54 protein-coding genes (1 of these 54 running past the window's edge) are annotated in these 57,671 nt (G+C 41.4%); 26 read left to right on the top strand and 28 right to left on the bottom strand.

Annotation, left to right across the window (positions count from 1 at the left end; translation table 11 throughout):
* Nucleotides 1-694, top strand: the 3' portion of a protein-coding gene (gene hetR, locus RMZ41_RS20395; protein ID WP_322639878.1) for a heterocyst differentiation master regulator HetR. 206 nt of this gene lie to the left of the window's left edge; 694 of the gene's 900 nt are visible here — the last part of the coding sequence; its start codon lies off the left edge, out of view; it ends in the stop codon at nt 692-694.
* A 341-nt stretch (nt 695-1,035) separates the two neighbouring features.
* Here hetR and RMZ41_RS20390 read toward each other — a convergent pair whose 3' ends face one another.
* Nucleotides 1,036-1,683 (bottom strand): hypothetical protein, encoded by a 648-nt coding sequence (locus RMZ41_RS20390; RefSeq protein ID WP_322639877.1) that lies wholly within the window; start codon nt 1,681-1,683, stop codon nt 1,036-1,038.
* A 468-nt stretch (nt 1,684-2,151) separates the two neighbouring features.
* On the opposite strand from RMZ41_RS20390, the gene rpsD reads away from it, so the two are divergent.
* Complete coding sequence (gene rpsD, locus RMZ41_RS20385) at nt 2,152-2,760, top strand: 30S ribosomal protein S4 (protein WP_069071263.1); 609 nt, start codon at nt 2,152-2,154, stop codon at nt 2,758-2,760.
* 368 nt (nt 2,761-3,128) lie between these two features.
* Here rpsD and RMZ41_RS20380 read toward each other — a convergent pair whose 3' ends face one another.
* Together RMZ41_RS20380 and moaA are read right to left on the bottom strand one after the other, a co-directional pair.
* Nucleotides 3,129-3,623 (bottom strand): quercetin 2,3-dioxygenase, encoded by a 495-nt coding sequence (locus RMZ41_RS20380; RefSeq protein WP_322639876.1) that lies wholly within the window; start codon nt 3,621-3,623, stop codon nt 3,129-3,131.
* 447 nt (nt 3,624-4,070) lie between these two features.
* Entirely contained in the window at nt 4,071-5,057 is a 987-nt protein-coding gene (gene moaA, locus RMZ41_RS20375) for a GTP 3',8-cyclase MoaA (protein WP_322639875.1), read from the bottom strand.
* Between the two features lie 163 nt (nt 5,058-5,220).
* Here moaA and RMZ41_RS20370 point away from each other — a divergent pair, with 163 nt between their 5' ends.
* The gene (locus RMZ41_RS20370) at nt 5,221-6,252 is read left to right on the top strand and encodes a hypothetical protein (protein ID WP_322639874.1); all 1,032 of its coding nucleotides are present in this window, start codon (nt 5,221-5,223) and stop codon (nt 6,250-6,252) included.
* Nucleotides 6,253-6,504: 252 nt separating this feature from the next.
* Here RMZ41_RS20370 and RMZ41_RS20365 read toward each other — a convergent pair whose 3' ends face one another.
* Nucleotides 6,505-8,856, bottom strand: a complete 2,352-nt coding sequence (locus tag RMZ41_RS20365; RefSeq protein ID WP_322639873.1) for a filamentous hemagglutinin N-terminal domain-containing protein — start codon at nt 8,854-8,856, stop codon at nt 6,505-6,507.
* A gap of 307 nt (nt 8,857-9,163) precedes the next feature.
* On the opposite strand from RMZ41_RS20365, the gene RMZ41_RS20360 reads away from it, so the two are divergent.
* On the top strand, nt 9,164-9,352 hold the full coding sequence (locus tag RMZ41_RS20360; RefSeq protein ID WP_322639872.1) for a hypothetical protein: 189 nt from the start codon (nt 9,164-9,166) through the stop codon (nt 9,350-9,352).
* 97 nt (nt 9,353-9,449) lie between these two features.
* On the opposite strand, the gene RMZ41_RS20355 is transcribed toward RMZ41_RS20360, so the two are convergent.
* From RMZ41_RS20355 to ndhC, 4 genes are all read right to left on the bottom strand, one after another.
* Complete coding sequence (locus RMZ41_RS20355) at nt 9,450-9,710, bottom strand: hypothetical protein (protein WP_322639871.1); 261 nt, start codon at nt 9,708-9,710, stop codon at nt 9,450-9,452.
* Nucleotides 9,711-10,251: 541 nt separating this feature from the next.
* Nucleotides 10,252-10,782, bottom strand: a complete 531-nt coding sequence (locus tag RMZ41_RS20350; protein ID WP_322639870.1) for an NAD(P)H-quinone oxidoreductase subunit J — start codon at nt 10,780-10,782, stop codon at nt 10,252-10,254.
* On the bottom strand, nt 10,775-11,512 hold the full coding sequence (gene ndhK / locus RMZ41_RS20345; RefSeq protein WP_322639869.1) for a photosynthetic/respiratory NAD(P)H-quinone oxidoreductase subunit K: 738 nt from the start codon (nt 11,510-11,512) through the stop codon (nt 10,775-10,777). The genes RMZ41_RS20350 and ndhK overlap by 8 nt, the downstream gene beginning before the upstream one ends.
* Nucleotides 11,503-11,865, bottom strand: coding sequence for a photosynthetic/respiratory NAD(P)H-quinone oxidoreductase subunit C (gene ndhC / locus RMZ41_RS20340; protein WP_073644368.1), 363 nt, complete (start codon nt 11,863-11,865; stop codon nt 11,503-11,505). The genes ndhK and ndhC overlap by 10 nt, the downstream gene beginning before the upstream one ends.
* 325 nt (nt 11,866-12,190) lie before the next feature.
* Between ndhC and RMZ41_RS20335 the strand changes: the two genes are divergently transcribed.
* The 6 genes from RMZ41_RS20335 to RMZ41_RS20310 all read left to right on the top strand — a co-directional run bounded on the left by RMZ41_RS20335 (nt 12,191) and on the right by RMZ41_RS20310 (nt 14,692).
* A complete protein-coding gene (locus tag RMZ41_RS20335; protein ID WP_322639868.1) occupies nt 12,191-12,526 on the top strand; it encodes a rubredoxin in 336 nt (111 codons plus the stop codon).
* Nucleotides 12,527-12,755: 229 nt separating this feature from the next.
* Complete coding sequence (locus RMZ41_RS20330; RefSeq protein WP_322639867.1) at nt 12,756-13,760, top strand: photosynthesis system II assembly factor Ycf48; 1,005 nt, start codon at nt 12,756-12,758, stop codon at nt 13,758-13,760.
* 215 nt (nt 13,761-13,975) lie between these two features.
* Nucleotides 13,976-14,224: a cytochrome b559 subunit alpha gene (gene psbE, locus RMZ41_RS20325; RefSeq protein WP_012411800.1), complete on the top strand. Its 249-nt coding sequence runs from the start codon at nt 13,976-13,978 to the stop codon at nt 14,222-14,224.
* Nucleotides 14,225-14,233: 9 nt separating this feature from the next.
* Nucleotides 14,234-14,371 carry a cytochrome b559 subunit beta gene (psbF, locus tag RMZ41_RS20320; RefSeq protein WP_012411801.1) on the top strand — a complete coding sequence of 46 codons (138 nt, stop codon included), beginning with the start codon at nt 14,234-14,236 and terminating at the stop codon, nt 14,369-14,371.
* Between the two features lie 8 nt (nt 14,372-14,379).
* A complete protein-coding gene (locus tag RMZ41_RS20315) occupies nt 14,380-14,502 on the top strand; it encodes a photosystem II reaction center protein L (protein ID WP_012411802.1) in 123 nt (40 codons plus the stop codon).
* Between the two features lie 70 nt (nt 14,503-14,572).
* Nucleotides 14,573-14,692 carry a photosystem II reaction center protein J gene (locus RMZ41_RS20310; RefSeq protein WP_012411803.1) on the top strand — a complete coding sequence of 40 codons (120 nt, stop codon included), beginning with the start codon at nt 14,573-14,575 and terminating at the stop codon, nt 14,690-14,692.
* Nucleotides 14,693-14,856: 164 nt separating this feature from the next.
* On the opposite strand, the gene RMZ41_RS20305 is transcribed toward RMZ41_RS20310, so the two are convergent.
* Both RMZ41_RS20305 and RMZ41_RS20300 read right to left on the bottom strand, forming a co-directional pair.
* Nucleotides 14,857-14,967: a photosystem I reaction center subunit VIII gene (locus RMZ41_RS20305; RefSeq protein ID WP_322639866.1), complete on the bottom strand. Its 111-nt coding sequence runs from the start codon at nt 14,965-14,967 to the stop codon at nt 14,857-14,859.
* A gap of 244 nt (nt 14,968-15,211) precedes the next feature.
* Nucleotides 15,212-18,451 carry a hypothetical protein gene (locus RMZ41_RS20300; protein WP_322639865.1) on the bottom strand — a complete coding sequence of 1,080 codons (3,240 nt, stop codon included), beginning with the start codon at nt 18,449-18,451 and terminating at the stop codon, nt 15,212-15,214.
* Nucleotides 18,452-19,043: 592 nt separating this feature from the next.
* On the opposite strand from RMZ41_RS20300, the gene RMZ41_RS20295 reads away from it, so the two are divergent.
* Nucleotides 19,044-19,241 carry a hypothetical protein gene (locus RMZ41_RS20295; protein ID WP_114080391.1) on the top strand — a complete coding sequence of 66 codons (198 nt, stop codon included), beginning with the start codon at nt 19,044-19,046 and terminating at the stop codon, nt 19,239-19,241.
* Nucleotides 19,242-19,326: 85 nt separating this feature from the next.
* Nucleotides 19,327-19,803, top strand: coding sequence for a Tic20 family protein (locus RMZ41_RS20290; protein WP_322639864.1), 477 nt, complete (start codon nt 19,327-19,329; stop codon nt 19,801-19,803).
* A 4-nt stretch (nt 19,804-19,807) separates the two neighbouring features.
* Here RMZ41_RS20290 and RMZ41_RS20285 read toward each other — a convergent pair whose 3' ends face one another.
* A complete protein-coding gene (locus tag RMZ41_RS20285; RefSeq protein ID WP_322639863.1) occupies nt 19,808-20,581 on the bottom strand; it encodes a fumarylacetoacetate hydrolase family protein in 774 nt (257 codons plus the stop codon).
* A 399-nt stretch (nt 20,582-20,980) separates the two neighbouring features.
* On the opposite strand from RMZ41_RS20285, the gene rpsF reads away from it, so the two are divergent.
* Both rpsF and RMZ41_RS20275 read left to right on the top strand, forming a co-directional pair.
* Complete coding sequence (gene rpsF / locus RMZ41_RS20280; protein WP_322639862.1) at nt 20,981-21,331, top strand: 30S ribosomal protein S6; 351 nt, start codon at nt 20,981-20,983, stop codon at nt 21,329-21,331.
* Nucleotides 21,332-21,592: 261 nt separating this feature from the next.
* Nucleotides 21,593-22,159, top strand: a complete 567-nt coding sequence (locus RMZ41_RS20275; RefSeq protein ID WP_322639861.1) for an Npun_F5560 family protein — start codon at nt 21,593-21,595, stop codon at nt 22,157-22,159.
* A 760-nt stretch (nt 22,160-22,919) separates the two neighbouring features.
* Here RMZ41_RS20275 and RMZ41_RS20270 read toward each other — a convergent pair.
* On the bottom strand, nt 22,920-23,273 hold the full coding sequence (locus tag RMZ41_RS20270; RefSeq protein WP_322639860.1) for an STAS domain-containing protein: 354 nt from the start codon (nt 23,271-23,273) through the stop codon (nt 22,920-22,922).
* A gap of 490 nt (nt 23,274-23,763) precedes the next feature.
* Here RMZ41_RS20270 and RMZ41_RS20265 point away from each other — a divergent pair, with 490 nt between their 5' ends.
* Nucleotides 23,764-24,396: a DedA family protein gene (locus RMZ41_RS20265; RefSeq protein ID WP_322639859.1), complete on the top strand. Its 633-nt coding sequence runs from the start codon at nt 23,764-23,766 to the stop codon at nt 24,394-24,396.
* A 90-nt stretch (nt 24,397-24,486) separates the two neighbouring features.
* Here RMZ41_RS20265 and RMZ41_RS20260 read toward each other — a convergent pair whose 3' ends face one another.
* The 5 genes from RMZ41_RS20260 to RMZ41_RS20240 all read right to left on the bottom strand — a co-directional run bounded on the left by RMZ41_RS20260 (nt 24,487) and on the right by RMZ41_RS20240 (nt 29,960).
* Nucleotides 24,487-25,689 (bottom strand): argininosuccinate synthase, encoded by a 1,203-nt coding sequence (locus tag RMZ41_RS20260; RefSeq protein ID WP_322639858.1) that lies wholly within the window; start codon nt 25,687-25,689, stop codon nt 24,487-24,489.
* Nucleotides 25,690-26,003: 314 nt separating this feature from the next.
* Nucleotides 26,004-26,513: a PEP-CTERM sorting domain-containing protein gene (locus tag RMZ41_RS20255; RefSeq protein ID WP_322639857.1), complete on the bottom strand. Its 510-nt coding sequence runs from the start codon at nt 26,511-26,513 to the stop codon at nt 26,004-26,006.
* A 111-nt stretch (nt 26,514-26,624) separates the two neighbouring features.
* The gene (locus RMZ41_RS20250) at nt 26,625-28,583 is read right to left on the bottom strand and encodes an alkaline phosphatase (RefSeq protein WP_322639856.1); all 1,959 of its coding nucleotides are present in this window, start codon (nt 28,581-28,583) and stop codon (nt 26,625-26,627) included.
* Nucleotides 28,584-28,622: 39 nt separating this feature from the next.
* Entirely contained in the window at nt 28,623-28,835 is a 213-nt protein-coding gene (locus RMZ41_RS20245) for a hypothetical protein (RefSeq protein WP_322639855.1), read from the bottom strand.
* A 150-nt stretch (nt 28,836-28,985) separates the two neighbouring features.
* A complete protein-coding gene (locus tag RMZ41_RS20240; protein WP_322639854.1) occupies nt 28,986-29,960 on the bottom strand; it encodes a cation diffusion facilitator family transporter in 975 nt (324 codons plus the stop codon).
* A 515-nt stretch (nt 29,961-30,475) separates the two neighbouring features.
* On the opposite strand from RMZ41_RS20240, the gene RMZ41_RS20235 reads away from it, so the two are divergent.
* Nucleotides 30,476-31,414 carry a glycosyltransferase family 2 protein gene (locus RMZ41_RS20235; protein WP_322639853.1) on the top strand — a complete coding sequence of 313 codons (939 nt, stop codon included), beginning with the start codon at nt 30,476-30,478 and terminating at the stop codon, nt 31,412-31,414.
* Nucleotides 31,415-31,673: 259 nt separating this feature from the next.
* Here RMZ41_RS20235 and recG read toward each other — a convergent pair whose 3' ends face one another.
* From recG to RMZ41_RS20200, 7 genes are all read right to left on the bottom strand, one after another.
* The gene (recG, locus tag RMZ41_RS20230; RefSeq protein ID WP_322639852.1) at nt 31,674-34,196 is read right to left on the bottom strand and encodes an ATP-dependent DNA helicase RecG; all 2,523 of its coding nucleotides are present in this window, start codon (nt 34,194-34,196) and stop codon (nt 31,674-31,676) included.
* Between the two features lie 185 nt (nt 34,197-34,381).
* Nucleotides 34,382-35,221: a hypothetical protein gene (locus tag RMZ41_RS20225; protein WP_322639851.1), complete on the bottom strand. Its 840-nt coding sequence runs from the start codon at nt 35,219-35,221 to the stop codon at nt 34,382-34,384.
* 221 nt (nt 35,222-35,442) lie between these two features.
* Nucleotides 35,443-36,387, bottom strand: coding sequence for a translation elongation factor Ts (gene tsf / locus RMZ41_RS20220; RefSeq protein ID WP_322639850.1), 945 nt, complete (start codon nt 36,385-36,387; stop codon nt 35,443-35,445).
* Between the two features lie 210 nt (nt 36,388-36,597).
* Entirely contained in the window at nt 36,598-37,392 is a 795-nt protein-coding gene (rpsB, locus tag RMZ41_RS20215) for a 30S ribosomal protein S2 (protein ID WP_322639849.1), read from the bottom strand.
* Between the two features lie 237 nt (nt 37,393-37,629).
* On the bottom strand, nt 37,630-37,800 hold the full coding sequence (locus tag RMZ41_RS20210; RefSeq protein ID WP_322639848.1) for a hypothetical protein: 171 nt from the start codon (nt 37,798-37,800) through the stop codon (nt 37,630-37,632).
* Nucleotides 37,801-38,126: 326 nt separating this feature from the next.
* A complete protein-coding gene (locus RMZ41_RS20205; RefSeq protein ID WP_322639847.1) occupies nt 38,127-38,867 on the bottom strand; it encodes a Uma2 family endonuclease in 741 nt (246 codons plus the stop codon).
* A 50-nt stretch (nt 38,868-38,917) separates the two neighbouring features.
* Complete coding sequence (locus RMZ41_RS20200; RefSeq protein WP_322639846.1) at nt 38,918-39,715, bottom strand: HAD family hydrolase; 798 nt, start codon at nt 39,713-39,715, stop codon at nt 38,918-38,920.
* 105 nt (nt 39,716-39,820) lie between these two features.
* Between RMZ41_RS20200 and RMZ41_RS20195 the strand changes: the two genes are divergently transcribed.
* Together RMZ41_RS20195 and RMZ41_RS20190 are read left to right on the top strand one after the other, a co-directional pair.
* On the top strand, nt 39,821-40,642 hold the full coding sequence (locus RMZ41_RS20195; RefSeq protein ID WP_322639845.1) for a hypothetical protein: 822 nt from the start codon (nt 39,821-39,823) through the stop codon (nt 40,640-40,642).
* Nucleotides 40,643-41,888: 1,246 nt separating this feature from the next.
* Complete coding sequence (locus RMZ41_RS20190; protein ID WP_181154152.1) at nt 41,889-42,212, top strand: hypothetical protein; 324 nt, start codon at nt 41,889-41,891, stop codon at nt 42,210-42,212.
* A 179-nt stretch (nt 42,213-42,391) separates the two neighbouring features.
* Here RMZ41_RS20190 and RMZ41_RS20185 read toward each other — a convergent pair whose 3' ends face one another.
* Nucleotides 42,392-42,565, bottom strand: coding sequence for a hypothetical protein (locus tag RMZ41_RS20185; protein WP_322639844.1), 174 nt, complete (start codon nt 42,563-42,565; stop codon nt 42,392-42,394).
* Nucleotides 42,566-42,827: 262 nt separating this feature from the next.
* Here RMZ41_RS20185 and RMZ41_RS20180 point away from each other — a divergent pair, with 262 nt between their 5' ends.
* From RMZ41_RS20180 to RMZ41_RS20160, 5 genes are all read left to right on the top strand, one after another.
* Nucleotides 42,828-44,810, top strand: coding sequence for a DNA cytosine methyltransferase (locus tag RMZ41_RS20180; protein WP_322639843.1), 1,983 nt, complete (start codon nt 42,828-42,830; stop codon nt 44,808-44,810).
* 49 nt (nt 44,811-44,859) lie between these two features.
* Nucleotides 44,860-46,125, top strand: coding sequence for a hypothetical protein (locus tag RMZ41_RS20175; protein WP_322734337.1), 1,266 nt, complete (start codon nt 44,860-44,862; stop codon nt 46,123-46,125).
* 227 nt (nt 46,126-46,352) lie between these two features.
* Nucleotides 46,353-48,383 carry an FAD-dependent oxidoreductase gene (locus RMZ41_RS20170; RefSeq protein WP_322639841.1) on the top strand — a complete coding sequence of 677 codons (2,031 nt, stop codon included), beginning with the start codon at nt 46,353-46,355 and terminating at the stop codon, nt 48,381-48,383.
* A 130-nt stretch (nt 48,384-48,513) separates the two neighbouring features.
* Nucleotides 48,514-48,840, top strand: coding sequence for an ATP-dependent Clp protease adapter ClpS (gene clpS, locus RMZ41_RS20165; protein ID WP_322639840.1), 327 nt, complete (start codon nt 48,514-48,516; stop codon nt 48,838-48,840).
* A 5-nt stretch (nt 48,841-48,845) separates the two neighbouring features.
* Nucleotides 48,846-49,190, top strand: coding sequence for a DUF2103 domain-containing protein (locus RMZ41_RS20160; protein WP_322639839.1), 345 nt, complete (start codon nt 48,846-48,848; stop codon nt 49,188-49,190).
* 33 nt (nt 49,191-49,223) lie between these two features.
* Here RMZ41_RS20160 and RMZ41_RS20155 read toward each other — a convergent pair whose 3' ends face one another.
* Nucleotides 49,224-49,544 (bottom strand): hypothetical protein, encoded by a 321-nt coding sequence (locus RMZ41_RS20155; RefSeq protein WP_322639838.1) that lies wholly within the window; start codon nt 49,542-49,544, stop codon nt 49,224-49,226.
* A 323-nt stretch (nt 49,545-49,867) separates the two neighbouring features.
* Here RMZ41_RS20155 and RMZ41_RS20150 point away from each other — a divergent pair, with 323 nt between their 5' ends.
* Complete coding sequence (locus RMZ41_RS20150) at nt 49,868-50,701, top strand: hypothetical protein (protein WP_322639837.1); 834 nt, start codon at nt 49,868-49,870, stop codon at nt 50,699-50,701.
* Nucleotides 50,702-51,084: 383 nt separating this feature from the next.
* Here RMZ41_RS20150 and RMZ41_RS20145 read toward each other — a convergent pair whose 3' ends face one another.
* Both RMZ41_RS20145 and RMZ41_RS20140 read right to left on the bottom strand, forming a co-directional pair.
* Nucleotides 51,085-51,573 carry a molybdenum cofactor biosynthesis protein MoaE gene (locus RMZ41_RS20145; protein ID WP_322639836.1) on the bottom strand — a complete coding sequence of 163 codons (489 nt, stop codon included), beginning with the start codon at nt 51,571-51,573 and terminating at the stop codon, nt 51,085-51,087.
* A 206-nt stretch (nt 51,574-51,779) separates the two neighbouring features.
* A complete protein-coding gene (locus tag RMZ41_RS20140) occupies nt 51,780-54,902 on the bottom strand; it encodes an MFS transporter (RefSeq protein WP_322639835.1) in 3,123 nt (1,040 codons plus the stop codon).
* 681 nt (nt 54,903-55,583) lie between these two features.
* Between RMZ41_RS20140 and RMZ41_RS20135 the strand changes: the two genes are divergently transcribed.
* Together RMZ41_RS20135 and RMZ41_RS20130 are read left to right on the top strand one after the other, a co-directional pair.
* A complete protein-coding gene (locus RMZ41_RS20135; protein WP_322639834.1) occupies nt 55,584-56,864 on the top strand; it encodes a histidine kinase in 1,281 nt (426 codons plus the stop codon).
* A 111-nt stretch (nt 56,865-56,975) separates the two neighbouring features.
* Complete coding sequence (locus RMZ41_RS20130; RefSeq protein WP_322639833.1) at nt 56,976-57,452, top strand: BON domain-containing protein; 477 nt, start codon at nt 56,976-56,978, stop codon at nt 57,450-57,452.
* Nucleotides 57,453-57,671 lie beyond the last annotated feature (219 nt).

Genomic DNA, 57,671 nt, shown 5'->3' with positions numbered 1-57,671 from the left:
CCTAGAGCCAAAACGGGTAAAAATTATTGTAGAAGAAGTCAGACAGGCGCTAACAGAAGGCAAACTGTTAAAAATGTTGGGTTCTCAAGAACCTCGCTATTTAATTCAATTGCCTTACGTTTGGCTAGAAAAGTATCCTTGGCAACCGGGGCGATCGCGCGTTCCTGGTACGAGTCTGACAAGTGATGAAAAAAGACAAATTGAGCAGAAACTGCCAAGTAACTTACCTGATGCCCAGTTAGTTAGCTCTTTTGAGTTTCTGGATTTGATTGAGTTTTTGCACAGGCGATCGCAAGAAGACTTACCAGCCGAACACCAAATGCCTTTGAGTGAAGCTTTGGGCGAGCATATCAAGCGCCGTTTACTTTACTCAGGAACGGTAACGCGCATTGATTCTCCTTGGGGAATGCCTTTCTACGCACTTACTCGTCCTTTTTATGCTCCAGCAGACGATCAAGAACGTACCTACATCATGGTAGAAGATACTGCTCGGTACTTCCGCATGATGAAAAATTGGGCAGAACGGCGGCGAAATGCCATGCGCTTACTGGAAGAACTTGATATTCTCCCAGAAAAAATGGAGCAAGCTATGGAAGAATTGGATGAAGTTATCCGTGCTTGGGCAGATAAATATCATCAAGACGGTGGTATTGCAGTGGTTTTACAGACGGTTTTTGGTGAAAGAAAAGACTAGTAGCACTACGCAAAACTCAAAAAGCTTACTTTATAAACTTTTCACCGCTCTTGTCCCTTGCTTAATAGTAGGGGGATGATTGGTATACGTACATTGTAATACTGTATTAGTAGTATAAAAGTCACAAGCAGTTTTGTGACTTTTATATTGTTATTATGTTAAAAATTTACATCTATCTATAGATATATTTTGTGAATTAATGCCAACGGCTTATCAGATTCATAATTTTCAAGAAATTAGTCTAGAACAGCAACAATTTGCTGAGATTATAGTAGGGTGGCATTGAAACACCTACCCTACTAATTAACCTATATTCTCAGTCAATTACAAAGCACTGTAATTTAATTAGCGCCGGGTTGCGCTGGAATAGTCGGTTGTACTGGAATAGTCGGTTGCGTTGGAAATGGTATAGTCTCGTTACTTGGAATTGATCCCGCAGGAATTACGCTCGGCGATGTTAAAGATGAAGCACCGATAACACTATCATCAGCACTGATACAAGTATCTAATGCTTGAAGAGGGGAAACATCGATTTGACTACGCAAGCCAACCACACACTGCCCAAAGCGCACGGGTAGCAAACTACGTCCACAGTAATTTAAAACTGCTGGATTAGATTCTTCCTTAGTACTTAAGCTCACGCCAACTACACAGGTAGCTAACTCTTCAGGACGGCGGGCCCTCCCACAAGAAGAAAGCGCATCTGTCGCCGTAATTTGGGTTTGCTTTCCAATTTTAACCACACAAGCAGCCAAATCCCTTGGACGCAGTGCTGCTGCACAACCTTGTGATGCGGCTTCTGCCGTTACGCCCGCTTGTAGGAGACGACCTGCACAGACACTATAATCGTTGTTGTATGTAGCAGCGATCGCTGTATTGGGTAAGATCGCACTCAACAATCCAGCTATAGCCAAAACTGGGACTATGAAACTCCTGGAGGTGGAACTGGCTTGTTTGTTCTGACCTCTATTAACCGCTTTATTGCTCATTGATATTGCCATTCTCCAAACACCCAAGGTTATGCTAACTCAAATATTTTAAAAATCCTCTGTAATTCAATAAATTCAACGTGAGCAAGGTATAGACATAATTAATTATGCCGGAAATTGTGTTAATATAACTGTTTGAAAGATAAGTAGGCAGACGTAAAAAGTATTTCAGAGTAAGAATACTGCGTAAACCAATCTGATGATTGAGTAGCCTACGAAACTAAATAAACACAAAAAACTTATGGGCAGGAGTACGGCGTGACAGGTCGGAATTCAGGCTTGGAGGCTAGTTTGTCGGTTTACCGATTAAAAGCAACTGGCGCAAAAATCGATGCGTCTACCTTGGTGAGATACGTCTTACCTCGGTAAGCAGCTTCAAAAAACCAAGAATCCCCTGATTAAAAATTAGGGGAGTGTCAAAATGGAATGTTTCGGTAAAGTTTAAACAGGATTAGATTAAGGAAACTCATGTCCCGATATAGAGGGCCCCGCCTCAGAATTGTCCGTCGCTTAGGCGACCTACCAGGATTAACTCGTAAAAGCGCTAGACGCGCTTACCCACCTGGTCAGCATGGTCAGAACCGTAAGAAACGCTCTGAATATGCCATCCGTTTAGAAGAAAAGCAAAAGCTCCGCTTCAACTACGGTTTGACTGAAAAACAATTACTCCGCTATGTGCGGAAAGCCAGACGTGTTACTGGTTCTACCGGACAAGTGCTACTGCAATTGCTAGAAATGCGCTTGGATAATACCGTTTTCCGCTTAGGTATAGCCCCGACTATCCCAGCGGCTCGTCAACTGGTAAATCACGGTCACGTAACTGTTAACGGTCGTGTGGTAAATATTGCCAGCTATCAATGCCGTCCTGGTGAAACAATTGCAGTCAGAGATCGGGCACAATCACGGAAGTTGGTGGAAGCTAACTTGCAATATCCCGGTTTGGCAAACCTCCCCAGTCATTTGGAGTTTGACAAAAATAAGTTGGTTGGTAAAGTCAACAGCGTTATTGAGCGCGAATGGGTGGCACTACAAGTTAACGAACTACTTGTGGTGGAATACTACTCACGACAAGCTTAATAGTCATTGTCATTTGTTCTTAGTTATTTGCAAAGGGCAAGTCCCAAAGTGTGAGCAGAAGAAACGAAACCTCTGCTCACACTTTTTTTAATTAAGAATAATTAATATTAAATTTATTTCAACAATACTTCTGGAAATATTGCCAGAAGTATTAATTTAATTGAAGAATTTTTCCTTCTTGTCCTGCTAAATACAATAAACTTGGATTAAGGCTAAAACTCTGTTACCAAAGTCAATTTTTTAACGTAGACGCTGCATTGGCTTGCCGCAGGCTACCGCCAAGGCGCAGAGAGAAAAAGAGATGCTTAACCCAAGCATATTGCTACCACATATCCAGTTACTTTCGGTATTGAATCAAAGCCACAATTTCATGGAGAATTATCAGCTTTAGGAAGAACAATTGTAATTCCATATTCAGGAGCAGTTGCTAATATCCGGTCAATGACTTGTTGAGTTATGGGTAATGGTGGAACTGACGAATTTTCTACTTTAGTTCCGACTTGTGCAAAAAACTTTTCTATTCCACCTGGAGTAGCCCAAATCAGCATTTTGGCTGGTACAGAACCAATATTTTTAAAACTGTGGAGTTGGCCTTTGGGAGAATGCAAGAATGTTCCTGGAGTTGCTACAACTGTTTGTTCATCAAGATAAAACTCAATCGAACCCTCTTGAATATAGAATGCTTCATCTTCTCTACTATGAATATGTGGTGGCGGGCCTAATTGGGGTGCAAGTACTACTTCAAACAGCGCATATTTGCCATCTGTTTGTTCGCTCGTAGCTTTAAAGGTGGATACATCTCCTGCTACTGAATAACTATCACCTTCACCTGGTTGGGATAATATTCCATAATTAATTGTCATTTTCAATCATCTCCTGAGTTTTATGACAAACAGATTGGGCTGCTTGCCCAAATCAACAAAACACAGCCTAGTTATGATTAAAAAGTCCAGTGATTAAGCTCAATGGGCTTCCTACGATTGTTGGTAAGAAAAGGAAGTAGGACACTTACCTTTAATGCTAAAAATGGTTGAATTTAAAGCGTTCGTCGCAGACGTTGGCGTAGCCATCGCTCAAATTATTATTTTTAATCTTTGCTGACTCAATGGCACTACAATATATTGGGATAATGGCAGGGTAACACTATCAGTAGGCAGAGATTAAATAAAAGCTATTACCTCTTTTGTCTAAAGTCAAATTCTGTTTTGGTCAAGTAATTTAATCATGCTACTGACTCTATCCTGACCAAGGATTTTGTAGTTTTGCAGCAAATTACAGATTTTTAGCCTTTGATTCAGTGTGAACAATGACTATCCGCCAATTTGCGACATTGTGCGGGTGTATATACCCTTGTTACCCGAATCACGCCCTTTAAAGTTAATTTCTGGCTTGATTGCTAGTAAATTACTTACCTGCTCTTGTAATTGAGCGGTGCTAGTGCCAGAACGCAAAGCAGTTTTTAAATCTATTTGACCAGTTTCATTTAATAAACAGGGACGCAGCCAGCCATCAGCACTCAGGCGCATCCGGTTACAACGATCGCAAAAACATTCCGACATCTGACTAATAAATCCTAGTGTCCCCTTCGCACCAGGAATTTGAAAAACATCAGCAGGGCCTGCACCACGAACTTGTGATTCTGTCAATCCCCAGCGATCGCAGATTTGTTGCCGTAAATTGGCTGAAGATACCCAACCGCGATCGCCAAATAAATCCACATTACCAATAGGCATGAATTCAATAAATCGAACGTGCCACTGTTTATCAATTGTCAGGGCGGCTAAATCTAGAACTTCGTGGTCATTAACCCCAGGAATCACTACGACATTCAGCTTCAGGGGGTCGAATCCGACGTGATGGGCAGCTTGAATCCCCTGCCAAACTTGTTGCCAACGAGAACGACCCTGATTACCGATAATTTGATCAAAAATATTGGGATCGAGAGAGTCCAGACTAATATTAATTCTCCGCAGACCAGCATTGTAGAGATTTTGTGCCATCGGAGCCAGCAAAAACCCGTTGGTGGTCATTGAGATATCTTGAGTTTGGGGTAAAGTTGCGATCGCACCTACCAAATCTACCACACGCGGACGCAACAAGGGTTCGCCACCAGTCAAACGAAACCGGGTAAAGCCGACTGGAATAAATACCTCTTGAATTAAGGTAAGCAGTTCCTCATCAGTTAATAGCTGTTGCTTGAGAATATAGTCCAGTTCTACTCCCTCTGGCATACAGTATTGACAACGAAAATTGCAGCGATCGATTAAGCTAATGCGGAGGTAGTCTACCTGATTCATCGTTTTATTTTTATTGTCTCTGATTAATTAAAGACTTTACAAAAGTGGTTTACTCCTTCCTACTATATTTGTTGTAACTCAAGATACCGTACTCCCCCTTAAGTGAGAGTCCGCAGATTGTGGCATAATAAGCCGATCGCATCCACCTAGTTAGTCATCAATCGTGCAAGACACCGACTCCATCAACGACCTTGCTGCTGCTTTACTACAGCCAGCCGATATCAGCTTTGAACTGCCCGATCCAGAAGATGAACAGATTCTAGAGTCAGATTTTCAACAGCAGCTAGAGATAGCTTGGCAGGTATGCGATCGCTTTGATTTGCAAACTGAAATCTGGCGGGGGCGAATTTTACGGGCGATCCGCGACAGAGAAAAAGTGGGTGGTGACGGACGCGGTACTGGTTTTCTGCGATGGCTAAAAGAGCGGGAAATCAGCAAAAGTCAAGCATACTCCTGGATTCAACTGGCCAATAGTGCCGATACTCTGATTGAAGACGGTAAACTTGACCCCGGAACTGTAAACAACTTCAGCAAACGGGCATTTGTTGAAACCTCCAAAGCAGTCCCAGAAGTGCAACAAATGGTGAGTGAAGCTGCTCAAAAAGGCGATCGCATCACCAGGCGCGAAGTACGTCAACTCAGCGATGAATGGACAGCCATGTCCTCAGATTTATTACCTGAAGCAGTCAAAGAAAAAGCCGCAGATAACACCCTTCCCCCGCGCTACATTGCCCCTCTGGTGAAGGAAATGGAAAAACTGCCAGAATCACACCAAAAGTTTATCCAGAAGGAAATTGCCGCTAATCCTGATGTGGATACCCTGAAACAGGTAACTAGCGAAGCGCGTAACTTGGCCAAATATCTAAAAGGGGCGGCTCAAGTCCAGGCGCTGACGCAGGAAAATGTTGATATTGAAACAGCCTTAGAAGAGGCGCAAAGAGTCGGCTGTTTGAGCATTGCTGCTGATTTGGTAAATCAAGCATCGCAGATTGAACAAACGATCGCTAAACTCTACATGACTTGGAAACGGATCGGGAATTTAGCAGATAGATTATATGTAGATACCGGCGCAAGTACACCCAACTTGCGATCGCTCCTCACTTGCTTGGAACCTCTGGGTGGTGAAATCATGGAATTGCAACTTAGTGGTACGACTGAACACACTGTACGTTTGCAAATTCAGGAAACGAATTAGGGAATTAGAAGTTATAGCACAAGCCTTGGTGGTTATGACATCAACAGATGATGAAACTTAGACACAAAAGGACTTTTCACCCAGTCCCCAGTTCCCAGTCCATTGCTACAAAAGGGTGGTTACAAACTGTGTCTAGACAAACAAAACCCACCTTTGTGGGTTTTAAACATTACACTTGTGGGCGATCGCAATTACTGCAAATTTCTGGGAATTGAACGTTAATTCCCAGACTGTTTAACTGAATTTCAAATTTTAATGAGCAGCGCAAGATGTAGCGGCAACCAAGGAGTTATGAGGCGATGCGGTAGGTACTTGGGCAACTAGAACTACGTTACCATTAGCATCCATAACCCACCCTTGGGCTTCCACAATTTGAGTAGGTTCATTGACAGAATCGACTTTCTGTGATTTTTCTGTATTTCGCTGCACCTGAACAACCGCTCTTTTCTGAATGCCGCTAGCACGATTTTTAATCTCTGGCTCTAGCGCAATCCAATCTGCTAGCACTACATCATCAGCTATCAATGGCTGCGTGGGATCGGCTATTAATCCTCCACGTCCAGTCATAATAAATGAACTCTTAGCTATTTTTGAACCAGAACCACAACCAGCAGCAATTTGTTGGGAAGCATCAACCAGATTTACGGGCAATTCCACTAATCCTTTACTAGGGTCGGCATCTGGTGAGTTGATTTGTACAGTGCCATTTAATGAAGGGTTTTGCTGAGAAAATGCCGTGATATCGCTGGTTTGAAGCTTGCTTGGTTTTAGTTGATCTGGGTCTTTAGTGTTCAACAGTCTCTCTAGGTCTGTACGGGTACGCGGCACAAAACCAAAGATGGTCTTAGCAGTGATTAAAATTTTACCACCTGAGCCAAAGTTGGCGTTGGCAGTGATATCGTTATTTCCCAAGGGAGTAGCGACAAGGAAGCCCTTTGGTGCATAGATGGTGATTTTACCGCCATCTCCATTAGCTCCTGCATTAGTAGAGATTTGACTATTGCGGCGCATCAGTAATAAGTTCCGTACCTGTAGCCCAATATTCCCGCCCTTACCTGACTCACTATTAGATGTGATTTCTCCATCGTCGAGCAGGATAGAGTGAGTAATTATATTGAGTTCACCTGCTTTTCCTAAAACGGGTACACCTCCTTGGTAATTTGCATCTTTTCGAGCTTCACTGCTTACAGTGATGTTGCCATTACGAATAATTAATTGCCCCGTTGTGATATTCAAATTTCCCGCAGATCCGGAACCCCTAGTCGAAGCTACCAATTGGCTTACCAAAGAAGGATTAGCTGAATTTCCTGTTATCTCTACTGATTCAGCAGCAATAACAGTTATATTTCCTCCGTTTCCTTTGGCTGGTTGATACAAAAGATTTTCAGGAGGAACACGTATTCCACTAGATTCTGCTGATATTTGCGCCCCATCTTGGATACGAAACCTCGTGGTTTTGATCGTAACGTCACCTGCATCTCCTTTACCAAAAGTTGAACTTGCTAATGAACTAGCTAGACGACGATTAGCGATTGGGGAAATGGAACTACCAATCAAGTCCACAGACTCAGAGGCGTTTACGGTTAAATTCCCCCCTTTACCTGTGCCTATAGTAGAAGTCAGCACTTGTGCGCCATTGGAAACAATAAACTTGCTACTAGTAATATTTATGTCTTGACCTTGTGTGTTACCTGTAGTCTGACTTATTAAGCGTACAAGAGAACCAGTGAGTTCCACTGAATTTCCCCATAGCTGGATACTACCACCACTTTCACCGCTAGCATCTACCTGAGATGGAATCTGAGAATTTCGCAGGTTCAATCGAATGTTCTGGAAATTCTGGACACCTTCATATCCCAACATCCAATTTTGATCGTTTTGCTTCAAGCTGACTAGACTATTGCTAGCAACACTTCCTAGCTCTATTCGCCCTGAACTAGCAGTTAAATTTCCACCCTCCAGTGTGATATCACCGCCTACTAATGCCAAGGTTTTACCTGGCTTCACTTGTAGACCAACTGGTTGGTTGAAGATATTTTTTGTTTTGCCATCTGAATTATTTGCTTGGGATTGATTACGGATGAAAGCCGGAGTTGCTCCGAATTGTAAACCAATGGGAACACTTACTGTCAGTAGGGGTTTAGTTTCGGTATCTGTAGCACTAAACTTGATACCATCGGCAAAGTTCAGACTACTTGCCGTACTTGCTATAAATGAACCACCGATTTGTAAAGAAGCATTAGGCCCAAAAACAATGCCATTAGGATTAATCAGAAACAAGTTAGCTGTGTATTTGGCTTTAATGATACCTTCAATATTAGAGACAGAGTTCCCTGTTACGCGACTAATAATGTTCTGGACACCATTAGTATTATTAAACTCAGCCGTAGTTCCATCACGTACAGAAAACTCTTTAAAACTGTGGAACAAATTTCTTCCTGCTTGAGTTCCACCTTCAATAGTTGTGGTATTACCTTGTGTTTTTACATTAGTAGGTAAAGTTCCATCCGGGCTGACTTGAGCAATAGCACAATTTGTCGAGAAACCGATCGCAACAAATATTGCAATCCTTAGCCATTGGAACCAGAGTGAAATATTAATCATAACTTGATATTGCATCCCTCTAAAAAACTATCAGTTACTGAACAATGGGCTGTGCTGTACTTAATATTAAGTAGAGTACATTGAAATCGGTAATCTGCGTTTAGTTCTTTACCAAACCCTATAGTTTTCCTATTTGGATACAATAATATTAGGAACACAAAATTATTGTGTTCCTAATATGTTGTGGAAAAACAGAATATAGCTTTTCCCGATCAAATGAGGTATATCATAGCCCCCTCCTTGCTTGCGGCGAGGGGGTTGGGGGTGGGGTTCTTGTATCTCACCAGACTGGAAAACGCTATATACAATGACAGGACTTACGCAAAAAATCGCCCAAACCTTTATTGAAAGCGGCGGGAAATCTCCATCGCGCAAGTGGCAATTCTCCATGCCCCATGCCCAAAAACTCCACCCACAAGGGGATGGAGTTTTTCATTTTCTAGTAGAGGCAATTCATGAATTGCCCCTACCGCTTGTAGCTTTGAGTAAGCCATAAATGAGTACAATATTTAGCGAAAATATTGAGTAGGCTACATCGAAGTCAGTAATAAGTGTTTTGTTTTTTACCAGAATTTATATAAATTTAAGGCAGATTAACAACAACCACAACAAGCACACCAGTCGCAATCTAATTTCACAATATGATTACCTGGAATTAGTGAATTTATATTACTAGAGTTTGTCGGATCATTTATTTGTATTTGACTTAGGTCAATACTGCACTCAAGTTTCAGAACTTTTTCTCCTGATATACCATATTTTTCTAACAATGCATCGAAGTTAGCATTCTTGAGGCTCTGACTTAATTCATTTTTAATTTCGTCTTGTAACTGCTGTAATGTTTGAGAATTCATGAGCTTTACTCTCCTTGTAGATTGATAACTGTGTGAACTTATTTTGTGGTGGACTAAATTAGACTTCGATTAGTACAGTTTGCTAACGAGCCAATCAAAAATACAGAGTCTAGAGTGACACAAAAGTATTATGTTTATAAAGCTTTTGTGAACTCCGATAATTAAGACTTCAGCTTGCCTAGTAATAATTACGTATTGTGTAACAAAACTTCATATATTTCTGCCGGATTTCTTTAAAGCATTGATGAATCTGCCTAGTAACGTGACGAAGAACGATACTTTCTCTACGAGATGCTACGCAGTGGGTTACACCAACACACCTACAGATGATCTGAAGTGAATGAATACAAGGGGTGGAGCGATCAATGACTTTTATGAAGGCTATGGTGAATCAGCATTTTTAGTAGCGATCGCGCTCCGCTCCCGCCTTGCATAAAAAAACTACCCCTCTCCGCCACCGGAAAGGGGTTAATCACTGCTAGAAACTCAGCAAGCACTATATTGTACAGACGCGATGAATCGCGTCTCTATTCAGCACTCTTTAATAAGCGTCTTGCAACTCGTAGAAATCAGGCGAGATGTAATCCTTCCGCAAAGGCCAACCTACCCAATCTTCCGGCATCAAAAGCCGTTTGAGATTTGGGTGTCCTTCGTAGATAATGCCGTACATATCGTAAGATTCGCGCTCTTGCCAATCTGCGGCTTTCCAAATCCAGTACACAGAAGGCACTACAGGACTTTCCCGTGGTAAGAAGACCTTAACCCGGACTTCTTCAGGGCGATCGCTATTATCACCCACTTTAATCAAGTGATACATACTCACCAATTCTTGTCCTGGGCCAAGGTCAACACCACCTTGACACTGGAGATAATTAAACCCATAAGCGTAAAGGGCTGTAGCAGTAGGAAGCAAGAAATCTGCCGCCACCTTAATTATCTCTATACCGTTTTTATCTGGGGCTAAAAACTCATGGTCAAAGCCGTTTTCCGTCAACCACTGGGAAACTTTACCCGCTTGTACCAATGACTCTTCTTTCGCTGCTGGTACTGGTTTAGATTCTTCTTCAGCCACGAGTTTGTTCCTCCTTTTGTGCCTTTGCTGTCAGTAGTGCGGGTGGTATTGGCATACCGATCGCTTCTGCTAATTCCTTCGGTGGTGCAGAACGAGTATCTGACTGCAAATACTTACCAGTTAAAATTTCCTCTACTGGCTTCAAATTATGAGTCGTGCTGTAGTAGCGGTGGGTTTGCTTAATCTTACCCCGCTCTTGCATCGATTCATTGGAGATTTTCTTCCGCAGTTTAATTATTGCGTCGATAATTGCTTCGGGACGGGGAGGACAACCAGGCAAATACACATCCACAGGAATCAGTTTATCGACTCCGCGCACTGCTGTAGGGGAATCAACGCTGAACATCCCGCCAGTAATTGTGCAAGCTCCCATCGCAATTACATATTTCGGCTCTGGCATTTGTTCATAAAGACGCACCAGTTGGGGAGCCATCTTCATCGTAATAGTCCCTGCCGTAATAATTAAATCGGCTTGGCGGGGGCTAGAACGGGGAATTAGCCCAAAACGGTCAAAGTCAAATCGGGAGCCAATTAAAGCTGCAAACTCAATAAAGCAGCAAGCAGTACCAAATAGCAACGGCCACAGACTAGAAAGCCGCGCCCAGTCGTAGAGGTCATCAACCGTCGTCAAAATGACGTTTTCTGAAAGGTCTTGAGTGATTGTAGTCCGCTCAATAGGGTTGATGATTCGCTCTTTGTCCTGAGTTGTTAAATTAGAATTCAAGACCATTCCAAAGCTCCTTTACGCCATGCGTAAACTAAAGCGACTACAAGAATTGCAATAAAGACTAGGGCTTCAATAAATGCTAATAGCCCTAAACGGTGGAAAGCTACCGCCCAAGGATACAAGAATACAGTCTCCACATCAAAGACGACGAAGACTAGAGCAAACATGTAGTAGCGGATATTGAACTGAATCCAGGCTCCCCCGATGGGTTCCATGCCAGATTCATAAGTAGTGCGACGTTCTGGGCTGTAACCACTGGGTCGTAGGAGCTTGGAAGCTGAGAGCGCTAAGGCAGGAACTAGGCTACAGACTATGAAGAAGCCTAGAAGGTACTCGTAACCGCTGAGGACAAACACAATGAGTATCTACCGCTTATGGAGTATTTTAAGTAGGGAGTTATGAGTTATGAGTTAGGAGTTAGGAGTTAGGAGTTAGGAGTTAGGAGTTATGAGTTTTATCTCCCTCCTGCCTCAATGCCCAATGCCCTATGCCCCATACCCCATGCCCAATCCCTTAAGTGCGTAACTTTCTTTTACATTATATCTGTTTGGTTTTTCTGAAATCTGGGAAACAGATACACTTCAAGTATTTAATTAGCTTTTGATAGTGATAGAAAAGCCTAACAATTATGTCATAATTTTTAACGTATATTTAAGATTTCTCCTCTGCGAGGCCCTAGCCATGAACGAACCAGATGTTGAGACTCCGGTGTTAGACCGCTACGAGTGTCGCGCCTGCGGTTATGTTTACGAACCTGAGAAGGGAGACGACAAGCATGATATTCCTTCAGGGACACTCTTTGCAGAACTGCCCACAAATTGGCGTTGTCCAGTTTGTAGTGCTAAGAAAACCGCTTTTGCCAACATTGGGCCGGCGGGTACTGCATCCGGCTTCAAAGAAAATCTCGGTTACGGTTTGGGTGTCAATAACCTAACGCCAACCCAAAAGAATATCTTAATTTTTGGCGCTTTGGCCCTTGGCTTCTTGTTTTTTATCAGTCTCTACGGCTTACAGTGACAGCCGTCATTTCCGAAACGGGGAGTTTGCTGTGTAACTAAAGTTACATAAGTAGTTTTACCAGTTCCGTAGAGCGCCTATAGCCCTCAATACCATATTGGGTTAATAATTTTTGGAATTTTTGAAAAGCTTTTTAATCTAAAATCCAAAATTTAAAATCCAAAACTGGTATAAGGTAAACCTTTTAGAGAACACCTACAGAAATTTAGAAACAACTTAAGAAATACTAATGCATTCAATTGTGAAAAGTTGGCAACGAATAGCTGCCTTGTTAATAGTAGTCATCATGTGCATCGGTTGTAGCAAAGTTCCTTCTGTGAGCTACAACCCTTGGAAAGTCATTTCTGTGCCAACAGACTCGAATTTATTGGATATTGCTTTTACTAAGAACCCTGAACATGGCTACTTAGTAGGTAGCAATGCCACCCTATTGGAAACCAATGATGGTGGTAATACCTGGAAGCCAATAACTCTGCAACTGGATGAACAAAAGTATCGCTTTGACTCAGTAAGTTTTGCAGGCAAAGAAGGCTGGATTGCCGGAGAGCCTGGACTGTTGCTGCATACAACTGATGAAGGTGCTTCTTGGTCGCGTATTCCTCTAAGTGAAAAGCTACCAGGTAGCCCGATCGCAGTTAAGGCACTGGCAGATAATACAGCTGAAATGGCTACTGATGTGGGAGCCATATATAAGACCACAGACGGCGGCAAAAACTGGAAAGCCCAGGTGGAATCAGCAGTCGGTGTAGTGCGTAACTTGGAACGTTCTCCTGATGGTAAATATATTGCGGTTTCCGCTAAGGGTAGTTTCTACTCGACTTGGGAACCAGGGCAAGAAGCTTGGGTACCTCATAACCGTAATAATTCTCGGCGGTTAGAAAACATGGGCTTTGCGGAGAATGGGCAATTGTGGTTGATAGCTAGAGGAGGTCAAATTCAGTTTAGCGATCCAGCTAAACCTGAAGAATGGCAAGAGGCAAAATATCCAGAGTTATCCACCAGTTGGGGTTTACTGGATTTGGCATATCGCACACCTGATGAAATTTGGATCGGTGGCGGTAGCGGTAATTTGCTACGGAGTAGCGACGGTGGTAAAACCTGGGAAAAAGACCGTGAGGTAGAAGAAGTTGCTGCTAATTTGTACAAGATTGTGTTCTTAGAGCCAGAACGCGGATTTATAATTGGTGATCGCGGCGTTTTGCTCAAATATCTCCCAAATCCTCAAGCAGCTTAATTGGAAATGGGGAATTGGGAATTGGGAATTGGGAATTGGCATTGAGTATAGTTATTCCCCTTGTCCCCCTGCTCCCTGCTCCCTGCCCCCTGCCCCCTGCCCCCTGCCCAATCCCCAGTCCCTATTTCTGAGAAGAACTTTGCAACTTGTAACTCTTTCTTAACTTTGTAGGATAATAAACTCAATAACACTCTATGTATAAGGTAGGGAAATAAATGTCAGGTACCACTGGAGAACGTCCGTTTTCGGACATCATTACTAGCGTTCGTTACTGGGTAATTCACAGCATCACCATTCCAGCATTATTTATTGCTGGTTGGCTATTTGTTAGCACCGGGCTGGCTTATGATGCTTTTGGTACACCTCGTCCCAATGAGTATTTCACACCAGCGCGGCAAGAAGTGCCAATTGTGAAGAACCGTTTTGAAGCTAAAAAACAAGTTGAACAATTTATTGGAAAGTAGTTTTAGATCATGACTAGCGGCAATAACATCAATCAACCAGTTACCTATCCCATTTTTACCGTTAGATGGCTGGCAGTACATACATTAGGTGTACCAACTGTATTCTTTTTAGGCGCGATCGCCGCAATGCAATTTATTCACCGTTAGGAGCAATTATGGTAGAAAGATCGCCCAATCCCAATAATCAGCCGGTTGAACTAAATCGGACTTCGCTATACCTGGGACTACTACTAGTTTTCGTTCTGGGGATTCTGTTTTCTAGTTACTTCTTTAACTAACTGGAATTACTCTTGTTAATCTTTGTTTATTGAGCCTGTGTTGATTTGTTGTTAAGGGAGGAGAAAAGCTGTGTCTGGAAGTGGGAGAATTCCCCTGTGGGTCGTCGCTACGATCGCAGGTTTAGGTATAATTACAGTCTTGGGCATTTTCTTTTATGGTGCCTACGCCGGACTCGGTTCTTCGATTTAACATTCGTTAGTTTGAACCGAATACTATAAGTTAGAACTTTCTAGCATTTGTTGAGAAATCAACTTTAAAAAAACCGCCTATCTCATAGAGACAGGCGGTATTAATTTTGGACAATAGTCATTTGTCATTAGTCATTTGTAAAAAACAAATGATTAATGGCTACATTAGCTGATATCGTCGCTTTCAATGTATAAAAACAGAAATGCGAAGGTTATACCTGGTAAAACCCAACCAATGATGGGAACGAGGATAGAAGGCAAAAAGGAAGCTGCCATAATAAAGGTTCCTGCTAAATAACACTACAATTCAAAATGAGCTTACTGCAAATCCTGCCAGATTTTTTAAATTCTAAAGATTTTTAACACAGCCCGTCTTGGGAGACAGGGGGCAGGGAGCAGGGGGACAAGGGGCAGGGAGCAGGGGGACAAGGGGCAGGGAGCAGGGGGACAAGGGGAATAACTATACTCAATGCCAATTCCCAATTCTCAATTCCCAATGCCCAATTCTCAATTCGCTGAGTTACATACCCAGTAGTTCATCTAGCTGCAAGTTTGGCAAGTCTGGAGGAATCACGGTTCGTACTATTGTGACTTTGTGGCTTTCTTCTAAGGTTGTCAGATCGAGTGCGATCGCTTCTATGCGAATTTCCAAACAGCCAAAGGGAATCTTTAATTGGGTCATTACTTCCAATTCTCCTAATACATTAGGTTGCAAATTTGTCAATAAATGGGGCCCATTTAGTAACCAGCGAGTTTGACAGTCTTCAACCCATAACTTCACAACTACTTGAGGAGGTACTTCAGGCAGTACTACGCGCACGATGATAAATTTGTTGGCGATTAGTTCACCTTCTGGTACATGTAGTTGCGGAATTGGTAGAGGCTCAATAGCTCCCGCAGTTATGGAGCGAGAAGAGGATAAACCTAACAGTGGTTGCGTCTCTTCTTCCAAGGAATAATTATTCGTTGCATCGGCTTCTAGTTCACTATCTGTATCATCTACAACGATTTCTTGCGCCAACCAAGCTGACGCTATATTTACTTTTATCGGAGGAGGCGGTGGTGGTAATTGTCTTACCAGAGCCGTTGAAAGTGCTGGCTCAAATACTTTTTCTACTACCGTATTTTCCACTGCCTCTAAATCAGCTTCCTTTGCTGTGTCTGCTTCTTCTTCAAAATTCCCAAGCTCAAAAACCGACTCTTGAGCTTCTTCTTGCCTCCCAGTGTCAGCATCCAGACTTAATGGCAAGTTGACATCAACATCGGGTGTTCCAGCACTAAGTAAAAGCTGAGTCTTCTGGGCTGGAGCATAGCTATCCTTGTCTTGAGGTTCTATTTCATTGATAGATTCAGGCAAAGAATATCCTTGACTCTGCATCCACTTCCTCAGCAGGGGAGATGAATAGAGGTTGCTTGTTGCAATAATTTGTGAATTTGGTTGAGTTTCTACCTCAGCAACAGATTCCTCCTGAGATGGTACATTTGGTTGGGTTTCTACTTCAGTAACAAATTCCTCTTGAGATCGTGCATCATCTACTACTAATTCAGGTGTATTTTTATCTTCAGCTACGATTACATCCAATTGCGGTATATCTTCAGATGCTTGAATTTCCAATTGATCTGGGGGGACGTTATTTTTTACTTCTTCTGCTTCATCTGGCAAAGCTTGTACTCGTTTCAAGTATGGAAAAGTAGTATCGAGTATTGGCATTCGACGTTGCTTGATGGCTAACTGCTCTAAGTTGATAGCAGGTATAGTAATATCCTTTTTTAGAAGCTCCTCTTCTGTAGGGGATTCTGCAACAACATCTGTGGGAGGGTTGACATCGATTTTAACAGGTGGCAATTTCGGCAATTGAGGCGAAGTGCCTGAATTTTTAGATGTCCGCAGAGTGTTTTCTCGCAGAACTTGCAGGTTAATTTGTGGTGGTAGGGCTGTATTTGGAGATGGATTGAGTATTTGGGACTGGTCTGTTTTTGGAATCTTGACTAGATTGAATAGTTTCAAATCGATCCTCACAGTAGTCTCTGGCTCTGTGAAAGCATCAGGCGAGTCCGATAGGGCTATGGGGTCATTTGATGTACTAGGTTTTGCTGCGGCTGTGATTGCCAGTAGTTCTGTTACATCTGCTGTAATGGTGAAGGACTGGCTGGCTAATCGGATAATTTGATCGACATCAGCGAATCGACCATACAAACTGATATCTGCCAATATTAACTTTGATTCAAAGTCAGCAGGAATATCAATTGACGTATTGATAGTGAAGGGCAATTCCTGATCTGGTAAGTGCTGTACCTGGGTTAAGATTTTTGACTCTAGGGGCGATCGCAATTCAATTCCTAGTTCAAGCGATCGCAGGCTTTTTGGGGATGATGTTTCAGCCTGCTCTAAATGTATATTGTCTTTAAATTCTATGCGTCCATTGATTGTAAGAGCTTGTCCCCAACGAGCAATATAAGTATCTCGATCTAAAGTTAACAATAATGGTGGTTCTGTTGCTGGAAAATCTTCTTCTGTTTCATCATTGGGAAGCAGTTCAGAAGTGGGTAAAGCTAAATCTATTAAATTTTGTAAAATTTCCTCTGCCGTCTCACCTTTGAGCCATACAGGACTCACAGGCTCATCGATAACTACATCTTCTTCCGTTTTATCTTGCAGAACAGTGGCCGCAAGGTTAGTGTTTGTAGCAATTGCCTGTTCTGCGGTAACTGCGATCGCTTCATCTAAGTTAATTACGGGTTCTGCTAGAGCAATATCCAAGTTTCCTTCATCTGGAACAACTGTTGTAACAAGGTTGCTGTCTGTAGTAAGTTCCAGTACTGTGGAAACTGCGATCGCTTCATCTAAGTTAATTACGGGTTCACCTGGTACAGCATCTAAGTTTCCTTCATCTGGAACAACTGTTGTAACAAGGTTGCTGTCTGTAGTAAGTTCCAGTACTGTGGAAACTGCGATCGCTTCATCTAAGTTAATTACGGGTTCTGCCGGTACAGCATCCAAGTTTTCTTCATCTGGGACAACTGTTGTAACAGGGTTGCTGTCTGTAGCAATTGCCTGTTCTGCGGTAACTGCGATCGCTTCATCTAATTTAATTACAGATTCTGCTGGTACAGCATCCAAGTTTTCTTCATCTGGAACAACTGCGGTAACAGGGTCGCTGTCTGTAGCAATTGCCTGTTCTGCGGTAACTGCGATCGCTTCATCTAAGTTAATTACGGGTTCTGCCGGTACAGCATCCAAGTTTCCTTCATCTGGAACAACTGTAGCAATTGCCTGTTCTGTGGAAACTGCGATCGCTTCATTTAAGTTAATTACAGATTCTGCTGGTACAGTATCCAAGTTTTCAGAAACAGTATCTGCCGGTTCGAGTAAATTTGATTCTATTTTTTTCCTTTGCTCTGCTTTTTCTTCTTGGGACAATACTTGAATTTGGACACTGTATTGCCAAGGTTTACCAAACAGATCGGACATCAAATCGCCGCTACAGCGCAACTCCCAAATCCCCGCATCAAAATAGGTAAAAGGAATTACCGCCATTAAGCCTTCTGAATTAGTGCGACGCGATCGCTTGAAAATTCGCCGCGTTGGTTGAATTTCGTGGGTTGAAGAGTGAGTTACTCGCACTTCTACATCTGTATTAACAAGACTAGAACGAGCCAAAACTCTATACTGCCCTTCCAAAATTCCCAAATTTGGCGATTCTAGGATATGCCACGAGCGATCGCCTTGTTCCTGTATCAGAAATTGCCAGTGTTCCATTGTGAGTGATGCCCAGACCGACGAGCCGCCGAGTAATATTGTGTATTAACTTGCTTGCAAGTTTACCCCAGTATTTTGCAAATGCACCCCTTAAATGGCTATCTAGTTTACTCAGCTTTACTTACTCGACTTCTAACCCTTTAACTACTAGTATCAATAGATTTTAAATGAATTGCCGTATTGCTTGTATGTAAAGCTTTTGTTGCTTCTTAAATATTAACTTTGAGGCTATCGATTGCTGAATTAAGGGGGATGCAATGGATAGCGGCGGCTGTCTCTGCTCAAATTAACGCGAATATTTTTGTATTATTTTTTACTGAAATGCCCAATTTACAATAGACACAACATACAATAAAAAATTAAGATTTACTTGACAAGTGTTAGTAAATTGTGATTTTCCACATTTTCGCTACGAAGAGGTAGGATTTGGCTTTTAAGTGTCCTGTGCGATCGCCTCCGGTGGACGTAAAGCCTCATCGCAAATTACAAACTTAACCGTGCAGCACGCGCCTGAACTACCGAAAGCGGTTCCAGGACGTATCCTCACCTGAGTGAAATGTGGGTGACAATAAGGATTTACAGGAGGGATTCGATGCTAGTCATTTTAATGGACGAGCAAATCCTTGCCCCTGAGCAAGTTTGCCAGTCTTGTTTACTCGCTGACAGGAGCGGTCAACCCCGTTGGCGTGGAGGTGAACTGCGCTGTGGTCAAGCTATTCGCAAACTTACTCAACAGCAGCCAGACCAGTATGAGTGTATGATGGGCTTTCGCGTCGCCCATATAGAATAGTTAGTTTAATTTGCCAGCAAAACCAAGCAACTGCGTTATCCTAAGCTCAAGTAACTATATAAATTTAACCACAGGAGAACGCATAATGTCTTGGCGCGGATCTACAACTGTTTCAGATCGGATTTTTGCTTGTTTGCCTTATTTACTACCTTTAATTGAGGTTTTTGTATTTGGCAGATATTTGTTTTCAGATTTTCCACCGCTACAACTATTGTTTCTGCCGCTTATACCATTGTTGAGAATTTACTACGGTGTGCGTTATGCAGGAATGATTATTTTCTTTGCTTTATTTTTGCTGGTAGTCAGAAACGAAAAAATTAGTCACTTTATTCGTTTCAACACCATGCAAGCAATCCTTTTGGACATAATTATCTTTTTGTTTAACATCCTCACTGATGTTGTGGGGCTAATTCCCGTTGGTGGTTTTGCAATCCAAACCCTATCCACAACCATTTTTATCGGCATAGTGGGAGCAGTTGCATATTCAGTCATCCAGTCCGTAAGTGGGCGTTATGCGGAAATTCCAGCGATTTCTGATGCAGTGTATATGCAAGTACGCTAATACATTAACGAGTCACAACGGTGTTTTCCAGGCGACCAATACCTTCAATTTCGACACGGACGCGATCGCCTGGATGCAATGGACTTACACCCTCTGGCGTACCCGTAAGTATCAAATCACCGGGTAATAGCGTCATAACCTGGCTAATGTAGGAAACTATAACATCAGGGGAAAACACCATCTGATCAATACAGGCGGATTGAACTGGGTTAACGTCATCATTCACAAAGGTCTGCAATTTTGCGCCTGGATTTAACTCCCGCACAATCCAAGGGCCCAAAGGACAGAAAGTATCAAAACCTTTGGCTCGCGTCCATTGACCATCTAGTTTTTGTAAATCCCGCGCTGTTACATCATTAGCGATGGTATAGCCCCAAATTTTTGTTTGAGCTACCTCTGGTGTACATTCAAAGGCATAATCACCAATTACTAAAGCTAACTCTCCTTCATAGTCAACCCTTTGCGACTGCGGAGGATACTTAATTTCCTTCTCAGAGGGAATGATAGACGTGGGTGGCTTGAAAAATATTAGTGGCTCAGAAGGTACTGGAGTTCCCATTTCAGCTGCATGATCTGCATAATTCTTACCCACCGCCACAATTTTTGAAGGAGCGCAAGGAGCCAGAATTTGGTAATTTTCTGGTGTCAAAGTTAAATCAGTGGGTTGTCCTTGCAACCAGGGCGGTGCATCTAGCACCTGCACATTCAGGGATAGTTGTAGTATCCCATAGTAAATCTGTCCTTCTTGATTTTGAATTCGCACATAGCGCTGCGCCATAACCTTGATGAATATCCTTTTATCTGCGATTAGAACTGTGAGCGGGTAGCAATTTTCAGTGAGCTTTTTAGCAAATCGATTTAGCTTTGAGCCTGAAAGCCGCTATAGATGCTTTTAGAGAAATATCCTTACTAGCGTCTCCTCACTCCCCTAGCGGTTCAGCAAGAGGCTTCTTTTGGAATCAGCTAAAGGAATCTGAGGGTCGCCTCACGACCTAGCTTTCATTAGGGACATCCAAAAAATCCAAACTTCGGCAATTTGGTTAATGATTCAAATTTAAAACTGGTAAGATTATAGTTCCTTGTTGCTTCCGATGTTGATTAATACTGGCATTTAAAATTTAAATCAAGTATAAATTAATATCAGCAACCGTTTTTGTCCATAAGGAAACTAGAAAATATGACTACAAGTTACGAAACAATGTACATCCTGCGTCCTGACCTGGGAGACGAACAGGTAGAGCAAGCAGTTATTAAATATCAGAATTTGCTTCGCGAGCAAGGCGCTGAGGATATTCAAATTCAAAATCGTGGTAAGCGTCGTCTAGCTTATGAAATTAAAAAACACCGCGATGGTATTTATATCCAGTTAAACTACACTGCGCCTGCAACTGCGATCGCTCCCTTTGAACGCGCCATGCGTTTGAGCGAAGAAGTAATTCGCTATTTGACAGTTAAGCAGGAAATTGGAGAGGAAAAACCCCCTAAAGAGGAAAAGGAAAAGCCGACTAAAGTAGCTGCACCTGTCTAGGGGGCAGGGAGCAGGGAGCAGGGAGCAGGGGGCAGAAGAGAAGTTACAGTAAGTCTTTCCCCAATTCCCAATTCCCAATTCCAAATTCCCAATTCCAAATTCCAAATTCCCAATCCCAAATTCCCATTCAGTAAAATTTTGTCTTTTTCTTTTTCCGTGACTTATTTGGGAATGCTAAATTAACAAATACTTGCCAAAGGTAGTACTCCCGCAGTTATACCTAAGAGTGGACAAGATTCTGAATGGGAGCTTTAAGCTACTGTGAGCCAATCTGATACACCCAATATTCAAGTTCTCTCTACGGAAGTGTCGCAGCTACGCCAAGAGTTGCAACTTCGCGATCAATTAGTACAACAACTATCTCAAGAACTCTTCCGGCTAGTAAAAGGTAATACTAGTTTTATGCCTCAGCAGCCGGAAATTGAGCGTGATTCGTCGTCAAACCAGTTACAAGCTTTACAAGAACAACTCCAAGCTGTAGAACAGCAGGTGGCGTTCTACCAAGAGCAAATTACAACTCGTGACTCCGAAATTTACCAATTGCGACAGTCAGTTCAAGAACTTACAGATCGCACTCGGATGTTAGAGCAAGTAGTACAAGAGTTGCCTCAAATTTACCGTCGAAAGTTTGAGGAGCGGATGACACCAGTCAGAGAAAAAGTAGCAATGCTACAGCGGGAAAATCGCCAACTGCAAGCAGAACTGCAAAGTGTGAGTTACCGTTTAGCACTCAAAACTCGCAATGCTAGTCACAGTGGGATTGATTTGCCAAATTTTCCCCGCCCAGCGTCGGAACAAACTAACATTTCGACTCCCCAAAATGCCTAAAATTGCCATGATGCTGGCTGGAATCTTGAAGATATAGAAACTAGCACGTAAAGGCAAGAATAACTATACAGTTAGAAATAATGTAATGGCTGATGTTTTAACCTTGCTTGCCTCTTATCCTTATCCTGTGGTTGCTATTTTGCGAATTGGTTCAGAATCGCTAATATAAAACACTCAATTGGATGGTTTAAGAGGCTTGTACTTTATCCTACGCTAAATCCGCGTCAGGATGGGTAATTTAGTGATGGTAGCAAGTTACATATAGGAATCCGGTTTGATTTGGAGAAACTATCCGTAGGATGGCTTGATCGCTAACGCCTTCAGCATCTCCATTTCTGAGAAGGTTGCCCTGCTAGCCAAGATCCTACCTATCTTACTTTTAGTTGAGTTGTATTTATTGAAAATCAAACAATTAGCCTAAAGTTTTTTTTAATAACCTCTAGCTTTAAAAGGCTGGAGAGTACCATTAGAAATTGCATTTGTTTTAACCGATTTCAGTCATTTTCTACTAAACATGGTTTAGGTAAATTTGCTTTCGAGTTCAACAAGAAGATTTATTTGTCTACTTACTGATACTGCCTAACTACAAAACTATGAGCTTTCCTCAACATTCTTTTCTAGATAGAATGAAAGACCAGCCTATTAGCACCAGACTGCAATCTTTAAAGATGTGAGGAAAGATATGAGCATATATTTAGAAAATGTGAAAAAATGCAAATATTGCTTGACTTCACCATCCTTCTAAAGGTAGATTTATTTTTTAAGCTGCTAGCATCAGACTTTTATCTTTGAAGGCGGTAAAAATATCTTCATAAGTATTAAAAATTTCAAACACGGTATCTAGTTGAGTAAGTTCCAAAATTAGCCGTACAGGAGCTTGTACGTTGCATAAAACCAAACGACAACCACTTTGGCGTGCAGATTTTAGCCCTTTTACCAAGGGGACTAACCCAGAACTATCCATAAAATTAACTTCTGCTAAGTCTATAACCCAGAGTTGATGAGATTGGGGAACTATTCCAGACATTTGTTCGCTCAAAGCCATACCGCCTTCTAAATCTATGCTTGCTTGGGGTTTGAACAAAATCACTTCAAGTTCTTGTGTAGGAGTCATAAATTTAACAAGGTAGTTGGAATACTTGACTAGAAATCGAAAAATGACATAAATACCTCTTCTCTTTCAACGGCAAAATGACTGTTTTACCCAGATATATTAAGGGATTGCAGCCGTGCAATTGAGAGGAATTATTTCAGTATTCATGCCGTATAATTTATGATAACTTTCATAAATATATGCATAAGCTCCTAATAATTTCGGTATCAACCGTATCTTTTACAAGATTTTCATAACTTAACCAGGTATTTATAAAGTATTTGTAATTTTTTTTTATTTATTTTTAAATAAAATTAAATTGTGGTAGTGGATGCTAAAGTCTTCCATAGCTAATACTGGAAAACTAATAGTTTCGATAGAGTATAAGTTATGGATTACTCAGAATTAAACTCATGAGCGAATGAGTTAATGTAGCGGTTTGATTGACACCCTACCTAAAAACAAGCAAAAATATAGTAAAAGTAAAAATTTGTAAAGACGGCGGTGCGGAATGTCTTTAGAACTGATTTCACTAGAAAATATCCAGGAAGTGGCCCATAGTTACGGGTATTGGGCAATTTTCTTGGGAATTTTGCTAGAAAATTTAGGCATTCCCCTTCCTGGTGAAACCGTGACCTTAGTGGGCGGGTTTCTAGCTGGCAGCGATGAACTAAATTACTGGCTGGTTCTGGGTGATGCAATTATGGGTGCTGTAATTGGCGGCACTTGTGGCTATTGGATTGGTAGAGTTAGCGGTTGGGCTTTTCTGGTAAAAGTTGGTAGCATATTTCGGATTTCTGAAGTGAGGCTGCTGGCTATTAAAGAGCAATTTAGTCAAAATGCTGCTAAAGCAGTATTTTTCGGTCGTTTTTTAGCCTTATTGCGAGTTTTTGCTGCACCACTAGCTGGTATAGCCGAAATGCCTTTTGGAAAATTCTTTTTATACAATTTATTAGGAGCAGTTGCTTGGGCTAGTTTGATGGTGACATTAGCTTTTTTTGCTGGCAAGATTGTCTCTTTAGAACAATTAGTTGCTTGGGTGGGTCAATTTGCGATCGCAGCCTTACTGATCCTCGCTACCTTAATTGTTGTACCCCTGTGGTTAGAGTCTCGTCAAGTGAAGGAAGCGAGTAGTGAGAAGTGAGGAGTTAGGAGTTAAAGTAAAAAGTTATTTTTTTAATTTTCACTTTTGCATTTTAACTCCTAACTTCTAACTCCTAACTCTTAATAACTGCTAACTTTTAATTTGTTTTGACCAAATACGAGTTGGTAGCCCCCAAACATAGATAAACCCTTCAGCAGCTTTGTGATCGAATTGGTCTTCGGCTCCATAGGTTGCCAAATCGGGAGTATAGAGGGAATTATCACTCGAACGCCCAACTATTGTGGAGTTCCCCTTGAATAGCTTCACTCGCACAGTTCCAGAGACTCGCTCTTGTGTCTTTTGAATAAAGGCATCCAGTGCAACTTTGAGTGGACTGTACCACAGACCGTTGTAAACAATTTGGCTGTAAGTTTCTTCGATACCACGCTTGTAATGGGTGACATCTGCTGTCAAAGTCAAGCTTTCTAAATCTCTATGTGCCTGAATTAGCACTAACATCGCGGGTGATTCGTAGATTTCCCGCGATTTAATGCCTACCAGACGGTTTTCAATCATATCGATTCGTCCAATGCCGTGATTTCCTACAAGCTGATTGAGTTGTTCAATTAGCTCAACTGGCTTTTTAGCTATGCCGTTGATCGTCGTGGGAATGCCACCGTGAAAACCAATTTCGATGTACTCAGGCTCATTAGGAGTATCAGCGATCGCTTTGGTCATCTCATAAATTTCTTCTGGTGGCTCAAATGAAGGATCTTCCAGACTACCCGCTTCAACACTACGACCGAGCAAATTTTTGTCAATGCTGTAGGGAGAAGATTTTTTGACTGGTGAGGGGATACCAAACTTCTCACCATAAGCGATGGTTTCCTCACGGCTCATGCCCCATTCTCTGGCTGGTGCGAGGATCTTTAGGTTGGGGTTTAAAGCAGTGACAGAGACATCAAAACGAACCTGATCGTTACCTTTACCGGTACAACCGTGAGCGATCGCATCAGCACCATATTTTTCAGCCGTTTCTACTAATACTTTAGCAATCAGTGGCCGGGCAAGAGCAGTTCCTAAAGGATAACGATTTTCATAAAGGGCATTGGCTTGAATCGCTCCAAAGGCGTAATCTTTAACGAAGCTGTCTTTGACATCTGCCACGAGTGATTCACTTGCACCGGATTTCAAAGCCTTTTCTCGAACTGGCTCTAATTCATCTCCCTGACCTAAATCTGCTGCTAGGGTAATCACCTCTTCCACACCCCACTCCTGTTTGAGATAAGGGATGCAAACGGAAGTATCCACTCCACCAGAATATGCCAAGACAACCTTTTTGGCGCGACCCATTTATTTCTCCACTTAGGACAACAAAGAATGAGTCATTATTATATCTGAACTAATCCAGGTATATTTTATTCATGCAACTGAATAATAAAATTCCCAACATCGTAGAGAAGTCGGGAATCTGAGGCTTTCAATTTTTATAAATTCAATAGGATTGCGATCGTTTCTAGACAAAAATTCAAGTCAGGGAGAGGTTCATTGAACTTACATTAAACTGCATTGACCTGTAAATATTAAAATTTACAGGGTGGAATTAGCCACCCTGTTTTAAATAAATGCAAATCAACTGCCTAACAGTTTATTCTTGATGATCTGGTTTAAGCTTTTGTGCTTGATGGTCTAGAAGATCCTATCTTTTTACCCAAGAACAAACTCAACCCGAATACAGACAATCCAAGCATCAAACTTGGCTCTGGAACACTTGTATAAGTGACAGTTTGAATACCCGCACTAGTTGAATCATTCAAATCTATAAAACTGTCACGGAAGACATTAAAAGTGCTAGGTGTAAAATACAACCCTAACCCGGCTTGGTTAAAAATTGTTCCCGAAAAGTCGGTGAAAACTGACGCAAAAGGATCATCCGCTTCAGTGTATAACTTTCCACCATAGTTAGCAGAAATCTTTAAACCTTCAGCGATGGTTACTTCTTGATCGTCTGCTGCTGCTGCTTGGTCGAATGAAAAAGTGCCTGTGAGAGTTTTATCATCGTTAAAAAAATTATAAGTTAGGGCTGCTGCTTGAGCAGGCATAGTCTCGCCTAACGAAAAAATCAAAGCAGTTCCTAACGTTGCAGCTGCTAACTTCTTGAAGATGGAGTCAATCATTTTTTCTCTTGATAAAAGAACTGGTGCAAAAATACCGCAATAGTTTTATGAGATAGAGACGTGTTAATACACGTCTCTGCAACATAGTTAGTGTTTAGTGAAGCGGCGTATTCAATTTACAGACTTACCTGCGATCGCAGTTTTCATGGCTTGGAAGATATGACTCTGATCGACTACACCCCGGACACCAGGTGCAGTGTAAGTACCAGAACTATCTGTAAACTCAAGCTTTTGTCCAAAGGATCGAGTCAAAGTTGATGAATAAGCACCCTGGTAGTAAACAGGTACAATCCGGCGGCTATGGCTACCCCAGAGGTACTTGTAATTTGGATCTGCTCCCCAGAAGTGACCAGCGTCTTTAGGGTTGTGCTTGTTGAAGGTAATATCCTTAGCGTTATACTTCAAGCCTCTAGCCTGATTAGGATCGGGGTTAGGGGTCAATTTAGAGGCAAAGTCATCATTCAGAGTCAAGTAGTGGTCATGATCGGCAGTCACAAGAAGTAGGTTCTTACTCCAACCACCATGATCTTCTACCCAAGTAATGACCTGCTGGACTGCCTTATCAAAATCATTCATGGTACCAATCAGGTTATCCATGTTGTTATCATGAGCAGCCCAGTCTACATCACCTCCCTCAACCATCAACCAAAAACCGTCTTTGTCTTTACCTAGAACTGTTAAAGCTGCTTTAGTCAGATCGGCTAAAGTCGGGTTTTCGTTAATCTCTCTGGCGATAAAGCTAGCATCGGTTTCACCGGGAGCTAGAGGACGGACAGTATCAGGTGTGGGGCCAGAAATTGGGTTCCCTGCTGCATCGACGACAGGAACACAATCCCCAGATGTACCAGGAATAATCTGACCTGATGGACAGGGGCTTACACTCCTAACAACGGAGCTATAGAGTGAGCCGTTGTTCAGACCTGTCAAACTGTAGTCTCCCTTAGAAGAGCTAGTAGGAAGGTTGCCTTCTTGCCCACGCGCACCGTATAGACCAAATAATTTGTCTCCCTTATTGGGATCGAGTTTAGCAGCGGTGTTTAGCAGTGTCTGAGTTGCATTAGGGCCACGTTCCAAAAAGGTATAGCCGTAACGATTGGACGTAGGGTTATTGCTGAGATGTTGATAAGTGTCTTCTGTAATATACGTATAGTTAAAGACACCCTCTGCGGTACTTGTACTACTTTTATTGTCAAAGTCTTTCGGATGACCGCCACCCAACAAAACATTAGGCTGAAAGTTTAGCAATGTCTGTTGCAGAATACTGTCTTGGTTGGTCTTGGTGGGGTCATACTTACTATCATATTTGCTGCGACGATTTACAAAAGAAGCCGCAGCACCAGGCGTTGCATGGCTAATGGGTACGGAAGTAACTAATCCTGTAGACTTATTATTTTCCTTGGCAATTTCCAGGATTGTTTTCAACTTTTTCTCGTAAATATCTACACCCATCGCGTTGTTAAAGCTCTTTACGCCGGTATAAAGAGTCGTAGCGGTGTTAGCAGAGTCGGGATAACTGTGTTTGATGTACTCTGTGTCATAAGTTCCAGCATTAGCAGGGGTTAGAGGAATCCAGGGAACAGGGCCGCCCTTACTAGGGTCGTAACCTGTCAAATTACCATCTGCCAAACTGTTACCATCAAGGCGATCGCCTGGATTAAAAGGAGTTGGCTGGAATGAGAAGTTGGGACGAACAGGACTTGCACCGGTGAATGTATCAGACCCATCCAGAGCAGAGTTACCTGTTAGGTGGGGCTGACCTGTTGGTTTAGCTGGTGTATTTCCTTGAATTGTTGTGCCGTAAGTAGTCACCAATCCATATCCAGTTAGCTTTTGGAAGCTAAGACCTGAACCTTTACCACTAGTGTAAAAAGGAGCGCCTTTAGCAACTGCTGCGGCCCGGGCCATATTCCAACCCATACCATCGCCAATCATGATAATTACGTTAATTCCATTACCAGCGGCCATAGTCGGCTGAAAAACAGAATTACCAAATACCAGCAGAACAGTACAGAGCAAGCCAGTCATGGCAAAGCCTAGCGATCGCTTGTACTTTCGCAAAAGTGAAATCATTGCAATGTGCCTTAAAGTTAATTGAGTAAGTGTTAGCTGTTAATACTGATAAAAATTTGGTTCTAGGTGAGTAGCACCAAAGTCTGAGTGTGTAGGAGTCACATCTGACTGAGTAGAGGCTGTGACATGATTTGGTTTAGTAGCTGTTGCTGGTTGTTGATTTGATGTTCCCAAGAACAACAAAGCTGCCAAAACGACACCAGATATAAACCAAACCAAGGTACGTTTGTACTGTTTTAAGAATGAAATCATTGGGGATTTTTGAATGGAATTCATCATCAATAAACCTCTTAGTAAATAATCTCTTGCTATGTTTTGACAATTAAAAGTAATGTCAAAAGACATAATTTTAAAATGCTAACTTAAGTAATTTTTAGGAAAATTGGTAAAAATATCCAGATTTTATTTTGCTTTATCAGGAGATAGCATTAAAGCTAAATCTTGATTAAATAAAGGATGAATTGGCAGTAACGAAGGTTTTTTACAGCTAGTTAGCTGCAAAGTTAATTCCGTAATCTGAAAATTTTTTCGGATGTGATTTTCCAGTTTATTGAGTAAGCGATCGCGTTCTTGGATAGTTGCACATTCAACTGTTAAATTGGCACAAAGCATGACTTTGTTTAAGCTAAGTGCCCAGATATGGAGCTTTTCTACTTGCACAATGCCAGGAAAGGATTTGAGAGATATTTCCACTTCAACAGGGTCAATTGATTCTGGTGCATATTCCAAAAAAATCTTTAAACTTTCTCGCACTAAAGGTAAAGCACTTAAGCCCGTAAAAGTTGCAACTAGTAAACTAATAGCAACGTCTGCCCACCACCAATCCCAAAGATGAACTGTTAAAGCAGCTATAATTACGCCCACAGAACTAGCGGTATCAGCAATGATATGAAGCAAAGCCCCCCGCAAGTTTAAATCGTTGTGGGTATGGGGATGAAGCAAAGTAATATTGAGCAGATTAACAATTAAACCTAACACGGCAATCCCTAACATTGGTAAGGCCAAAATGGTTGCTGGATGTTGCCAACGTTGAATAGCTTCCCATGTGATAAAAGTAGCGATCGCCAGCAAACCTAATCCATTCAATAAAGCTGCTAAAACTTCAATTCGCTGATTTCCAAAGGTTGCTTTTTTCTTAGCTGGTTGCTGTGCTAAAAAACTAGCAAGTAGCGATATTGCTAATGCCGTAATATCTGATAAAATGTGCCCTGCATCCGCCTGTAAAGATAAACTTTGACTCCATAAACCCACACTCCACTCAGCAATGAAAAAAACAGCAAGTAAACCTACTGTTATCCATAAAACTCTTGCTTTATGCTGATTATTAGCTACTTTTACAGAATTATCTGTACATTTACACCATTGAAGTGGAAGCATTACTTAAAAAACCTTTTTACAGCACAGTAGTATCTTAAAAAATTAAACCGATCGGATTTGTGGTGGCATATTGTTAACTCCAAATCTCACTTATAAAATATTGTTTTTGACCCGAATATCCTTAAAGACCTTGTTTCTCATAGTTTGTTATAAATTCCTAATTAATCTCTTATCAAAATATGTTTTTGTGGATTCATAAAAATGCAAAAACTATAACAAATATGTCTCTATAAAAAAATTATCGTACTTAATTTAAGAAATGGTAATGTTTTTGTTAAAAATTAAAAATATAAGCAGATTAATACTTACAATTTTCAGCGAAATTAGCAGCAATAATCTTGTTAGTAATTTGTTACTAATTATACACAAGTTTATTTATAATCAAAAGTTGCGATTAACTTCGATGTTCTTAGAGATAATGATAACCATTATTTGTTCAGAATCTATTAAGGAACAGTGTAAGTATCGCATGTGTCCTATTCTGGAGATGGATATATAGTGTTGTGGGTGAGACTGTGTTTTTCAGCGTTGTGATACCTACTTATAATCGCCAACCGATTTTAGAAAAGTGCCTCCGCGCCTTGGAGGTGCAAGAGTTAAGTCAGCCAACGGTTACTAATTACGAGATTGTCTTGGTGGATGATGGTTCGATTGATGGCACATTGGAGTGGTTAGCAGCACACAAAGAAGAGTTTCCTCATGTGCGATGGTTTGAGCAAGATCATGCAGGCCCAGCTGCGGCGCGGAATTTGGGGGTAGAACAGGCGCTCGGAGACACAATTATCTTTATTGATAGTGATTTAGTGGTGCTGGAGAATTTCTTGCAAGCTCATGCTAATGCATTATTGCAGGGACAGGAGAAATTGGGGAGCGATCGCTTTTTCACTTACGGAGCAGTTATTAATACTTGCAATTTCAATAACCCAACGGCTGAACCCTACAAAGTAACCGATTTTTCAGCAGCTTTTTTTGCTACGGGAAATGTAGCAATCCCTAAGCATTGGCTGGAGAAAGCCGGACTTTTTGATACCAGTTTTCAACTCTATGGCTGGGAAGATTTAGAATTGGGTGTGCGGCTAAAAAAACTAGGTTTGACACTAATTAAATGTCCAGAAGCCGTAGGATATCATTGGCATCCAGCATTTAAATTAGAACAAATTCCCCGATTGATTGACCAAGAAGTTCAACGCGGACGTATGGGAGTTTTATTTTATCAAAAGCATCCTACATGGGAAGTACGAATGATGATTCAAATGACTTGGCTGCATCGCTTACTTTGGGGAATTTTGTCGCTCAATGGTGCGCTAAATGAACGGACAATGGCTCCATTATTGCAATGGCTAATTAATTTAGGTAAACCGCAATTAGCTTTAGAAATTGCTCGAATTTTTCTCAACTGGTATAACGTGAAGGGTGTCTATGAAGCCTATGCTGAAATACAGCAAGTATCGTGATTAAAAATTGATTTCTGCTTATCGAAAATAAGATTGCGATCGCTCTACCTATAGGCAAATTTCAGCACAGCAATTGAGTCTGGAATGATCACTATATGGATTGTATAAGATATGGGGTACTCGTGATAACCTAACCGTTAACCACGGTAACAGAAATTCGTAGCAGGATAGAGAGTTACAGATGGCTAAGGTAGCATTGTTAATTTTAGGAAAGATAGTTGTATTTAGTAGTTGCTATTCATCATCAAAACAAGATAAATTAAGTCAAAATTGCCCCACCCATCAACCGCTCATAACGATACTTCAACTCTTCTTTCATCAAATACCAACGCTCTAAAGTTACATCCATCTCGATTATTTTCTCTGCTGCTTGCCGTGCTAAAAGTAAAACTTCCTCATCGTCAACCAAACTCGCTAATGTAAAATCTGGTACTCCAGATTGACGAGTTCCTAGTACTTGCCCAGGCCCACGAAAACGCATATCCATCTCGGAGATGAAAAAACCATCCTGAGATTGTTCTAAAACCTTCAACCGTTGTTGAGCATCAGGACTTCTGGAACTGCTCATCAATAGACAATAAGACTGAGCTGCGCCTCGACCGACACGCCCCCGCAGTTGGTGAAGTTGCGATAAGCCAAATCGCTCCGCATTTTCAATGAGCATTACCGTAGCATTAGGTACATCTACACCAACTTCAACGACAGTAGTAGAAACCAAAATTTGTGTTTGGTTATCACGAAATTTGGTAATCGCTTCATCCTTATCGGCTGAACTCATGCGACCATGCAGCAGCCCCACTTGAAAATCGGGAAAAATACTTTCTTGTAGCTTTTGATGTTCATCTACAGCCGATCGCAAATCTAGTTTTTCTGATTCTTCTACCAACGGCAAAACTACATAAACTTGTCTACCTTGAGCAATTTCTCGGCGCATGAGGTCGTAAGCATGGTTGCGTTGCTGACCCGATAATACTGTTGTCTGAATCTTTTGTCGTCCTGGTGGTAACTCATCAATTTGGCTCACATCCAAATCCCCGTGTATCGTCAGTGCCAGTGTTCGGGGAATCGGGGTAGCTGTCATAGTTAACACATGAGGTTGATTACCTTTTTGCTGCAAACGTGCCCGTTGTTCTACCCCAAAACGATGCTGCTCATCAATCACCACTAACCCCAGTTGATGGAAGTTTACGGGGTCTTGAATTAAGGCATGGGTTCCCACTAACAGAGGTAATTCACCAGTTCCTAACTGAGAATGGATTTGTCTTCGTTTCGCAGTTTTGGTAGAACCTGTCAGTAATTCTACTGGTAAATGCAAGAGGTTAAACCAACTAACTAACTTGCGATAATGTTGTTCTGCTAAAACTTCCGTGGGAGCCATTAGTGCTGCTTGGTAGCCAGATTGAATTGCTGCGAGGATAGCTAACACGGCGACGACTGTTTTACCTGAACCTACATCACCTTGCACCAAACGATTCATTGGCACAGGTTTTTGCAAATCGTTAAGGATATCGTTAAGAACTCGTTTCTGTGCGCCAGTGAGTTGAAAAGGCAGTATTTCGTGAAATTTCTCTACAAGCTGACCTCGCGGAACGAGGATGGCGCTGGTTTGAATCGCCCTTGCTTGCTGTTGACGTTGCAGTAACCCAAGTTGCAAGTAGAAAAATTCATCAAAGACTAGGCGACGACGGGCAACTTGTAAGGCGGCGCTATCGCTGGGAAAGTGGATATTAGCGATCGCATCTTTCAATTCCATCAAACCATATTTCTGTCGCAAACCACTTGGCAAAGGGTCTTTCAGGCTAGCCGCAGCAGGTAAAGCAGTAATTACTGCCTGTCGCACCGTATTCGCCACCACACCCTCAGTCAATCCATAAATTGGTACTACCCGCCCAATATTCAGCGACTCAATCGAATCTCCTGGATTTGCCAAAACCTCTAGTTCTGGATTATCCAGTGTCAAGCCGTATTTACTTTCTTTCACTAACCCACACGCCGCTAAAATACTACCCACTGGATAACGACGTTTTAAACTTTCTTGCCAAGCGCGACTGCTAAAGCGTGTACCTGCGTAAAAACGACCAATTTTGATTTGACCGCTATTATCTTTTACAACCAGTTCTAAAATTGATAATTTCTGATTTTTAGGGCTACTAAAGCAATTGCAACGCTTCACTGTAGCCACTATTGTCACCGTTTCACCTGCCTGTAACTCGCGGATATTTACCTGACGCGCATAATCAATGTGGTCACGAGGATAGTAAAAAAGTAAGTCGCGGATTGTGTGTAAACCAAGCCGTGCCAAATTATCAGCTTTTTTGAACCCTATTTCGGGTAAATCGCTGAGTTTTTGGTCAATTTTCGGTGCAAGCCTCTTACTTACCTCAGTAATAATTTTAGATTTTGGGTCGCGCCTTTGGTGCGCTGGAAGCGCAACTTGGATTTTGGATTGATAAGTTTTCCCCTGCTCCCCCGCTCCCCTGCTCCCCTGCTTCCCCTCTTCCCCGTCCTCCTCTTGCTGTAGTTGTGAGAGATACCTACGAGTCTCTGCTACTAAATGTTGCCTTTCTTCCAGTGCCAGATGTGGATAACTAGCAAATTGCACCGCTAGTCCTTGCCAACGGCGGCGTTCAGTTTGGGGTAAGCCTGTTGGGAATTTGCCCAAAGTTAGGCTCAGAAATTCACTGAAACGGTATTCTCTGCCTATCAAGTCTGTAAAGCCTCGTTCAGCTTCTATTGCCAAGGCTTTCTGCAATCGTATCCAATCTGGTTTTTCATTAGTCATTGGTCATTGGTCATTGGTCATTAGTCATTGGTGAGCCAGTGTGGTCTTGGGGATTTCCCCCATGAGCAACTGGCGTTAGCGCAGCGCTAGCGAGGCACGAACGTCACCCGAAGGGTCATTGGTCATTTGACTCTGGACAAAGGACATAGACGCCTTAGCGGCTTCCCGCAGGGTAGGACAAATGACTAATCCTCAAACCAACTAGCACGCCATGCAGCTTCAGCTTCTGCGATCGCTTTTTCCCGATGTTTCTTTTGATACTCTCGTCCTAGCTTGTTTAGCTGAACTAAAATACTGCGGATTTGCCTGCGTTCAGAGGAGAGTGCCACATCAGCAAATTCAATTTCCCCTAGCCGCAGGTTAATAGCCATGATTTGGGTCAGTCCAGAATCTTCTGATTGCTGCTCATTTTCAATTTCAATTACTAAGTTTAATAAGTTTGGTGGCCCTGGCATAGCCTCAGCAGATGCTTCTGATGCCGCCGCAGCCGCAGCCGCTAAAATCGGTTCTGGTAATTTTTTGGGTAATACCCCAGATTTTTGTAATAAAAGATTAGCATCATGGGAAAGTTTTTTCAGTATCTCTTGCGTGACCTCTTCTAAATTCTGTTGCCATTTTGCTAGTTCTATAGGATTAGAGGTGTCGGCGCTCAGAGGCTGAGAATTTGAGGTGTCCAAAAGTTCAGAAGATGTTACTTCCTTATTCTCCTCATCTTCGTCATCTCCCTTATTTACTTTAGCTTCCTCACTTTTAATACAATTGAGCAATTGCTCTGCTGCCACTTGACACAACTTGCGAATGGCTTGTTGCAATTGCTGACGCTGATTTAATGATAAATGTAGAAAGTTTTCGGGATATCCCTGTGTACAGAGATGATAACTCGCCAAAATCAGCTGTTTTTTTACAGCTAGCCCCAAGGTATTTAAATAACTAGCATAAGCGCTTTGTAGTTCTACTGCGATCGCCCGAATCGCTTCTTTTACTGCTGCAATATCCCGTTCAATTCGCTCGATTGCTCTTGCCATATCTTTTCGTTCTTGTCCATGTGAACTATTACATAGTACAAATGTACGAATTTATTTTATAATAACTTTCCAAAGGTTTTTAGATTTTAAATTAAATGCAATATTTCACCTATCTACTAAAAAAACACAGGTCAGGCTATTTGCTTGACCTGTTTAGTAAAGAGTCATTTGTCCTTTATCCTTGGTAGAGACTAATGACAAATGACCAATGACCAATAATATTACATGCTGCCAATTTGTGCAGCGACTTCATCAGCAAAGCTAATTTCTTGCTTCTCAATGCCTTCGCCCAATATATAGCGGACAAAGCGAGTCACTTGAATCTCGCCGCCTAATTGCGTTTTTGCTTGCTTCAAAAGGTCTTCTACGGAAATACTTTGATCGCGGATGTAAGGCTGATCGAGCAAAGTCAATTCTTTCAGGCGTTTTTCAATCCGTCCCTGAACAATCTTTTCTTTGATGTTATCTGGCTTGTTCGCCAAATCATCCTTGCCCATTTCAATATCTTTTTCCTTTTGGGCAACTTCGGGTGGGATTTGGTCTACGCTTACATACTCGACATTTGGACAAGCTGCAACTTGCATTGCGGTGTTCCGTGCCAAGCTTTGAAACTCGGAATTAGCAGTTACTGATTCCGTTTGAGAACCTAGTTCTACTAATACACCAACTCGACCGCCAGTGTGAATGTAGCTTTCTACTACACCTTGCGCGCCTTCCGCTAGTGCAAAATTGATAAAGCGACGCACTTGGATATTTTCACCGAGCGTAGCAATAGTTTGCTTGATGAATTCTTCTACAGTCCCGCTTGGATTCTCAGCATATTGTTGAGCTAACAAAGACTCAACACTATCAGCAGTCGCTGCTTGCTTTGCCAGATTCTTAACTAAAGCTTTAAAAGCGTCGTTACGAGCCACAAAGTCGGTTTGGCAGTTGACTTCGATGAGTACACCTACTCGACCACCGGGTTGAATGTAAGTGTCTACTAGACCTTCTGCCGCAATGCGATCGCTTTTTGCCCCTGCCTTAGAAATGCCCTTTTTCCGTAGCCAGTCTGCGGCTTCTTCTACGTTACCTTCAGTCTCTATCAGCGCCTTTTTGCAGTCCATCATGCCTGCACCAGTTTTTTGGCGTAGCTCTTGGACGAGTTTTGCAGATATTTCCGCCATGTTGCCTCAATTCCTAACTTGACCTCGAGTTGTAATCAGTTACTTAATTTAGTGCTGAGTTGTGTTAGCGTTAGCGGGGCGTTTAGCCCGTGCTGAGTTGTGAGTGTTCAATTATCAATTTTATTCTTCATTGACAAATCACAACTTACAACTTCAAAAATCAAGACTCAGCACTATCCGATTTGCTGAGTCTTTCTATCTTACTCAGCGCTATTCGTCTGTTTCCTCGTCGGGAATTACGGCATCAGTATAATCGCTTTCTTCGTAGTCATCGTCATACTCACTACCGTCATAATCTTCGTAATCATCTTCAGCATCTAGCTGACCGTGACGACCTTCATAAATGGCATCTGCCAATTTCCCGACTATCAGCTTAATTGATCTGATCGCATCATCGTTTGCAGGGATGGGGATATCTACTACATCTGGGTCACAGTTTGTATCCAGCATGGACACAATGGGAATATTCAGCTTTTGGCATTCTTGAACTGCGTTATATTCCCGCCGTTGGTCTACAATGACCACGATATCGGGTACTTTCCGCATTGTTTTAATACCGCCCAAGTATTTCTGAAGCTTCGTCATTTCCCGACGTAGCATTGATGCTTCTTTTTTGGGTAATAAATCCAGTGCGCCAGTTTCTTCACGGCGTTCTAAATCTTTCAAACGATCTACCCGGGTTTTGATAGTTGTCCAGTTGGTCAACATTCCGCCCAACCAGCGCTGGTTAATGTAGTGGGAACCACAACGGCTGGCTTCTTGAGCAATAATTCCAGCTGCTTGGCGCTTAGTGCCGACAAAAAGAAACTTCTTCCCTTGTTCTGCGTGCGATCGCATGTAGTTGTAAGCATTATCCATCAACTGGGCAGTTTGCACCAAGTCGATAATATGCACACCATTGCGGGAAGTATAAATGTAAGGAGACATTTTTGGGTTCCAACGCCGGGTTTGATGCCCAAAGTGAACCCCTGACTCCATCATTTGAGCCAATGAAACTACTGGCATAAATTTTTTAACTCCGATTCGGGTTAAACCTCCATCCAAGTGCATTTCCCAACTGGGAAACACCCGAATTCTTAGATGTGCGAGATTAGTTAACCATACTAGGTTAGCACATTTGCAAGAGTTTGGTGAGGCGACAAAATAGCGCTGCCCACTCAACAATAGGAAGCGCTATGCTTGTATTTAACTCAAAATTATGTTAGCGACACGAGAAAGCAAGTCCGCAAGCGTCATTACGAATTACAAATTCCGGTCTTCTTGATCATTCGGCTTAGGTTTTTGTCGCCGTTGTTCTATTTGATCGTCGATAGTTTCTCTCATCTTGCGATCGGCAGCGTCCATCGCAGAATACTTAAAGCGGTTGAGTATGCCACTGAAAAAGTTGCTGAAGAATCTTTCAATTTCTTGCATAATTTTATACCTCAGTATTTACAGGTAAATTTTTGACTCTACATTGGTCTTGGACTTTCTAGTGGAAGTTGGAAATAAAACGCTAACCTCTGGCGAATGAATGTATAAAACAGTTTCATCAATCAAATTAGTACTGTTGAGATTTCCAAGATTGAAACGCTGTGAATACCCATCTATTGTATTCTGTCTAAGGTAATAAATATGTCAAAGATATAGGTAACAAATTGTTTACTTGTGTAACAATTTTTCGATTTCACAGTTACTTACTCATTAGTGCCTTTAGTGTGATGTCTACAACAAGCTATTCAGTGTTGCAACTTTTGGAATTAGTGAATAGTATCGGGGTCTACATTGAGCGATCGCAACCTTGCCTTTAACTGTTCTATCTGCAATTCTGCCTGTTCTGCTCGTTGACGTTCCTGTTCTGCTCGTTGGCGTTCTTGTTCTACCAGTTCTTCTGCTTGCTGCCTTGCCAAAACTTCCTGTCGCAAAGCCTCTACCAGTTCATCAGGGATGAGTAATTTTTCCCCTGTATCTTCTCGATAAAACCCAATTAAGCTTCCCTCAATCACCAAGCGCAGTTGTAGCGGTTCACTGCGTCCATCTTGTATGGGTTCGTAGATTTCTCCTCGCAGCCGATAGCCACGTAACTGTTGTTCTACCCACTCACCTTTGGGGTCAAATAGCCAGTATTCTTTGACACCTAGCTGCTCATATAGAGTCTTTTTGAAAATTTCGTCTTGTCCTTTAGTACCAAAGGATGTCATTTCAAAAATAACTGTGGGTACTTGACCCTCTTCCCAGATTTTATAGTTGTCCCGGCCACCAGGTGCAACATCAAAAATCACCATTACGTCTGGGGCTACCCGCAATTTGGGAAAACCCTGTGCATAATAAAGAAATTGATTTGCCAATACTGTTGCCTGACGATTTGCCAAATACTGTTTCAGGACTTCCAAAGTACTTAGCAAGGCATAAAGATGATCGTAAGTTTCTGCCACTGGTTGACCATCAGCACTAGGGTAGAAGATTTCTGATTCGACATTAACAGGTAGAGTAGCCGTCATAGTTGTAAAATCAGTGCTACGAGATTATTGTAGAACAACTCTACTTCTCTCTAACTTGAGATGTGCAAGCTTTTCAATATATAACTAGATAATTCACAAAATCCTTCGCCTTCGGCAGCAGTGGTTATGTAAGCAGGGTGATATTTCAACTGATTTATATATTCCAGCACATTCGCCACTCCTACAGAAATAGGAAAATAACGCCGATCAAATAAACTTTCATCATTGGGACTATCGCCCACAGTAACAATTTGTTCTGGTGAGTACTGGGGCAAATATTCGCGCAACACCTGTAACAATCCCACAGCTTTATCTTGCCCTTGGGGTTTAATGTGACACTGCACATTGCTATAAGTAAATCCCCAACCCATTTGTTGACAAAGACCATCTAGGGTTTGTAGTTCATCTTGACTCAAACCAGCTACATCAAAAGTCCAGTCGGTAACGCGAAAACGATTATCAGCAGATTCTTGGATTTGAGGAAATTTAGTTTGTAAATTCTCAAAAGTTGTAGCTAAGTGCTGGCGATGTTTAACTAAATCGGGAATGGGTGTTAAAACTACTGGTTTCTGGTTTCCAGGCGGAAAATACAAACCGCCATTTTCTGCCATAGCACCTGCCACTGGCATAATCGCACTCAATCCACTCACCCACCCAGCAGAACGTCCTGTGACAATCATTACCTGAATGTCAGCAGCCGCTAAATCCTCTAAAGCTTGCAGCAGTGCAGAAGTAAATTTTCCTCGTCTAGTTAATGTGCCATCCATATCTGTGGCTATCAGACGTATATTGCTCAAGCTTGTAGATGAAACCTCAGACAGGGCAGGAACGCTCAAATGTCTGGACATACGTGGTTTTGTAAAAAGCTGTGAAAAATATTAATCATACAGCAAGATGGTATGGAAAATTTGGGCATCCTAAACATCAGGAGTCAAGTTTTTCAGTTTGCAACCATGTCCACTTCGATGTTTCTTGCCCAATCCTCTGGGACAAAGCCTAAAAAAGCAACCCAGGAAGTGCCAGCAAGTAATCCTCAAATACCACCGCTATTGTTGGTAACTTCTGGAGGACTGGCTTTCGCGGTGATTGCTTTAATTGTTTATAGTAAGCTCCAGAAGGATAAGCTGGAGAAAAAACTTAAGTTTGAACAATTCCGGGCGCGAGAATTAGAAAAAAAGTTTAAGCTGGCGCTGGAAACGATTCGCAAAATGGAAACTAATCCCGATTTGGTCAACTCGCGGGACTTTAACCTAGATTATCTGCGAATGCGGATGTCAGAGGAGGTGTTTCATTTTGCAATCCTTAATCAGGTGAAGATTCAGATCAAAGATAAAGTTACTCAAGCTCTGCGTCCAAATCAAGCCCAACAAGGAGCAGTCGGAATTGCTAATAGCTCTGGACGGCAAGTAGATGAAACTTTTGATGTAGAGTATGAAACTGGTAGTCCAGGGAACTCTGCTAAACGAGTGCTGTTTCGCATTCAAGTTCGGTTGATGAAGTTACCAACGCAAGCAACTTCTGCAACTATTAGTCAAATTATTGACTGTATAGAAACTTACCTAAGCCCCATAGAAGATGAAGATAGTTGGCAACCAACACTTCAGGGTCGGATTGCTACTATGCATTGGGATCAAAAGGCTAAACCCACGCCTCTACTGGTTCTGGAGCAATCCAATGAAGGCGTGAATGTGACTTTTCGTACTAGTCGCCAAGCAAATTCTCCAACTCCGCCAAACCAACCTGGAATGAAAAAATCAGGCTCGGCTAAACAATAAATTATGGCTTTAGGTAGGTAGACGTAATTAAATGTAATAGATTAAGGACTGACGAACTGTACAAAATGACTTTCGTATGCATTATTAAATTGATTGTTTCAAGCTAGCGTAGTCCGGCATAGGCATCGCTAGCTAATAGTGAAAAATCAAACTTGAATGCCTGAAAATCTGCATACATATTTAGCTACTTCTGTCAATATGTATTAGCCTTTTCAAGGTATAGCAAGGGACTGGGGACTAGGGACTGGGTGAAAAATCTTTTTGTGTCTAAGTTTCATCATCTGTTGATGTCCTAACCACCAAGGCTTGTGCTATAACTCCAAAAATCTCTTTTTTGCTTTGTGTTTTCTGCGCCTGTATGGTTTAAAAGTAAATATTTAACCTTTCCAGTAGCAGACAGGACTCATGCAAACAATAGCCAAAACTTTAATACTCAGGTAGGGGCAATTTATGAATTGTCCCTACCGCGTGTAGTTTTGCGTAACTTTTAAACAGAAATGGTATAATCTATCCACTGTTCGTTACTTAAACCTCATCTGTTGCTCGTGACAACATAGCGATCGCCTATGTCTTAGGATATAAAGATTTTGAAAATATGCCCTAGTCCTAAATATCAATAATTTGATTAATTAACAATTATTTTTGACACTACACAAGCTTTAACAGAATATATAGGAATCCGGTTTGATTCTTAAAATTAATTAGCTTATTAAGCAAAAGGCAGCAGTCCAGAGGATTCCAGGATATTAAGGCGTACCGAGGTTTTTGCAAAAAATCAAACAGTAATCCTATACAAAAAAGCAGAAACTATCTCTCTTTATATATATATAAAGGTCAAACTTGAAATTACTAACTCTAAAGGAATAGTTTCGCCGGAGAAAGCAAAGTCTAAGACGGACTATGCCTATCCTTGTTGGTTTGTTCACAATTATTTATTTTTAGATTGGAATTTTAGGATATCAAGAGGTTTATTAAGCAGTAATACTCACTGGGTTATTTAAATTTCTTGACTTTCAACCTTTCAAGTAAAGTTTATTGTCTTTTAAATTAAACAGACTCCATCAACTGCTAATGTTTTAATTAGTGAAAGTAAGGTTTGAGCGTAATTATATGCGTCTCAACTACTTAACAAAGCTTAAAAGTTGGATAATTAGCGATTAATTTTATAGCGATTAGTTAGTTAGGAATCTCCAAGAGTTTATATTCGCAGAGTACACAACTTCTACAAACCGAACTCCGAAACGCGATGATGAATCATTACTCACTTCAATGGATTGAGGCATGGTGCCAAGAAAATGGCTGGACAGATTTATTTGTAGAGCGACGTAACAACTTCTGGGCTTTTCCGCCAGGTGGGGTAATGCCAGAACCAATCCCAGTCAATGTTCTCAGAGTGATTAAAGCTGAGAAGGGATTAACCTTTGAAGAAAGATTGTGGTCGATGTCCGCAGTAATTGGAACAATTTTAGCTGTTCTTTTTACCTTTTGGTTTCAGTCGCCGATGCCATTGGTTTTAGCTTTCGCTTTTAACGCCGTTACAGTGGCTCAATTTGAACTTGAAGATGCCTAAATTATTATTTTGGGCTTTGCTATTAAAAACTGCTCTTGTCTACTTTCGGCAAGAGCAGTTTTTAATTTCAGATAGAGAGACGAAATTACCACATATCTAAAGTTGGTCTTTCAGGTAGGGATTAAACTTGGGCAGATTTTTTCACGGGTAGGTTGCGATCGCAATTATCTTAAAACAGTTCAGCGATCGGATGTACTAACACAAGTGGTTAAACAGCCCACATCTGTATTAATCGAAGCAGAGCGAGAGCGTAAGAGTGTGGTGAAGAAAACGGAAGAAAGCCTAAAATAACTTTGCCGAGTGACGTTTTTCTGACTTGCGATCGCAGCCGCTTGAAAAGAAGCTATTACCATGCAGATATTCCCGATTTTGAGGCGACTTAGGGGATTTTCGCACGAGAAAAAGACAATTTACCATTTCCAAAAATCTTTGCAACACATAAATCTCTCAATAAGCCCAACCTACGCTTTAGCCCCTCAGCCCTTGTATCTCTAGAGCATCTATAGCGATTTTTTGATGGATATAATACACTACTTTAGTCTCTAGCCTCTAACCCCTTTGTCTCACCAAAGAATATTGTACCCAATCTCCAAGGGCTATATTTTAAATTACGTAATGCAACAGTTGTCTCTTTTCTCTGATGTGTCTAGCTCCGAGCCAACAAATACAAATTGGTTCCAGAATATTTTAACCATTCTTGCAGTGAGGCAAGAACCAGCATGGACTGATAATTTTGGTAAATCTCTCCGCCAATGGCTGATCCAACAAGGACATATTCCCATTAAAACACTCAGCTTATTTTCTGGTGGTGGTGGATTAGATATTGGATTTCATGATGCTGGCTTTGAAATCATTCAAATGGTAGAACTTGAAGCCAAGTATGTTCAGACTTTAAAAAGAAATTCCTTACCAGATAAGTGGCTAGCAGGCTCTGAACCTATTTGTATTGATATTAGAAAGTATTTACCTGAATCTCATCTCACGATAGATTTTATTATTGGAGGCCCTCCTTGTCAAACTTTCTCTGCTGCCGGACGTAGGGCGGCTGGAGTGTCTGGAACAACTGATGTTAGAGGTACACTATTTCAAGAATATATTCGTATTCTGAATCTACTTAAGCCGAAAGGATTTCTATTTGAAAATGTATATGGAATTACTGGTGCTAATGGAGGAGAAGCTTGGCAAGAAATTCAAGAAGCTTTTAGAGAAGTTGGCTATAATATTTATTTTCGTATTCTTGATGCCGCTGATTATGGAGTACCTCAACATCGGGAGCGTTTATTTATTGTTGGATTAAAAAAGGGTGAATATTTATTTCCCTATCCTACTCATGGCCCTGATTCTCTTAATCAAAATTCTTATTATTCAGCAGGAGAAGCTGTAGAAGGTGCTGATATTTCAGAGGTTGAAACAGGTTTAGATTTAGGCGGACGTTTTGGGCATCTACTCGAACATATACCACCTGGACTAAACTACAGTTTTTATACAAAAGAGATGGGTTATCCTAACCCAATATTTAGCTGGAGATCAAAATTTTCAGATTTTCTCTACAAAGCAGATCCAACAAATCCACTACGCACAATTAAGGCACAAGGTGGACAATACACCGGGCCTTTTTGTTGGGAAAATCGTAGATTTTCGATTGCAGAGCTAAAGAGATTACAGACTATTCCTGATGACTATGAAATTCTTGGTAATAGGCAAGTTTCTATTGAACAAATCGGAAATTCAGTACCTCCTCAACTTGGCCGGATATTGGCTCTTAGTATTATAGAACAAGTAATTAAATTGGAATTACCTTTTCCTATAGTTTACTTACCTGAAAATAAAAAACTAGGTTTTCGGCAGCGTAAAAGAAAGTTAACTAAAATTTATTCTGAAAAGGCTAAATCTGCAATTGCAGATTTATGTAAAACAGGAAAAATTTTATCTGTACCTCGTTTTCAATATGAAAACAAAGGAAAAATGATCAGATTTTTATCTGCTGATTTCTCTTGGACAAGTGAACAAAGCGCTGAATGTGTAAAAATTTATATATCATACGATTTGAATGATACTTGCTGGACATTCACAGCAGGTATCAATGAGAATTGTGAAGAAGAAAATCAATTTGTTATAGATATTAATCCATCTTATGGTCACAATGAATGGGTTCTGGGAACACATTCAGTTAAGCTTTGTGGTAAGGCTCTTGATATACAGTTATATACATCTCTTTGGAAAGCTTTTGAAGAGAAGTTAACTGAAGCTACAGGAAAAGCGGATTTAGTGCAGTTATCTGGATATTATCAATACAATGCCCGAATTAGTGGAATCATAACCTTTCATCCTCAATTGAAGATTAATTCGCTTTGGCGTGTAATCCAATGTGTAGCGAGGTGTATTGGTACTGCTTCTCAACTTTCCGCTACAGAGCTTGCAGACTTATGGGGTGTGAAAGCAGAAGATGTTTTCTCCTATCTTCAGTCTCTACGAGCTATGGGTTACGAAGTTAGGAATAATAACACAAATCCACAAATTAACAAAGGTGAGTATTTAATTCCTTACGCTTTTCCTACGCTAAATCCTAAAAGTGTACAACTTCGCAAGAGTTTATAAGCACATCATGAATGAGCTACACCTAAGAGTCTATACAAACAGAAGTGAGTTGGTTTTACCTGATGGAACAATTCAATACTTTCAAGAAGGAGGAATGAGTCAAGCTGCAAAGATACGGTACAAAAAAATAGCAGCAGAATTGTCTGGAGGTTACTTAGAGAGACAGATTTTGTTTTGCAGAGATTTTTCATCAAATCTTGATTTCTTGCTACTGATTCCAGCGCATAAATACCTTTTAGATAGACTTGTACAGTCAGTCACTAGCGAAGTTGGTAGAGCATTAGTGGGTTTATCAATTCTACAATTGTGTGTTAAGGCAATTGATGCACAACAAAGTATTAGGTTACACAAAGGTAGTACGGCTACAAGAGACTTTTCTTGGTGTGATGGTATCTCTATGCGTTCTCTTGATAGGCAATACATTACACCTGTCTTACGAAAACATGAACTACTAAGATTGAATGCGGATGGTTTCATGATGACACGGAGTTTAGCAGAAAATTATCCGTATTCATCTGTATATAAAGCAAATATAAGAGGCGCACGTTCTGAATGGATAAGTCTTGTTGAGTCAATTGAGAAAGATGAAATAGTTTCTGAATTAGCACTACGTTATCTTCTTTCGCAACTACTCAATCAAGCAGATAACTTTAGAAGATTAGCTTCCCAGACTATTGAGAATTTGGCTTCCTTTTTGGGAGCAACAATTATTGATAAAGGAATTTCATTAAGTCTTATACTGCGTCATATTAATCAATCTGATTACGCTGCTCGTTTAATGGAGATAGCCATGCATAGCTTAATGCAGGCTATGCAAGAATATCAAGTTTTTCCCAACAGTTTGCTAAAACCACTTTCGCAAATGCGATCAGCCAATAAGAAGCATGGCAATATCGGTGATATTGAACTTTTAGAGGATAGACAAATTGTGGAGGCTTGGGATGCTAAGTATGGTAAGTCATACTTGCGAGATGAGATTGAGGAGTTATCAGAAAAACTGGAAATACATCCCGCCGTTAAAAAGGCTGGTTTTGTTACAAGTCTTGAAGCTGAACGTATTGATGAACTTGTGCCTAGATGTCATGAAATTGAAGAAATATTTGGAATATCCCTTGAAATACTTACTTTTGAGCAATGGGTAGAGCTACAGTTTGCTCATACATTAGCAGAAGAGGTTGCAACTGAACAAGAACTTGCTTCTGCTTGGCTTATAGCTTACACAGAATCTTTAGCGCAGCAACGCAGGGAGATTGCTCCAATTGATGAGCCATGTTATCAATGGCTGCTTAAACTAAATGAGACTCTGATTAAGTGAATAGCTGAATGCCGTTCATCTTCAAGAATTGAGTGAAGTGAGAATTGAACCAAGCGCTCATACTTATTTTATTAAGATTTTCACCTGTTCGAGCGTGCTATTCGCTTCAAAACCTTTAATCCCAGGCTATATCGCGTAGATTACATTGTGAAAAATCGCTTGAGTTAAACATTTGCTAGATGCTACCTTCTACAAGGTGACACAGGATTTGGAACGGTTTTTTAACCATGAAGCACAGACACAAAGTAGCTTATAGCTTAACATCACTGATCGGTCTGAATTTAATATCTACCTTAGTTGCATTTGATTCCGTAAACGCCACACCACCGAGAACCCCAGATAAAAGTGTCAACTGCGAGATTTTAGTTGTGGGTGGTGGACTATCTGGTGTCGCCACAGCTTACGAGGGGTTGCTAGCAGGACGAACGGTTTGTCTCACGGAAATTACTGACTGGCTAGGAGGACAAATTTCTTCTCAAGGGACATCTGCGTTAGACGAACGCCCAACTCAGCGCGCTCTCAAATTCTATTCTCGCGGCTATCTGGAATTGCGAAACCGCATTGGGCGCAAATACGGTAAACTTAACCCCGGTGATTGCTGGGTAAGTGAATCCTGCTTTCTTCCCCGTGATGCTCACAACATTTTAGTTCAGATGCTCAAAGATGCCCAGAAGCAGGGTAAAGGGAAGTTGCAATGGTTTCCCAACACGGTAATTAAGGATTTGGAAATCGCTGCTGATGGCAAAATAATTAATGGTGCGATCGCAATCCAACATCAACCACCAAAAGGCGCACCACCTCTCAATACCTTTACTTTATCTCAAAGTATTGAAGATTCTTATAGTTATGAAAACTCATCTCGATTTACCAAAACTATTCTTCGTTTCCTCCCCAAGGTAGCGAAAGGGAATGCTCCTAAGTGGTACGTCGTAGATGCCAGCGAAACTGGAGAAATTATTGCCCTTGCTGATGTTCCCTACCGATTGGGTATTGATGCCCGTTCTTACCTAGAACCCTCTGCTTCCAGCACCAACAACGATCCTTATTGCCCTCAAGGATTTACTTACACCTTTGCAATGGAGGCAACTAAGGAACCGCAACCGCAGACAATGCCCCCATTTTATTCACAATATGCGCCATATTTTAGCTATGAATTAACGCGACTGGCTAACTTTGATTTAGTTTTCACCTATCGTCGCATTTGGAGTCCAAATAAAGGGAAACCGACAAAATTCGGTGGTGTAAGTTTTGATGCTTCTACACCAGGGGATATCTCTATGCAAAACTGGACTTGGGGTAACGATTACCGCCCAGGAACAGCCCAAGATAACCTGATTTACAGTCGCCAACAGTTACAAAGTACTGGACAGTTAAACCCAGGGGGCTGGATGGGAGGACTGCGGACAGAAACCCTCCGCAAAGCTGAGGAAAATGCTCTCTCTTTCTATTATTGGCTAGTGGCTGGGACTACAGATTCTCAACTGGGGGATGGTGTAAAGCAGCAACAAAGCAATAACCGCTTTGTTTCGGGTTTAAATTCCCCAATGGGGACAGTGCATGGTTTATCGAAATATCCCTATATGCGAGAAGGACGGCGTATCATTGGCCGCCCCAGTTGGGGACAATCTGGTGGCTTTAGTATTTGGGAAATTGATATTTCTCGCCGAGATTACAACGATAAGTATTACTCCCAGACTTTACCAGCAGATATGTATCGGAGGCTACGAGCAGCAGTTGCAGGTTTGGAAGCAGTATCAGTAATTGATGGTAAAGTCCCACCAGAGAAGGCAATGCGACGGACTCGTTCTACCATCTTCCCCGATGCTGTGGGTATTGGTCACTACGCTATCGATTTCCATCCTTGCATGGTGAATAGTCCCCCAGAAGCCCCTGGTAATACAGAACGTCCGGGTGAAAGGCGTGGTGCGGGTCAAGCTTATCCCTTCCAAATTGCTCTCAGGGCAATGATTCCCCAGAAGATTGATAATTTGCTGGTAGGAGGCAAAAGCATTGCTACCAGTCATATTGCTGCTGCTGCTTATCGAGTCCATTCCTTTGAATGGTCGTCTGGTGCGGCTGCGGGAACTGTTGCTAGTTTTGCCATTAAAAATGCGATCGCACCCTACCAACTAGTCGATGATTTACCCAAACAAGAGCCACAACTAGAAGCACTCAAACGGCTTTTGCAACAAAATGGCAACCCCACCGCCTTCCCCGATACATCTATTTTTAACGAAAACTGGGATAATTGGCGGTAAATAGTCATTTGTCATTGGTCATTTGTCATTTGTTAAGTACAAATGACAAAGGACAAATGACAACGGACAACTGACAATGCACTAAACTAGTTAGTTGTAGTTTTGTAAAATCTTATTGACCAATTGTTTTATGATTACGACACTTTCAGCAGATATTTACGGGATGGCCACAGCACCAACTAAAGCTCCTGAACGGTCTAGTCAAGTTATCCGTAAGACTTATCCCAATTATAAAGTGATTGTATTAAACGATGATTTTAATACATTCCAACATGTGTCTGAATGTTTGATGAAATATATTCCAGGGATGAGTGGCGATCGCGCGTGGGATCTGACTAATCAGGTACACTATGAAGGTCAAGCGATCGTTTGGGTCGGCCCTCAAGAACCTGCGGAACTCTATCATCAGCAGCTGCGCCGAGCAGGTTTGACAATGGCACCTCTAGAAGCAGCTTAATTATTATGGGCAAACCCACCGCAGATTCACTCCGGGCGACTTCTCTACGAGACGCTACGCGAACACAAAAAGCTGCCAGATTGGTTTGGAACCACTCGACACACCTTTCTGGTCTGATCCCAATTTTAGAACGTCTTTGTCAGCAAGATGGCATTCAAACCGTAACGCCAGGAGTACTGGGGCGATCGAGAGGTCATTGCCCAAAAATGCAACTGCGTGTCTCTGTACCGATTCGCGGCGGCTATAAAGTAATTGCACGGCAGGGAAAAACAGTGCAAGAAGTGTTTATTTTGACTCCATTGGCACAGTCAGAACTGGAAACGGCATTAGCGATCGCAATGAAATCTTAATCATCCCCAATGCCCAATTCCCAATTCCAATGTCTACTCTTCAACACGGTGGACTGCAAATTTGTGTAGTGGCAGACTCACAATACACGAAAAAGTTAAGAAATATGACAGAGCAGTAGTTATTCTCAAAGTCATAACTACAGATTCCCAATCAGGTATAACCATTTTCTCTATACCAAAGGCTACACAATAAACCAACCAATAAGTAAAGCTCATTCTAAATAGAATCTGCTCTGTTTCTTCCACATCATTTTTTTGTTGCTTGCTGTCCCACAGTAACACTAGTCCAATAATGCAAGCTACAAAAGAAACAGCAACTACAGATTCGTGACAAAATATATTTAACGAATGCATTTGTGTTTAATTCCCACATTTTTCGGTTAAAGATCAGTCTAAAGGAATATTCCTTGCAGAAATACAAATTATTTACAAACCTCAATAGAGCAATGCAAATTATGTAAACAAATGCAACAAAAATTGTTGTTTTGCAAATATAAATATTATTTAATTATTTGCGGGGAGTTTAAAATAATTTGTCTTATATTCCAGTAGGAATGGTTGAAGAAGAAAATATCCATTCTGGAATTTAACAAGCGATCGCTTGCAAAATTTTCTTAAGTTTGCTGCTTGACGATCGCCATCTTTATCTTTAAACTTCCCAAATCTTAAAAAAGAATATGAATTTAGTTCAGGCTAGCGATCGCACTAAAAAGCGAGTTTTCCCTTATGCTGCAATTCTGATCGGTCTTACCGTAGCTTTTTTAAATTCTGCATCTCTGGCACAATCAACAAGAGGAAATACTTCAGAGCAATCACCCTTACCACAAGCTTATCTAGATGCAGTAGAGGATGCAAAAATTGCAGAACCTCGTAAAATCTATCGAAATTTGACTCCGATTGTTCCGTATAACTCCGATCTTAAATGGGACAAAAGCCGGGTTTTAGTAGTAGCTTGGACTAGCTTTCGTGGATATGCAGATAATTTGGGTAAAGTGATGCTTTTACCACGCGATTTATGGGTTACGGCTGCTCCCGACTTACAAAAATTCTGCAAAACGTACCGTTCCACTAGCCAAACATCTTTAGAGTATCGACTCAACCAATTATTGGGTTTACCTCCAGATTCCGCGACTACAACCAGATATATAGTTGAACTTTGGGTAGAACCGCGATCGCTCTTTCGTCCTAGTCGAGATCCTAACATTAGCGATCGCGAGGCAGAAGTGGAATTTCCAGTACCTAACGCCTTTGAGTCAATCTCAACCACCTATCAAGATTGGTTTACCCAGCAATTTCAAAGCCGCTACGGTTCACCAAGTAACTCATCAACTCCCGTTGTTCATTATCCGTGGACACAACTAGGATACACTTATGACTGGGGAAGTCAAAGTGATTGGCAAAGCCTTGATGCCAAGCGATCGCCCCACGTTGGTTTAAGCGAATTCGTGATTAGAGAATGGTCACAAGTAAGCGTTAATTCCACTCAAAGCGCTAAAGATTATTGTAAATAAGAGACTTGTATAGCAAGGGACTGGGGACTGGGGACTGGGGACTGGGGACTGGGGACTGGGGACTGGGTAAAAAGTGTTTTTGCGTCTAAGTTTAATCATTTGTTGATGTCATAACCACCTTGGCTGTTGCTATAACAATAGGAGCAGGGACTGTTGTACATTGATAGCGGTGCATTTAGCCATTTTACCCAATTGCTAAGTACAGCATTTCACTAATTTGTAGCGAATTAAATTTGGCAATCCCTTGCAATGGCAATGCATCTCGATACAACGTTAATGCGTGCCTCTGCAATGCTAATGCATCTCGATACAACGTTAATGCGTGCCTCTGCAATGCCAATGCATCTCGATACAATGTTAAAAACGCTGCAAAACTAACTGTACTAAAAACAATTTTCTCCTAACTGTTCGCAAGCACCAATACTCACCCAACAACTAGAACCATCTTGCCAAATTTCTTTTTTCCATATAGGTGCATTGTGTTTGAGGGTATCAATAGCATATTGGCAAGCTTCAAACGCCTCACTCCGATGAGGACAACCCACTGCTACTAAAACGCTAATTTCTCCAACTTGCAAACGTCCGGTGCGATGATGAATTACTACTCGATTCACATCAGACGTAGATAAACGAATATCAGCAGCTATTTGATAAAATACCCGCAATGCCATTGGTTCGTAAGCTTGATATTCTAGAGCAATGACAGGTTTACCATCGGTTTGATTCCGAACTACGCCACTCATGATAACGACAGCACCGTTGGCTGGATCTTCAGACTTGGTATAAATTTCTTCAAGAGACAATGGTGCAAAGCTAATGGCAAAACTATCTTCGGCTCTTGGTTTAACAGCAGAGTTAAGTGTAGTTGTCATAACTGTGTTTGTATTTATGTAGACTTTTTCTATTGTCTCTAAAAAAAAGTGGTATTCATTTATAAAAACTGAATACCACTTTGTATTTTTTCAAAATTCCTGATGAGGAAGATATATAGCACAAGCCTTTGTGGTTAGGACATCATCTGTTGATGAAACTTAGACACAAAAAGACTTTTCACCCAGTCCCCAGTCCCTTGCTATATTTAACGAGGTAGAGGTATTCCTGCTACAGCAGTCGCACCTGCGATCGCACTAGCTGCTAGGGAAGTAATCGCTGTACCAAATATCCACCAAGCAGCATTGGCAACGGTTTTTTTGCTTTCTTCGGCTTGCTTTTTAGCTTGATGTTGGATAGCTTTCAAACGTTTTTGCGTTTCTTGCTGAATGCGTTCGGCTCGTTGCAGTACGCCATCCCGCGCTGATTCTATTTGATCGATAATGCGATTAGCATCCGCCTCAGAGATATCCTCACGAGAACTGATGACAGCAACTAAGGTATCACGATCGAATTGACTGAGGCGATCGCGCAATGCTTCAAATCCAGCTTGTGGATCGTCGAATACTTTGGAAAAGTCTTGCTTAATGCCTTCATAATTGAGTTCAGAACGATCCAGGGAGTTGAGATAGTTGCGAACTTTGGCAAAAACTCCATCCAATACTGATTGCACCCTTTCCTGTATCTGCTGAAATTGCTCGACAATGGAACTACGAACCGAATCAATTTGATCCACAATTCGGTTAGCTTCTTCTTCTGAGATATCCTCACGTTGAGATAACAGTGCCACAATTGTCGAACGATCAAATTTCGAGGCGCGATCGCTTAAACTTCCAATTCCCGCGCGGGGAGAAGACAGCAGCAATTGTAAATCGCGTTTGATTCCTTCAGGGTTGAGTTCGTCTTTGTTGGTATTACGCAGATATTCTTCAAGATTGGCTTCAAAATCTAAAGCTACTTGAGTGGTACGTTTTGCTAAACGTTTTGGCGCTTTGATAATATCACCAATAGCATCTTGAGCGCGATCGATAATCTGATTAACTTGCTCTTGGCTCAAGTCTCCGCGCTGACTCACGAGTTGAACTAAGGTTTCTCGATCGACATGAGATAAGCGATCGCGCAGTGCTAAGGCTCCAGCTTTAGGATCGTCGAGTAATTTCTCCAAATCGCTTCTGATACCTTCTGGATCGAGTTCTTCTAGATTGGTATTGCGGAGATATTCTGCGATCGCTTTTGTAGTTTTTTCGTACTGTTCTTTTGCTTGCTGCGGTACTTGCAAAATACTATCTCGGACTGATTCTAGCTGATCGAGAGTTTGGTTTACCTGTTCTTCGCTCAAATCTTGACGCTGACTGAGCAATTGTACCAATGTGTCGCGGTCAAATTGCGCTAGACGCGATCGTAACAAGCTAATTCCAGCTTGCGGATCGTCTAGTAGAACTTTAAACTCACGTTTGATAGCTTCGGGATTGAGTTCGTCTTTATTAGTATTCCGCAGATAGTCTTCAACTCTTTGGCGCAGTTCATCAGCTTTCGCTTTTGCTTGTTCTTGCAATTCTCTAGCGCGATTCAAGACATTATCGCGATTGCGTTCGAGTTGACCAACAATATTATTAGCTTCCTCTTCGCTGATATCTTGACGCTGACTGAGCAATTGTACAAAAGTATCGCGGTCAAATTGTCCGAAGCGGCTACTTAAATCTTCAAAGCCAGCTTGTGGATCGTCTAGCAACTTGCCAAAGTCTCGTTCAATACCTTCAGGGTTGAGTTCTTCTTTCCCGGTTGAACGCAGATAATCTTCGATGCGCGTGCGGAAATCTTGCCCTTTTTCTCGCGTTTGCGCCTGTTTTACAGTCTCTAAAACTTCCAAGCGATCGCTTTCCATTTGTTCGGAAATTTCTTTCACCCTGGCTTCACCCAAATCATCTCGCTGCTTTAGCAAGTTAGTGAAATATTCTTGATTTATTTCTTCCAACTCCCGTCTAACAGTTGTCGGATCTGCATTTACGTCATAGATAACTTCTTTAAATTCATCTACGAGGGTAATTCGGTTAAAGTGCCAAGGGAACGAATTCAATATGTAGTCTTCGACATCTGCTTTAATCGCGTTTTCAAGTGATATTGGCAATTTTGTAGATACTTGCTTAGTTGCTTGCTTTCTAAACTCTTGAAATTGTTCTGTGACTCGATCGACATCGACATCTTGAACTTTTTCTTTTAGCTTTTGCAACTGAGTTGTAATTTTACTGACATCAATATCAGAAAGGTTTACCCGCTCCAAAACGGCTGGTGCAGCAGCGCTCAAACCATATCGAATAGCTTGCTTAATTACACCATTGCCATTACCGCCTCCAAATGTAACCAGTTGTTGAAGCCTTTCGCCCAATTGCTCGGAATTAAGTTCTTCAGGTGTAGCAGATTTAAGTAAATTAATTACTTGTTCTGTGGGATTTTGACGATTCAAAGCTTGTTGCCAAGCACCTTGAAATTGGTCGGCAATGCCATTGATCTCTTCTTTAGAAAAATCTGTGCGACTGCTGATTAAATCAATAAATGTTTGGCGATCGATGTTTTTTAATAGTTCGCTGTTAGCAATAGATTGCAAATCTGTATCTTTAAGAAGCTGGTCAAATTGGGTGCGAATTTCTTTAACATCCAGCTTTGGCAATTGCAGAGAACCTAAAGAACTTTGGAGTGTGTTTTTAATTCCTTCAGGATCGAAACCTGAAGTTAATTCCCGTCGGACTGCGGCTGTAATATCTTCAGCTGTAGAAACTAACTGTTTTTTCGCAGCATTAGCACCGATACCAGCCGTTGCTGTACCCATCAAAGCTTGAAAACCAGAAGTGACAGTATTAGAGATAGAACCAATTAAAGAACCTAATGCCGATGAACCCAACCAAATTACTAGTGAAAAATAGGTAGACCAAATTACTACACCAATAATTGCTCCTAGAGATTCACTTTCGATTAAGCTCAGTTTTACCGCTAGAAAAGAAGCAATAAATAATGCAATGCTAGCGGTTATTAATACCCAAGCACCAACTTTGCTTTGAACCTTACGAATTGTTTTACCCAAACCTTCTGACTCATCATCAGAATCTGAATCAATTTCCCAGGATGAAATTCCTACAGCTACTGAGAAGTTTGTAAATAACAATTGAAAAGCAAAGGCCATTAACACCCCAGCCACCAATGCTACCAAGATTTTAGGGCCAGAAAAAACAACTGATGCTTCTTCTGGAGTTAATACTTGTTGAGCTAAAGTGATTGGCGCTAATCCAAAGGGTAGCGAGTTCCATCCCCAAATATTTAAAACACCTTGAAACATAGGATTTTCTCACTTATTTTCAGTTAAAGAACCATTACTAAAATGGCTTATCTATTAATTTAGTTGCCACTTAAATAGAGTGACACTTTCTTAGGTAAGAACTTTGTTTGTCAAAAGTTGTATTTTATAAAAACTTACATTACATTGGTTTATTAATTTTCAACTAACAAACCAATATAAAGTTTTGTAATTTCATAAAAACAAAAAATATAGCCTGATTTGTTTAGTTTTATTTCATGCCAAAGTATCATCCCAATATAGTATTACTATTTGATTTTTGAACGAAGTTAGCTATTGTAGCACTATTATTAAGGGTTTGATGCGTTAAGCTGTCGCTAACAGATCCTACGGATATTTTTATAAATAAAACCTGATTACTATATTTTTTCCAGGAGTGGCTTAATTTCCACTATATATTTTGAATGAATATTCTGATTTAGAGATTAAACTAACCTTGAAATTAAGTTTTTAAGAAAAATAAAATGGTTAAAATCTAATTTTTGTAAACACTTTGATACTTAAAGATTTTTACTACCTATAGATAAAAACACCTATGCCTAATGATAGAGGTAAAAATTCTTCCAAGCGATTGATGAAAACTAAAAGTAAACATGTATTAATAAAGTTTATTAGGAGCTATAAATTAGTGAATAATTAATTTTTGCTGAGGAGATAAAGATAATGGTTGTAGGTCTACATAAACGTGCTGTAGGTGTATTTTCTCATCGTCGAGATGTTGAACATGCGCTACATGAATTAAAAAAAGTTGGCTTTGACATGAATAGAGTCTCTGTCATTACTCAAGACGGAGAAAGAGATGATATTGCTGGGGCTGAAGTGCGCGATCGCGTCGGTGATAAATCTGACGATGGCGCTAAACTCGGAGCCGCTACAGGCGGAGCTTTAGGTGGATTGACTGGTTTATTAGTCGGTCTTGGGACTTTGGCAATTCCAGGAATTGGGCCAATTATGCTGGCTGGAGCCGCAGCAACAACCTTAGCTACAACTCTCGCGGGTGCTGGTATTGGTGCAGTAGCTGGTAGTTTGCTCGGTGCATTGATTGGTTTAGGAATTCCCGAAGAACGAGCTAAAGTTTACGACGAACGTGTAAGACGCGGACATTATTTAGTCATCGTTGATGGTACAGATACAGAAATTGCTAGAGCAGAAACAGTTCTCCGTCAGGGTGGTGTCGAAGAGTTTGGTATTTATGACAACCCAGATGCTAGAAATGCTGATTATGTAGCTCCAACCTCTAACGTTAATGTCGCTCATAGTGGTGTTGCTAGACGCGCGATTGGAGTCTTTCCTCATCGCCGAGATGCAGAAGCAGCAATCACAGAATTAAGAGATGCAGGTTTTCCCTTAAGTAGTGTATCCATCATCGCCAAAGATGCAAACGGTCATGGGATCGCTGGTGTAGATGTAGATAAAAACGTTGGTGCAGGTAATAAAGCAGACGATGGTGCAAAAGCTGGAGCAGCTACAGGCGGTGTTGTAGGTGGCTTGACTGGCTTATTAGTTGGACTTGGAACTTTAGCAATTCCTGGAATTGGGCCTGTGATTGCGGGTGGTGCAGTAGCAACAGCTTTGGCAACAACCTTAGCTGGTGGTGCGATTGGTGCAGCAGCTGGTGGTATTGTTGGCGCACTGGTTGGCTTGGGAATTCCTGAAGACAGGGCGCGGGTATATAGCGATCGCTTCCAAAGAGGCGACTACTTGGTAATTATTGATGGTACCCAAGCTGAAATCAACCAAGCTGAAGCGATTCTCAATCGTCGAGGTATTGAAGAATATGCTGTCTATGATGCCACTGATATCAGCCAGCATCGCCCAGGTGTAGATAGAGTTACACATCACGATACAGGAGTTGTAAATAGCGATCGCACCAATTACTCAGCAGACGTTCGTGGAAACGATCCTGCTGTAGTCATTGTTGACCGTCGTGATGAAACACTTTAATTCAAATTAATAGAATTCATTCGGAATTCTGTTTCAAGAATTTGAAAACTTTGCTCCTCACTTCTGCTGTAAAAACCAACAAATTCAATTTTTCGATTGCGAATTAAACCTATGCAAAAGCTAACCCCTTTCTTAATTAGTGCCTTTTTAGTCTTTGGTGTTGCTGCTTGTGATAACGCTTCTAAAACAAGTGAATCTGCACCCAATAACCCTAATGAGGCTGCACAAACACCAACTGCACAAACAACAGAAGCTTCTCAAAAAGACGCACAAAGTGAAGTTCGCAGAAGACAACTTGATGCTGATATCCGTGCCCGCGAACAGCGCAATAATACCACTGGTGGCGATACAGATAGAGCTAAAGGTGATTTAGCAAGCGAAGTTCGCTCCAAGCTAGAGGCAAACATCCCCAAAGGTCAAATAACAGTTGATGCCACAAAGGATGGAGTTGTCACTGTCGGAGGAACTGTCAACAATCAGCAGGAGTTGGCTAAAATTGAAACTTTAGCTAAACAAATTAAAGGTGTCAAATCTGTAGTTGTTAAAACAACTGTTGCGCCACCAACAAGCTCAGGTAAACCACAGTAAAAAGTGCTGAGTGCTGAGTTAAAAGTGCTGAGTTAAAAAACCGCCCACGAGGGGCGGGGCTTTTACGATAGTGCGGAAGTCCTGGGTAATCTTCTTGCTACTCAGTACTCAGTATTTGTAGTGGACTGACACAGCTAAAATGTTGCATTAGAACTAACAGATTCCTCCTCCTCAAAAACTGGATAAAGATGTTGCAGTTTTACCCTGGCATCCTCAGTA

Source organism: Nostoc sp. DedVER02 (genome assembly GCF_034530675.2).
In the GTDB taxonomy this organism is placed as follows: domain Bacteria; phylum Cyanobacteriota; class Cyanobacteriia; order Cyanobacteriales; family Nostocaceae; genus Nostoc.
This window is presented reverse-complemented; position numbering and strand designations above follow the sequence as displayed.

Bases quoted from the DNA above. Each gene is read 5' to 3' on its own strand.
- RMZ41_RS20390 (WP_322639877.1), bottom strand. From the start codon at position 1,683: ATGAGCAATAAAGCGGTTAATAGAGGTCAGAACAAACAAGCCAGTTCC.
- rpsD (WP_069071263.1), top strand. From the start codon at position 2,152: ATGTCCCGATATAGAGGGCCCCGCCTCAGAATTGTCCGTCGCTTAGGC.
- RMZ41_RS20380 (WP_322639876.1), bottom strand. From the start codon at position 3,623: ATGACAATTAATTATGGAATATTATCCCAACCAGGTGAAGGTGATAGT.
- moaA (WP_322639875.1), bottom strand. From the start codon at position 5,057: ATGAATCAGGTAGACTACCTCCGCATTAGCTTAATCGATCGCTGCAAT.
- RMZ41_RS20365 (WP_322639873.1), bottom strand. From the start codon at position 8,856: ATGATTAATATTTCACTCTGGTTCCAATGGCTAAGGATTGCAATATTT.
- RMZ41_RS20360 (WP_322639872.1), top strand. From the start codon at position 9,164: ATGACAGGACTTACGCAAAAAATCGCCCAAACCTTTATTGAAAGCGGC.
- RMZ41_RS20355 (WP_322639871.1), bottom strand. From the start codon at position 9,710: ATGAATTCTCAAACATTACAGCAGTTACAAGACGAAATTAAAAATGAA.
- ndhK (WP_322639869.1), bottom strand. From the start codon at position 11,512: ATGGTCTTGAATTCTAATTTAACAACTCAGGACAAAGAGCGAATCATC.
- RMZ41_RS20335 (WP_322639868.1), top strand. From the start codon at position 12,191: ATGAACGAACCAGATGTTGAGACTCCGGTGTTAGACCGCTACGAGTGT.
- RMZ41_RS20330 (WP_322639867.1), top strand. From the start codon at position 12,756: ATGCATTCAATTGTGAAAAGTTGGCAACGAATAGCTGCCTTGTTAATA.
- psbE (WP_012411800.1), top strand. From the start codon at position 13,976: ATGTCAGGTACCACTGGAGAACGTCCGTTTTCGGACATCATTACTAGC.
- psbF (WP_012411801.1), top strand. From the start codon at position 14,234: ATGACTAGCGGCAATAACATCAATCAACCAGTTACCTATCCCATTTTT.
- RMZ41_RS20315 (WP_012411802.1), top strand. From the start codon at position 14,380: ATGGTAGAAAGATCGCCCAATCCCAATAATCAGCCGGTTGAACTAAAT.
- RMZ41_RS20305 (WP_322639866.1), bottom strand. From the start codon at position 14,967: ATGGCAGCTTCCTTTTTGCCTTCTATCCTCGTTCCCATCATTGGTTGG.
- RMZ41_RS20300 (WP_322639865.1), bottom strand. From the start codon at position 18,451: ATGGAACACTGGCAATTTCTGATACAGGAACAAGGCGATCGCTCGTGG.
- RMZ41_RS20295 (WP_114080391.1), top strand. From the start codon at position 19,044: ATGCTAGTCATTTTAATGGACGAGCAAATCCTTGCCCCTGAGCAAGTT.
- RMZ41_RS20290 (WP_322639864.1), top strand. From the start codon at position 19,327: ATGTCTTGGCGCGGATCTACAACTGTTTCAGATCGGATTTTTGCTTGT.
- RMZ41_RS20285 (WP_322639863.1), bottom strand. From the start codon at position 20,581: ATGGCGCAGCGCTATGTGCGAATTCAAAATCAAGAAGGACAGATTTAC.
- rpsF (WP_322639862.1), top strand. From the start codon at position 20,981: ATGACTACAAGTTACGAAACAATGTACATCCTGCGTCCTGACCTGGGA.
- RMZ41_RS20270 (WP_322639860.1), bottom strand. From the start codon at position 23,273: ATGACTCCTACACAAGAACTTGAAGTGATTTTGTTCAAACCCCAAGCA.
- RMZ41_RS20265 (WP_322639859.1), top strand. From the start codon at position 23,764: ATGTCTTTAGAACTGATTTCACTAGAAAATATCCAGGAAGTGGCCCAT.
- RMZ41_RS20260 (WP_322639858.1), bottom strand. From the start codon at position 25,689: ATGGGTCGCGCCAAAAAGGTTGTCTTGGCATATTCTGGTGGAGTGGAT.
- RMZ41_RS20255 (WP_322639857.1), bottom strand. From the start codon at position 26,513: ATGATTGACTCCATCTTCAAGAAGTTAGCAGCTGCAACGTTAGGAACT.
- RMZ41_RS20250 (WP_322639856.1), bottom strand. From the start codon at position 28,583: ATGATTTCACTTTTGCGAAAGTACAAGCGATCGCTAGGCTTTGCCATG.
- RMZ41_RS20245 (WP_322639855.1), bottom strand. From the start codon at position 28,835: ATGATTTCATTCTTAAAACAGTACAAACGTACCTTGGTTTGGTTTATA.
- RMZ41_RS20240 (WP_322639854.1), bottom strand. From the start codon at position 29,960: ATGCTTCCACTTCAATGGTGTAAATGTACAGATAATTCTGTAAAAGTA.
- recG (WP_322639852.1), bottom strand. From the start codon at position 34,196: ATGACTAATGAAAAACCAGATTGGATACGATTGCAGAAAGCCTTGGCA.
- RMZ41_RS20225 (WP_322639851.1), bottom strand. From the start codon at position 35,221: ATGGCAAGAGCAATCGAGCGAATTGAACGGGATATTGCAGCAGTAAAA.
- tsf (WP_322639850.1), bottom strand. From the start codon at position 36,387: ATGGCGGAAATATCTGCAAAACTCGTCCAAGAGCTACGCCAAAAAACT.
- rpsB (WP_322639849.1), bottom strand. From the start codon at position 37,392: ATGCCAGTAGTTTCATTGGCTCAAATGATGGAGTCAGGGGTTCACTTT.
- RMZ41_RS20210 (WP_322639848.1), bottom strand. From the start codon at position 37,800: ATGCAAGAAATTGAAAGATTCTTCAGCAACTTTTTCAGTGGCATACTC.
- RMZ41_RS20205 (WP_322639847.1), bottom strand. From the start codon at position 38,867: ATGACGGCTACTCTACCTGTTAATGTCGAATCAGAAATCTTCTACCCT.
- RMZ41_RS20200 (WP_322639846.1), bottom strand. From the start codon at position 39,715: ATGTCCAGACATTTGAGCGTTCCTGCCCTGTCTGAGGTTTCATCTACA.
- RMZ41_RS20195 (WP_322639845.1), top strand. From the start codon at position 39,821: ATGTCCACTTCGATGTTTCTTGCCCAATCCTCTGGGACAAAGCCTAAA.
- RMZ41_RS20190 (WP_181154152.1), top strand. From the start codon at position 41,889: ATGATGAATCATTACTCACTTCAATGGATTGAGGCATGGTGCCAAGAA.
- RMZ41_RS20185 (WP_322639844.1), bottom strand. From the start codon at position 42,565: ATGGTAATAGCTTCTTTTCAAGCGGCTGCGATCGCAAGTCAGAAAAAC.
- RMZ41_RS20180 (WP_322639843.1), top strand. From the start codon at position 42,828: ATGCAACAGTTGTCTCTTTTCTCTGATGTGTCTAGCTCCGAGCCAACA.
- RMZ41_RS20170 (WP_322639841.1), top strand. From the start codon at position 46,353: ATGAAGCACAGACACAAAGTAGCTTATAGCTTAACATCACTGATCGGT.
- clpS (WP_322639840.1), top strand. From the start codon at position 48,514: ATGATTACGACACTTTCAGCAGATATTTACGGGATGGCCACAGCACCA.
- RMZ41_RS20160 (WP_322639839.1), top strand. From the start codon at position 48,846: ATGGGCAAACCCACCGCAGATTCACTCCGGGCGACTTCTCTACGAGAC.
- RMZ41_RS20155 (WP_322639838.1), bottom strand. From the start codon at position 49,544: ATGCATTCGTTAAATATATTTTGTCACGAATCTGTAGTTGCTGTTTCT.
- RMZ41_RS20150 (WP_322639837.1), top strand. From the start codon at position 49,868: ATGAATTTAGTTCAGGCTAGCGATCGCACTAAAAAGCGAGTTTTCCCT.
- RMZ41_RS20145 (WP_322639836.1), bottom strand. From the start codon at position 51,573: ATGACAACTACACTTAACTCTGCTGTTAAACCAAGAGCCGAAGATAGT.
- RMZ41_RS20140 (WP_322639835.1), bottom strand. From the start codon at position 54,902: ATGTTTCAAGGTGTTTTAAATATTTGGGGATGGAACTCGCTACCCTTT.
- RMZ41_RS20135 (WP_322639834.1), top strand. From the start codon at position 55,584: ATGGTTGTAGGTCTACATAAACGTGCTGTAGGTGTATTTTCTCATCGT.
- RMZ41_RS20130 (WP_322639833.1), top strand. From the start codon at position 56,976: ATGCAAAAGCTAACCCCTTTCTTAATTAGTGCCTTTTTAGTCTTTGGT.